The sequence below is a fragment of the Paenibacillus xylanexedens genome, from assembly GCF_007680605.1.
Lineage (GTDB): Bacteria > Bacillota > Bacilli > Paenibacillales > Paenibacillaceae > Paenibacillus > Paenibacillus xylanexedens_B.
Genome location: NZ_VEIO01000002.1, coordinates 658,256 through 701,740, shown reverse-complemented (window position 1 = coordinate 701,740; position 43,485 = coordinate 658,256). Strand labels below are relative to the sequence as shown.

Sequence of the window (43,485 nt, the reverse complement as noted above, 5' to 3'; positions counted from 1 at the left end):
GAGCCCAAATCCATTGCGTTATGATGCGTCAATCTGAGAAAAAGCTAGCTAGTGTCCAATATTAAGGGGTTGAACCGCCAGAGAGCTTATTTACTCTGGTTAGTGATGATTCGCCCCTATTGTGCGCATTTTCAGCAAAATAGCGTCTGTGGGGATCGTTAGAATTCTCAAACCCTCAAAAACCGCCGAATAAGCTCGTCTGTGATCGTTAGAATAAAAGTCGGAGCGAGTACCCTTACACCGCGTTTAGCAGTCTGCAAAACCTTAGCCTTTCCCGTCCCCCCTGTGACGCCTAACTCCTTACCCATTACTCCCTTACCCCTTACTCCTTTTACTCCTTACTCCTTACTCCCTAACTTCTTAACTTCTTAACTTCTTAACTTCTTAACTTCCAATTATGCACATTCCCTCATTTCCTCTGTGATCCCTCTACCTGTACTCTCATTTCCCGATCTACTGATCTACCAACCAATCCGGCTGAATAACCGCTATCCTTCCGGGGTAAGCACGATCAACTTATCATCCCCGTCACGTGGCGAGCCGCGGCCATCGCGATTGTTCGTTAGCACATACAGCTTACCGTCTTCACCGGCGGTGACATTACGTATACGACCCCATTCATCTTCGAAAAAAGGGACCACCTGCTCGACCTTTGTACCGTCTTCGGACAATATCACACGCAGGAGCTGCTCCCCTCTCAGATTCGCAACCACTAATGAACCCGCCCACGGGCCTTCCGTAATGAAGGCTACACCCGAAGGCGCCCAGGTATCATTCCCGCTATGTGCCAGCGGAGACTGATAGGTTCCGTTATCATCGTCGTCGCCTTCTACTTCGGGCCAGCCATAGTTCTCCCCGGCAACAATCCGGTTAATCTCGTCATGATTGCGCTGACCGTGTTCGGTCGCATAGAGATACCCGTTATCCGGATTCCATGCGAGCCCTTGAGCGTTCCGATGCCCCAGACTATATACAGGGGAATTCGGCCAAGGGTTATCTGACGGGATCGCCCCATCGAGACCGATGCGCAGTATTTTTCCACCAAGGCTATCCCGGTTCTGTGCCAATTCCGGTTCATAACGCTCGCCTGTGGTGATATACATCAGCTGATCCGGGCCGATCTTGATTCGTCCGCCGTTGTGATTCACCCCGCCCGGAATGCCCGATAACAGTTCCTTGTCGATCACCGCTTTTCCATCCGCCACCTTCAGGCGTAGCACGCGATTGGCAATATCTTGCCCGTCCAGATACGAGTGGTACACATAGAGATAACCGTTGCTCTCAAAGTCCGGATCTGCCTCCAGCCCAAGTAATCCGCCTTCACCTTCTTCATTAAAAGGTGCTTCGAATTCAATCAGCGGCTCAGACTCCAGCTTTCCATTCGTAATGACTCGGATCACGCCCGGACGCTCGCTAACAAACATTCGCCCATCTGCAACCGTTACGATCTCCCAAGGTGCATTCAATCCCTCCACCAGAACAGAAGCCTGATAGGGAACGACCGCACTCCCTTGCTCTTCAAGCTCTCCGGTGCCTGTTTCAGTGTTGCCTCCGGTTGCCGTCTGCCCCTGACCAGCTCCCTCTCCTTGAGACAACCGTTGCGAATCTGACGTCGGTGTGCCGGGAGCACAGGATGCGGTTAACAAAGCCATGCTAAGCAATGAGGCATACAGCGGCACAGTTAATCGATTGTTCATGACGAATTAAACTCCCCTTTCAGCTTCATTGAATTGAGTATAAAAAGCGGATCAGCTTCTCTCCCTCATTTTCGTATGTTGCCTGAAGTCGTGACGCGTCTTATGCGTGAGTCTTGGATTCATATGTCTGCCTGCCGATTGGTCTGTGTCTCTATGTCTTCTGAATGTATGGCAAGCCTATGTTGTGTCTGTGTGGTGTCTGTGTGGTGTCTGTGTGGTGTCTGTGCTGCGTCTCGCGAGTGTATCTGTGTGAGTCTCGTGTTGTATGCCTGTATCGCACATTTGTGTTACAAGTCTCTATATGTCTAGTATATCTACGTCTCTTCCTTCAGCCAACGTCCCACCTGTAAAGCGGTTTCGCCCTGTATTACCCTTGCCACTCTTCCCCTAAACGGTAAGAACAGGCATTCCTTGGCTTAAAAATCGCTGCCGGTTTAGAATTTATTCAACATCTTCTATAATAGAAGGAGCAGACGCTATAGTGTTAAGAAAACACGGTGCATTTAAAAGAGCGTACATATGAAAGGTGGATATATCTACTATGAATCAAACTCCTTTATCCAGGCTGGAAGCCGATCTGTCCAAGCAAGGGCTCGATGCCATGCTCATCACAGATCCAAAACATATTTATTATCTGACGGGATATGCAAGCAATCCGCATGAACGTTTTATGGGCCTGATGCTGGCACGCGGCGAAGATCCTTTGTTGATCGTGCCTGCACTGGACGCCGATGCTGCAGCCGCAGCTTCTTCTGTATCCAACATTGCGACACATTCGGACACGGATAATCCCTATGCGCTGTTTGACCGATATCAAGGACGGCTGGGCCGGGTAGGTTTGGAAAAAGAATACGTCACCGTCTCTCGTTACGAGCAACTGAACTCCGCTCTCGGCGGTGCAAGCTTTGAAGATGTTGGTTCGTTGCTGCGCGCACTGCGTGTGAACAAAACACCGGAAGAAGTCACTCGTATTCGCCATGCCATCTACTTAATTGAAGAAACACTACGCCAAGGTCTTACCCATGTACGTGCAGGTGTGACGGAGATCGAGCTGGTCGCTGAGATGGAATATCAGATGAAAAAACTCGGTGCCGACGGTCCCTCCTTTGACACAATGGTGCTGACCGGACCCAAAACGGGGCTACCGCATGGCACGCCCGGGGATCGCAAACTGCAGCACGGGGATTTGCTTATGTTTGATATGGGTGTGTACGCTGGAGGATATGCGTCGGACATTACGCGTACTTTTGCCTTTGGAGATATCTCACCGGAACTGCGGACCATCTATGATACCGTACTCGCCGCCAACGAAGCCGCTATTCAGGTGGTTAAGCCGGGCATTACCTGTGCATCTGTTGACCACGCTGCTCGTCAGGTAACGATTGACGCGGGATACGGTGAGCGTTTTATGCACCGTGTCGGGCATGGACTCGGCATTGATGTACACGAATATCCATCCCTGCATGGAGAAAACATGGACGTGCTTCAGGCCGGAACCGTGTTTACCATTGAACCCGGTATTTACACCGCAGCAGGCGGTGTGCGCATCGAAGACGATGTACTTGTAACCGAGACAGGCATTGAGGTGCTCACAACGTATCCCAAAGAACTGCAAATCCTGATGGACTAAACTGAAAGTAAGTAAGTCAGTGCTTGCAGAACACGACAAATACAACGGCGATTAACACAAAAAATCCCGCAACCCATGACAACATGGCTTGCGGGATTTTAACATGCGACGCGTATCAACGTCCCTTAGGTCTCACATACGTCGCGTCTGATTCATATCGATTAGAGGGCTACTCTACAAAAGGCGTACATTTGTACTGACTGTTTAATCCATCTTCGTTAGCCCATTTCATGGGTTATATCCTGCCAATCCTTCAGTTCAGGCAATTCCTGTTTCCCCCAGTAATCCAAAAACCACTGAATCACCTTGGTTGTATCTGCGGTGGTGTAACTGTAATGCCGAAATCCGCTTTCACCTTCCTGCAAACGGGTCTCTACCACCATTTGCCCTGGTTCCTCAAGCGAAGCAGCCTGCAAATACATACTTCCCTCTACCCGTTCTGACGGTTGCAGAACGACAAAATCATGCAATTCCAGATCCGTAATCAAGTCCACAAATACCGAGGCATTAAGACTCTCGTTGTCGTAGGTTGTGCCATTGCTCTCCAGTTTGTAACGCAGTGTGGAATACATGCTCAATCCCCCTTATCGTAGACGTATAATATCAGGAAACAAATTCTCTATAAATTATCCCCCTGCAGCGTCCATATTGCAACTGGCTCCGCAGAGGGATTTGAAGTGGCGATCCTATATCAAACCATCAAATGTTACACGACTCAGTTCGACGCCTTGTTTGATTCATACGCCTCATCTTCAAATTTAAAGTTACGCGCGGCATACAAAAACGGTGTTCCTACCGCAGTCAGCACAAACTTGATCAGGTAGGTCGTCAGGAAAATTTCCAGCCACACATCCCATGGATAGATAAACACAAAGGCAACCGTGCAGAAGACGAGCGTATCCACAAAGGAACTGATAATCGAGCTGCCGTTCGTTCGAATCCAGAGCTGATTACGTCCTGGTGCGATTTTGCGTAGCCAACTGAACAAACGCACATCCAGAAACTGACTGATGAAATATGCAGACAGACTGCCGAGTGCCAGGCGTGGCAACAGTCCAAATAATTTTTCCATGGATTCCTGTGCAAAGTCCGTCGGTGCCGCATTAAAGAATAACACCATCTGCATCAGAACGGTCGTCATGATCAAAGTGAAAAATCCAAACCATACCGCCTTCCGTGCCTCACCCGCCCCGTACTTCTCATTGAGAAGGTCACTGGTCAGATACATGCTGACGTACATCGTGTTACCCAGCGTCAAGACAATCCCCATAATGTCTATCGTTTTGGTTACCTGAATGTTGGCAATGACCGTGGCGACACCGATCCAGGCATACAGACCTTTTTTGCCGAACAGACGATAACATAGAAGAAAAAATCCATACGTTACGAGAACGAATAACGCTCCCCAAACCAAATTAAACATGAATACATACACTGCCTTCCTAGTTTTGATTACGCGGGATGGTTACGAACCGCGGTTTGGCCCAGCGCCAAAACATGAATAACTCTATCATATTTCCGCCCCATTGAACAGCACTAAATCCCTCCAGCGTTGCATAACACCGTTAGCCCAACATACATGTATCCTCACCCGCTCTGTACCCCACCCTGACCCTATCTCCTTTTGTATTGAAAAAATAGACTCCCACCACTCGTGTCCCATCTGCACATTCAAGTGTAATCTCACACGCAAAAGCCGCCCTCCGGAATGTCTCCGAAGGACGGCCTTGCATCCACTCTATTGCAGCTCGCTTTGCGCACGCTACATCATCAAGTTCACAAGCTGTGCGGCATAAGCTTCGCCCAGTTTACGCGTGAGCAGCAGAATCCAGCTCACGGCTTTGATCGTTGAACGTGTCCCGATCGTTTTCTTTCAAAATTTTGCTTGTCAGCAGTCCGGATGTCATGGACCCATTCACGTTAAGCGCTGTACGACCCATGTCGATCAACGGCTCAACGGAAATCAACAGTCCAACGAGAGCCACAGGCAAATTCAATGTGGACAAGACGATCAGGGAGGCGAAGGTTGCCCCGCCGCCGACGCCGGCTACACCGAACGAACTGATCATAACTACGAGGATCAACGTCACGATGAAGTCCCAGCTCAGCGGATCGATTCCGACCGTCGGAGCAATCATGACCGCCAGCATGGCCGGATATACACCGGCGCAGCCGTTTTGCCCAATCGTCGCCCCGAAGCTTGCAGACAGGTTCGCGATCCCGTCGGATACGCCGAGTTTCTTCGTCTGTGTCTCCACGTTCAGCGGAATGGCTGCCGCGCTTGAACGGGATGTAAAAGCAAATACCAGCGTTGGCAGTACTTTTTTCAGATACGTAACCGGGTTAAATCCAGACAGGGTAATGATAATCAGGTGAATGATAAACATTACAGCAAGTGCCACGTAAGACGCAATGACGAATTTAATGAGCTTCAAGATCTCTTCTGCATTGGTGGTCGCCGTTACTTTCGTAATGAGCGCCAAAATCCCGTAAGGCGTAAGCCTCAGTACCAGCGTGACAATCCGCATCACCACTGCGTAAACAGCATTTACCATGCCACGGAACGTTTCCGCCTGTTGCGGCTTTTTACGATCCAGTCCCAGTACAGCCACACCGATAAAGGCTGAGAAAATAACAACTGCCAGAGTAGACGTACGGCGTTCACCCGTCATATCCGCAAATGGATTGGAAGGAATGAACTCGAGCACCTGCTGTGGAATCGTCTGATCCTTCACATCGGCCAAACGTTCCTCTACCTTCTGGATTTGAGCATTTTCCCGATCTCCGCCTTGAATCTCAATGGAAGTCAGGTTGAAGCCCAAGCTTGTTGCAATGCTGACTCCAGCAGCAATCGCTGTTGTAATGAGCAAAATAGCGATGATGGAGAAACTCATCTTGCCCAGGTTTTGCTTGCCTTTCAGATTCATGATCGCCGAGATAATCGACACCATGATGAGTGGAATAACTACCATTTGCAACAAACGAACATATCCTGAACCGACCAGATTAAACCAATCGACTGACTTCGTAATCACATCCGAACCCGATGTATAGATCAATTGCAGCATAACACCATACACAACACCCATACCTAGACCCGCAAATACACGTTTCGTAAACGAGATGTGTTTCTTTTGCATCCAGTAGAGAACACCCAGCAGCGCCAGCATGACCACTACATTCACAATTAATAGAAATGTATTCATTACCTTTGTTCCTCCTCAGACATGTATCATCGGTTTTGAACCGATTTTTCTATTTTTATTTAGCCTTCAAATGCGACAATGAACAATATAACACATATCAAACTATTCTGGTAGGTATTAATTGATATTATGTAATATTCATGTTAATCATTCTGGATCAATGAAAAAAATTATGCAGTTTTATGAAAATTCTGCTATTCAACCTGCGGTTAATTTTGTAAAATGGGTATATCCGCTTATTCGAGAGTTTCGCAAACATAAAAAATAGGTCTTTCTTCGTTAGTAAAAAAGGCCATAGAGAACGGAATAAGGGACAATGTTATTGAAGATGACGTGAAAGGGTGATTCTATGTTTCGCAAACGCACCGTTGCTGGAAAAATCAGGGGCACGTTATTCCTAGTGTTGTTGGTCGCCTCCCTGTTGTTCAGTATCAGTTTTTATGCCGTATCGATGAATATTATTCAAAGTTACGTGCTACCTCAGTTCGACAAAGTTCTGAATACGTCCATTCAGGATATTTACAAAAATACATCTTCATCCAAACTTTTGCAGATCCAAAGTGGCGGTGCAGGCGCTGAAGGAGCTGCAATGACAGTCGGGTCCTACTTGGCTGATCAATCCAAAGAACATAGCCTGGATGGAGCTTATGTCATTGCCGTGCAGGATGGTAAAGCCACCGTTGTTGTGGCTAGCATCAACTCCAAGCTCAAGGCGGGAGATGCTATTGATGTAGAATCCGCTATGCTTGAAGCAAGTGAGAAAAAACAAGCGGTCATCAGCCCGGTTTTCTCTGATTCTTATGGTGTACATAAAGCAGCGTTTATGCCGATTGCCGGAAGCAATATGCTCATGGCCGTCAGCATGGATGCCAAGTTTGTCCAAGATAAAATTGCCCAAATTTTCTGGCTATGTCTCGGTATTACAGCGTTAGTATTTGTCCTTGGCTGGCTCATCTCTACTAGTATGATCAAAAGAGTCACGAAACCAATCATTAAACTCGTAGAACATAGTAAACGAATCTCTCAAGGTGACCTTACTGCTGAACTCCAGATTAAAGGCAAAGATGAGATCGCTCAACTGGCTTCCAGCTTCCAGACGATGACGCATAATCTTAAAGAAATGATTAGCCGTGCCCTAACTACCTCCAATGAGGTCGTTGTGGGTTCCAATGACTTGCTTGAGCGTGTGCAATCCATGTCCGGTATGGTACAGAACTCCAGCCATGCTGCCGAAGAAGCTGGAAAAGGCAGCGTAAGTATTGCTTCCAGTGCATCCGAGAACGCAAGAGCGATGGAAGAGATTACCCAAGGAATTATGCATATCGCCTCTTCTGCCGCCGAAGTATCCGAACAAATCAATGAAGCTGCAACAGAGGCGCTTAACGGCAATCAACTGGCACAAAACGCAGTGAATCAGATGGAACTTGTCGGACAGACTGCTAGCGAATCGCTACGTTATATTGAAACGATGAATGAACGGTCCGTTGCGATCGGTACGATCGTCACTTCTATTTTTGAAATTACGAAACAGATTAACATGCTCTCTCTTAACGCTTCCATTGAAGCGGCCCGTGCCGGTGAACACGGACGAGGCTTCGCCGTAGTTGCTGGAGAAGTCCGCAAGCTGGCGGAACAATCCAAGACAGCGACCGAAGAAATTGCAGATTATCTCGGTACGATTCGTGAAGACGCCGAACGTTCCGTAAGTGCGATGAGCCGGGTAACGCAAGAAATTGGTTCTGGAACTGCTGTCGTACAGCAAGCAGGTTCAGCCTTCCAGCAACTCAATGAATTGATCCAGAATGTCAATCTCACCATTCAAACCGTCTCCTCCTCCACACAGCAAGTTTCTGCAGGTGCAGAAGAAGTCAGTGCTTCGGTGGAAGAAACAGCACAGATTACATCCAAGTCTCGTGAGAGCATGGAACAGATTGCAACTACAGCAGAAATGCAGCTCAGCGAGATGGACTCTCATTCGAGCACGGTGCGCCATCTGCATGAACAGGCTGTCGAGTTGCAAACAGCGATGAAGAAGTTTAAAATCGACTAATGATTGATTAAGCGTCAATTGAATCATCCATCAATAATGATCAAATATCTATAACCCTGCATTTGCTATATTAAACATTGTAAATAATCTAATAAAAAAACACCCCCATACCAGATGCAATCGTTCAATGACTGAACAGGTCGCAGGTCATGGGGGTGTTTTTTTGCTATTCATCCATGCTTTTTGCTTAGATCATTACAGATTATTGCTAAAAAAGTAAACATATTATTATTCAGGCTGTGTCACGCCCATAATCTCATACACTCGTTGCATGTCCAGTGATGAGCGCAAAGAGGCAGCTACTCGATCAAATTCCATTTCTTTGCGCTCCTGAGCACTGTATGTTTCCTCCAGCGGAGCAAGTCCCTTTGCTGTACGCAGTCCGTTCAACCAGGAACGCCGGAATTGGTCACTTTCAAACAGTCCGTGCAGGTACGTTCCCCACACTTTCCCATCCGATGTTCCCCATCCCTCCAAGAATGCTTGTCCGCCAGCATGAGCGATCTCAAACAAAGCGGTTACTTGTTCAGGTTCGTGGCATTCCGTCACACCCATATGGATCTCGTATCCCTTGACAGGTATGGCCGAAAGCTCAACGTGTTTTCCACCATGTAGCCGAATGGGATGCTCAGACTGCACATTACCGATCGCTCTGAGCGTCTGTTTGTGCTGAAGGAAGGTTGTTGATAAAGGAAGTTTGCCAAGTCCCACCGCTTCCTGAGCTTGGTTTGCCTCGACAGCATACGGGTCAACCAAGTGTTGCCCTAGCATTTGATACCCACCGCATATACCTACAAGTTGAACATGCTCAAGCTCTGAGCGTGAATGGATTGCCTGTTCCAATCCCGATTCCCGCACATAAATCAGGTCTCCGATCGTATCTTTTGTGCCTGGCAAAATAATGGCGTCCGGGCTACCCAATTCCTCCGGTGAAGTCACGTAACGTACATTCACGTCCGGTTCACGGGATAATGCATCAAAGTCCGTGAAGTTGGAGATGCGCGGATAACGGATGACGGCAATATCCAGTTCCGTCTGTTCTTTTTTGCCATGTCGAAGAGAGTCCAGCACCACCGAATCTTCTGCCTCGATCTGAATATCTCTTATGTACGGCAACACACCCAGCACAGGTATTCCAGTCCGTTCTTCAAGCCAGTCTAACCCTGGTTGCAACAGAGAGAGATCTCCTCTGAACTTGTTGATGATAAATCCTTTTACACGGACTTTCTCATGTGGCTCCAGCAGTTCGAGCGTACCCACAATCGAAGCAAACACACCGCCGCGATCAATGTCAGAGATCAGAATAACCGGCGCATCGGCCCATCCCGCCAGATTCATATTCACAATATCCCGATCTTTCAAGTTAATCTCTGCCGGACTGCCTGCTCCCTCCATTAAGACGATATCATATGTATCGCGCAACCGATTTAATGCATCCATTACAGTCTGCTTCGCTTCAGGTAAGAAATGCTGACGGTAATCCGACGCGCTCATCTGGGCAAAAGGCACACCATGCACCACGATCTGTGAATGCATATCCCGCACAGGTTTGATTAGAATCGGATTCATATCGCTCGTTGCTTCAATGCCACATGCTTCAGCCTGTGCCCCCTGCGCCCGTCCAATCTCCTTGCCGTCTTCCGTAACATAGGAGTTCAGCGCCATATTCTGTGATTTGAACGGAGCAGGGCTGAAACCATCTTGCTTGAAAATCCGGCACAGTGCCGTTGTAATGACACTTTTGCCTACATCAGAAGCCGTGCCTTGCAACATGAGTACAGCCGCTGGTTGTTTTACCTGATCTTCCACGGTCCCTCACCCCTGTCTTTCGCGCGATTAACTTGCTACACAACGATAATGCTCAAACCAAACGAAAATTCTCCAATGAAATTCTGGGTAGCCCAACCTCTACAACTCAACCTCTACAGCCAAAACAGTCCTTGAAGCACGCTTAACACCGTCAATAAAGCCGCTTCTAACAGTTCGTTCATGGCACCATATGTATCTCCAGTAAGCCCTCCAAGGCGGGCACTGATCCGGGTAGCAACAAATCGCCCTATATAATAACACGCCACAGGCAGTACGATAACTGACGTTACAGGATACAACCACCAAGGGAGTGATCCAAACCCACTGACCATGGCATCGGCAATAGCAACATCCGGTTTAAACAGCCATACGGCAGCAATTGTAAGGAGGACTGAGACCAGCGTAAGTCCGATCGCAGCGCTACGTGCTCGCTGGACTTCATTCCGCTCCCCAAGCCCTTTGAATAGAACGGCAAGCCCATCATCCCCACGAGCATTAGGCCAGGCTGACATGGCATAGACCATAAACCATCGGCTCCAGATCATAGGCAAAATCAGCAACGCACCATACAACCAGTTGCCACGGGCAATCATGTCGGCAATTAATGCCGCCTTCATCATGAGTAGCAGCACACAGGCAATAACCCCCATCGCTCCTACTCGGCTGTCTTTCATAATCTCCAGCATTCGCTCACGGCTGCGGTAACTGAGCAGTCCATCCGCTGTATCCATCCATCCGTCGAGATGCAATCCTCCGGTAAGCCAGACCCATACGGTCAACGTCAAAACGGCCGCCGGAAATGCGGGAAGCAACGCACCGCTCAGAGCGGCAACCAGCCAGACGCATAGACCGATGGCAGCGCCGACCAGTGGATAATACACCACACTTTCGCGCAGCAATGGCGGCACGAAATCGAGCTGCATTTTCACAGGAAAACGAGACAGAAATTGAAAGGCCGCTACAGCCGCATGTTTCCGCTGCGGAACAGGCGCCCCCGCTGAGTCACGGTTCATAAGCGATACTCCTTACTTTTCAGTTCGATTGGAATGCCTACCGTGACAAGAAACACCTCACGACAGATTGCTGCGATACGCTGATTAAGCACACCTGCCAGATCACGATACACACGACCAAGCTTGTATTCGGGTACAATTCCATCCCCTACTTCATTGGTAACTAGTACAAGCAAGCCGGGATAAGTTTGGACCGCTTCTACCAGTGCATCGAGATGACCTTGCAACACGTGACCTTCATCATGTTCATGGGCCAATAACACATTCGTCAGCCAGAGAGTCAAACAATCCACCAGAATCGTTGGTGCGGACGTGCCCGTATGCCCTTCGCCCATCTGCTGAATCAGAGCAGGCAAAGCCAAGGGTTCCTCCATCGTACGCCAGAGATAACCGGACTCTTCACGCTGCTTCCGGTGCATTGCTATGCGTTCACGCATCTCGTCATCATACGCCTGAGCAGTTGCTACATACCAAGCTTCGGAGGAACGTTGCATGCACAGACGTTCGGCAAACGAACTCTTACCACTGCGTGCACCGCCAGTAACCAATACACTCATCGGGAGCCATCTCCCTGAACAGGTGATACCTTGGAATCGGAGTCGGAAGCCTGATTGGTTCCATCTGACACACCCGCACTTGCAAAGGTCGCCATCTCATTCAAAATCAGACATGCTGCATCAATGAGATGCAGACTGAGCACTCCACCTGTGCCTTCTCCAAGGCGCATATCCAGATCCAGCATTGGCTTCAAATCAAGTTCCCGCAGTAGCGCCGCATGCCCATTCTCCTGGGAAGTATGGGAAGCGATCATATACGCTGTACTCAGGGGAGCCAGCTTTCTTGCAATGAGTGCTGCAGCCGTCGAGATGAAACCGTCTACGACAACGGGACAGCGATGAGCCGCGGCTGCGAGAATAACGCCGGCGAGTCCGGCAATCTCTAATCCACCCACCTTGCACAGAACATCTAGCGCATCCTCTGGGTCAGGTGTGTTAACGCTCAAAGCCTGACATATGACAGCAGCCTTGCGTAGCACACCTGCATCATCCAAGCCAGTCCCTCTCCCAACAGCTGCTGCTGGTGCAATACCGGTGAGTGCACTCATCACCGCAGCGCTTGCCGTTGTGTTGCCAATCCCCATCTCACCGGTGACAAAGAGTTTCGTACCTTTTGCCACTTCTGCGGAAACGACTTCTACACCTGTTAAAATGGCCTGAATAGCCTCATCCCGAGTCATCGCGGCTCCTTGAGCCATGTTGGCCGTGCCTTTACGAATGTTACGGGAGAGCAGGTTAGCGTGCTCAAGGTCAGCATTTACACCGATATCGACACAGATCACTTCGGCTCTAGCATGACGAGCAAGTACATTGACTGCAGCGCCTCCAGCCAGAAAATTCATGACCATCTGCGGTGTAACCTCGGCTGGAAAAGCACTGATTCCTTCAGCTACGACCCCGTGATCCGCTGCCATGACGATCACAGCCCTGCGATCAAAACGTGGACGAGCCTGTCCTGTCATCCCTGCAAGTCGAATCACAAGTTCTTCCAATTTCCCGAGACTACCCGGCGGTTTCGTCAGTATATCCACATGAGCAGACGTTTCCGCAGCAATATTTTGGTCTGGAGCCGTAATCTTATCTAATACTTGCTCCAATATCTGTTCTTCCTTCTTCATTCAACCAGCACTTCCTTCATCAAAATAGAGGCTCTCCCGCCTCGTTTAATCCATGTCCCGCCGCAGCAACAGTTGAGGAACCAAATGATCCGGGTGGGACACCATCGCAGGTGTAACACGAAAAATCTCTTGAATCTGCTCTCCCGTCATCAAACTGTGAGGCGTCCCCTCTCCGACTACCTTACCTTCACGCAAAGCCAAGATATGATCGCAGAACAAAGCAGCCAGATTGAGATCATGCAACACCGCTACAATCGTGATGTTGCTCTTCTTCTGCCATGCCGATAACAACTCCATAAACTGCAATTGATATTTGATATCGAGAAACGTCGTTGGCTCGTCCAGCAATAGTAATCGCGGCTCCTGTGCCATGACCTTGGCCAAGGCTACTCGCTGCCGTTGTCCGCCGCTCAGGGAATCCAGAGGTCGATCTGCCAGTTGCGTGAGTCCCAGTTCTTCAAGTACTCTGTCCACCACATGGGCCCCCTCTCCCGATTCACGGCCTAGCCAGTTCTGGTAAGGATAACGTCCCATTTCGACAACATCTCGAACCGGATAGGAGATTGCGGGTAAGCCATCCTGCTGCAAAACGGCAATCATGCGTGACAATTGCTTACGACTATATGATCCGATATCACGACCATCCATGCTGATCTGGCCCTCGCTTAACGATTCCGTTCCTGCAATAAGCTGGAGTAGTGTCGATTTTCCGCTTCCATTTGGGCCAACGACACCCCACCAATCTCCTTCTGCGATCTGCCAATCGGTAGGATGCAGAGCATGATGATCACCGTATGTTTTGCCGGCCCGGACAACAGATACTAGAGCTGGGGTAGCATAATTTTTGTCGGTCGTCACGGCATCATCCCTTTCTGCAGCTTTTTGTTTCGATGCAGCAAATAGGCGAAAAACGGAGCGCCCACAAAAGCAGTCACGACGCCTAGCGGTATTTCAGTCGGTGCCAGCAAGGAGCGAGCTATGGTGTCTGCCCATACCATAAAAATCGCACCACCAATCGCAGACAAAGGTACTAGCAATCGATAGTCCGGCCCTACCAGCAAGCGTAAAATATGAGGAATAACCAAGCCAACAAATCCGATGACTCCCGAAACGGAAACAGCTCCTGCCGTTAACAATGTGCCTACAGCAAGCACAGATAACTTGAGCCTGTCCACACCAACACCAATATGCGCTGCCTGACGTTCACCCAGTGCCAAGACATTCAGCGAACGTGCCCGGCTCCATAGAAAAATCAGTCCAAGCAGAAAATACGGGAAAAGGATGGTCGTATACGACCACCCGCGCAGTGCCAGACTTCCCATCGTCCAGTATATAATTTCATTGATTGTCTGCTTCGACATGGTCGATAGGAAGGAAACGACCGCCCCCAAGAAACTTTGCATGACCACACCTGCCAGAATGAGGCTATGCGTCGGTATTTTACGTCCTTCACGAGCCAGTGACAGCACAAACCATAACGTCACTACCCCGGTCAGAAAAGCAACCAGCGGCAATGTCCAAATACCAATTAACGCGTACTGCAGACCAAAGAATATCAGAAATGCCGCCCCCACCGAAGCACCTGAGGATACCCCCAGCGTGAATGGATCGGCAAGCGGATTACGCAACACACCTTGAAAACCTGCACCTGCAATAGCTAGCGAAGCCCCGACGAGCACGGCCAGCAAGACACGTGGGAAGCGTACTTTCCAGATAATCTGTTCGGCAGCCTTGCTCCAATCAGGTGTAATCCAGTCCCCCACCCATGGCAGTTTGTGAACGAGAATACCTGCGATGTCCCGGATGGGTAGCGCCACTGAACCGATGCCCGTGCAGATGAGCACAGTAAGCACCAGCAGCGCCATGCCCATCGTTCCGAACAGGATCAGCTTTTTGCTCATTTGAACAGGTCAGGATAGATGGCTTTGGCTACTTCTTTCAATCCTTGGGTTACACGAGGCCCCGGACGGCTGAGCAAGTTGGCATCAAGTCCAATCACGGCATTGTTCTTCACAGCTGTAATTTGATCCCAGCCGCTGCGTGCCTTGATGATCTGATCCAGCGTTTTGGAATTCTCATCAATAACATCATTGGCGTACAAAATAACATCCGGGTTGGAAGCAATTACATTTTCCTCGTTAATCTCGTACCAACCCTCTTTATCAGCAGCAATATTCGTGCCTCCGGCTACCGTGATCAGTTCATCCATGAACTCACCTTTACCAACCGTCCAGCCTGGGGAGAACTCGATGTATACCTTTTTCTTATCTTCCGGTTTTACGGCTTTGACCGCTTCGGTTACATCTGTTACATCCTGCTTCATCTGTGTAATCAGCTTCTGCGCCTGCTCCTGATGATCGGTAATTTTACCGAAGGTTTCGATATTGTTCATCACATCGTCGATGGATTTAGGATCAGTTTTGAAAATGGTGATGCCCAGATCACGCAGCTTTTTCACTGCATCCTCGCTCAATGAAATACCTCCGAATACGATATCCGCATCTGCTGCAATAACGGATTCTTCATTCGGCTTGTTAATACCGCCCATTTTTGCTTTTGTTTTTGCCGCTTCCGGATAATCATCATAATCGGAAACACCAATAATTTCATTATCCAGTCCGAGAGCAAACAGGGACTCTGTTTCGGCCGGAGATACGGATACGATTTTGGTCGGTGCTTTTTCAAAAGTGAAAGACTCACCTGTCGCATCCGTAACGGTCAATGGATATTGGGTTTTCAAATCCGTTTGTGTTTGTTCCTGAGACTGCTCCTGTGCAGGCTGCTGTGAGCTACCCGCTCCTTCTTTTGTTGCGGTATTACCGCATCCAGCCAGCGCCAGTGCCAACATTGCTGCGCTTAACAGGGATGTGAGTGCTTTCCAGTTCTTAATCATTGATTTAAACTCCCCTTCTCTATCTGTACTATTGTTGTTGCCTTTGTTATATACACGAGGCCACTCCGATTGCAGTACCATTTTCCGATCGCTGTTATCCCCAGATTTTTTGATTCCTTATTCAAAGGGAAAAATCCGGTGATAAATACGAACACTTCGTTTCTCCAAATTGGTTCTGCACTCTCCGTTAAACGTGTATAAAATGACTCCACTACATCGTGTACAACAAGAAAAATCCCTTATCCTTAAACAAGGATCAGGGATCACGTCTCGCATACGGCAATCTGTACATGTAACAGCGGCTAGCTGTCCATGGGCACAGAATGGCCCGAAACGTTGTCCTTTCCTCGAAGGAACACCGGCTTGTACGTCCAGGGCTGGTAATCTGACTTACAGGATGGCTCCTGTTTCACAGTGGCGGGACCGTGCCGGATTTGCACCAGCTTCCCCATTTTACCCTTGTGCGCATCATCACTTGTCCTTGTTCTTCATGAACAACGGATTGGCACGCGGGACCCTTGGTCGCTAAAGATGGTTAATTCAGATCAAACAAAGTCGCAGTGCTCTTCGCACGAATCATGTCAGTTCAGGCCTCAAAGCCTACCACACTAAATATGTCCGTCCGAGTCACACTTCTGTTGTGATTATAGGGTATATTACACTACCTTACAACCCGATGGACGGAAAATCCACTCGTCTGCCAAGCCAGTGATCACCCTGCTTTTCAAGATCAACCTGAATTGCCTGTCCAGGGATGACATGTGTATCCCAAAACCCGACGCCGTTGATGAGCCGGGACATCATATAACGGATGACACCGCCATGTGTCACAATAAGTGCTCTGTGTGAACCTTTGTGTGAATGCTCCGACCAGATCTGTTCGTGCAGAAAAGAATCCACTCGTTCCGCAAAAGTCTGCCACGCTTCTCCTTCAGGCGGGGTTACCTTGTGGGGATCATCAATCCAGCTCCGGTACAAGAGGTTATCCTTCAATTGCTCATAATTCAGGCCTTCCCATTGTCCAAAATCATTTTCGCGCAGGCGCGAATCAAACTTCGCCTGTTCAATCAGCTGCGGTGCAATGTGTGCCAGCGTCTGACGGCAACGAAGCAGGTCACTGCAATACACCGTATCCCATGTGAGCTCGCGGCACTGCTCGCCTAGCCGAGCCAGCTCTTCTTGTGCATCAGGCAACAGTCCCTTATCGGTATGCCCCAGATATTTTTTTTCCACATTCCACCGGGTTGTTCCATGACGGATCAGTACAATGCTTCGCCTAGAGGCAGACTGCTCTGATCCATTCTGTTCTGATTCACTAATTACCACAACAGTGCACCTCCTGCTAACCACACACCCAAGGTTGCTAAGAAACAAAAGCCCACAAAAGCTCCCGCTGACCAAAACATCAGTCGTGTCGTTCGCACAATATCTTCCGACTCCATCGGCCGCGCAGCCTCACCCATATAAGCTCGAAATGAAGCAACGCCGTGATATACGTTGTGCCCGCCCAGCCGAATGCCTAGCGCTCCAGCCACTGCCGACTCGGGAAAACCGCTATTCGGACTGGGATGCAGTCTCGCATCCCGGGCAACCATACGCGCCGCGCCTTTGGCATCCAGTTTTAGCACCCATGCGCCTACAATTAACAGCAGAGCGGTCACGCGAGCGGGAATCCAGTTCGCCCAATCATCCAACCGCGCGGAGGCCCAGCCGAGATGCAGATATTTATCATTTTTATATCCTACCATGGAATCCAGCGTATTGACGGCACGGTAGGCCATAGCCAGCGGAGCACCACCAATGAGTGCATAGAATAGAGGCGACACAATGGCATCCACAATGTTTTCCGCAACGGTCTCCACCGTTCCCCGAACAACCTCCGGCTCATCCAGATGTGCCGTATCACGTCCCACAATCATACCGAGTGAACGCCTTGCTTCAGGCCAATCCTGCTGTTTCAGATGGCGGTACACTTCCATGCCTGCATCACGCAAACCTTTGGAAGCAATCGTTGTTGCGATCAGAGCAATTTCGGCTATAGCCGCCAAGATCGGATGAATCAGACCCAGCAGAACGAGAAGACCCCATGTGACAGCAAAAGAACCCCCTGCAATCAAGATCGGGAACCAGATCCCCGCTTTTTTCAGTCCCTTGTCTGTCTGCACACGTGCCCGAATAACACGCTCCAGTGCCGAGATGCCTTTCCCCATGCCGATAACGGGATGCGGAATCCAGCGCGGATCTCCGATGCATCGGTCTAATATGTATGCAAGAATGATGATCCAGGCTCCGGACATACCGATCCAGAACGATGATGTCCATAGACGCTCCAATTCAAATGTCATGACTGTGCCCGTTCCTTTCTTTCCATTGCAATCCGGCCTGTAAGCTTTCTGTCACCGTGTCATATACCAGTCTGCCGATGGCCGCTCCCAAAGCAGTAGCCGTGCCCGCATATGTGTGAAGTGGCTGGCTATCATCTGCAACAGTCTGACGTACAGCAAGTACAATGGCATCGGTTGTTGTGCCTGTGGCAGGAAGTCCGTTCTCCGAATCGGCAATACCTGCATCGGCAAGGGCCGCAGCCTTGGCCTCCACGGCCGTCTGAACCGCATTAACCATCGCTCCCGGGGTCATCTGTCCGTTGAACCACAGCATGATATTAATCGTACCGGGGATATACGGAATTCTGTTTTGTTTTCTCCCATGCACATCAAAAACAGTTCTCTCGGAACCTGCCCGTGCTGCATTGGATACGCCGGCAGTCGTACAGCACAACAGACCAAATGCCAAACTCGTGTACTCCTGAATGGAGGTATGCTCCAATCTGACCGCAGTTAACAATCCGGCACACTGATCGGCTTGCTCTTGCCATTCATACAGCGCCTCCGCGATATCACGGGGTGGATCATCACAGCGGTAGTGTTTGTCCACATAAATGTTAAAGACCCGGTTTAGTTCCAGCATTCCTCCGCCATAGACCGCGCTAGACAGAGCAAGAGCAGGATGTGTTACCTGTGCTTTGATATGCCGTTCATGAGCAGCGATGTGCAGACCCGGCCAGGAAGCGGATGCATAGATATTCTCGTCTTTTTTTCCATCTATAAAATAGGGATAAAACGGGAGTGTCACAACCGCTTCCCTCCCTTTATTTTTTCAAAATGTTGCGTATGTTCCTGCTGACTCCCCTGATCGGCAAATGCCAGACCTTCTTCCGGATCCCCGCCTCGTTCAAGCACACTTCCTAGCACGTGAAGCAACCTGTCGTTGGCCTCAGCACCTTTGACCGCAAAACGTACATGTCCTGCCTCAAGCCCCGGATACATGGCACAGCTACGAATCAGAATGCCCCGCCGCCCCAAAGCTTCCTGCATGGAAGCCGCTGTCCAAGGTTCCGGCACACGCACCAGAATAAAATTGGCTTCACCAGGCGTTACGCTGCACCCATACGACTCCAGTGCCTGGATTAAACGTGTCCGTTCAAGCGTGATCTGCGATATCGTGTCCCGCTCGAAACGTTCCCCGCTACGCAGACAGGCTTCTCCTGCGATAAGAGCCAATCCGTTCACACTCCAGGTCACTTGTTTCTCCGTCATCGCTTGAATGTACTTCGAATGACCTATAGCATATCCGAGACGCAGACCCGGAATCGCATAAAACTTCGTCATCGAACGGATGATGATCACATGCGGATATTGATTCAGATCCGGAGCAAGTGACTGTCGCAGGGCCGGTGGAATAAAATCAGTAAACGCCTCATCAATAACGAGCACGGTATCCGCATCTTCGGCTTTACGTGCTAACCTGTGCAGTATCTCCAGCGGATATTGTACACCGTTTGGGTTGTTTGGCTGTCCAAGAAAAAGCAGGTCAACCTTTTCCATCAACTGTTCGATCTGTTCAGGCGGTGCTTGCCAATTCAGCGCTTCTAGACCTTCCGTATGCAGAACCTTCGCACCGAATTGCCGTGCCAAAGCGCGATATTCCGAGAAACCCGGTTCCACTGTTCCAACCTTGCGCGGAGCAAGTGCCAGCAGGATCAACGCCATACTTTCAGCCGCACCATTCCCTACCGAAATTTGCTCTTGTGTTACTCCCAAACGTTCACCCAGAAGCGCTTTGAATCCCCGATGGCCCGGGTCAGGATAACGAAGCACCGAATGCAGACCTTGCTGCAATGCTTCCAAAACCTCTTTGGGAGGACCTAACGGGTTGATATTAGCGCTATAATCCAGAAAATCCGTTGCACTGCCTCCAAACCGCGAAGCCGCTGTCTCCACGTCTCCACCATGTCCGAACACTTCGATATAACCGGTCATTCTTCCGTCATCCTCTCTGTATGTTCTTTTTATTATGGATGGCATAGGAGGGATGGGTCAATCCTGTATTCCTTCTCCGTTCATCTGTTTATCATGAGTCGGGCCCAATTCCTTCGTGTCTACTTGTTTTCTTTGTGTCCCAACGACAATTCGTTTACAATATAAGAGGAATTTCAGGAACTTCGGTTTTCTGATTCTTTTGTACGAGTATCACTACATAAGGGGCCAAGCGCCTCTCACATACATTAATGGAGGAATGACCATGCTGTTTGTAGATAACCAGGGCATTACAGATCCTTCTGTAAACCTCGCGATTGAGGAGTACATTCTGAAACATCTGCCGATGGAGGATGACAGCTACCTGCTGTTTTACATCAACCGTCCGTCGATTATTATCGGTAAACACCAAAACACGATTGAAGAGATTAATATCGAGTACGTTCAGGATAACGGTGTGCAGGTGGTACGTCGTCTTTCCGGGGGCGGGGCGGTATATCACGACCTGGGCAACTTGAACTTCAGTTTTATCACTGCGGATGACGGCCAATCCTTCCATAACTTCCGCAAATTCACCCAGCCTGTGGTTGAAGCGCTGCACGAACTTGGAGTCAATGCCGAGTTGACCGGGCGCAATGATCTGCAAGTCGGCGAAAAGAAAATTTCGGGCAACGCCCAATTCGCTACCCGTGGTCGCATGTTCAGTCACGGCACGCTGATGTTTGATCTGAATCTGGAGCACGTTCAGGCATCTCTGAACGTCAATCCCGAGAAATTCAAATCCAAGAGCACCAAGTCGGTACGCAGCCGCGTTGCCAACATTCGTGATCTGATTGACACCAATCTGACGATTGAAGAGTTCCGTGATGAGTTGCTTCGTCACATTTTCCGCATGGAGCCGCAGGACGTTCCTCAGTACAAGCTGACTGAGAAGGACTGGGATAAGATCAAGGAAATCTCGGCAGAGCGTTATAACAACTGGGACTGGAACTACGGCCTGTCACCGGAAAGCAATGTGAAGCATACCCGCAAATTCCCGGTGGGCATCATCGATCTGCGCATGAACATCAAGGATGGACGCATCGAAGATATCAAAATCTTCGGCGATTTCTTCGGTGTCGGCGATGTAGCGGATATCGAGGACATGTTACGAGGCAAGCGTTATGACGAGACTGAAGTGCGTTCAGCACTGGCAGGTCTGGATGTGAAGCATTACTTCGGCAACCTGGAGCTGGAGGACTTTATCGGTCTTGTTTTCCTGGAAGAGTAAATAAAGAAGGAAATACGACATTTAGATGGGTAGAGATTGTTTGAACGAAATTTGGATTACACATTTAACGGAAAAGACGGAATTCATATGAAGAAGCGAAGCGCTCGCGTCTAATGCCGGATTTTTACCATCTATTAAGTTGAATCAGTCATTTACACAATAACGGAGAAGACAGAACAAACCTGGAGAAGCGAAGCGTTCGCCTTTATCCCCGGATTTTCTCCCTTATAAAAGGGATTCAAAAAATCCGGGGATAACAGCGATCGTAAGGTTATTCTGTCTTTGGAGTGTCCGTGTAAATCATCGGTAGTTCAACTTTTATAAATAAGCACTAATAAAAATCCGGTGATGATTAGAGCGGTCGTAAGATGAATCTGCATTTGTAGTGACTTGTGTAATCTATTTATTTCGTTCAATGAACGTAGAAACAGATAAAAAAGGAGAGAAACATCACATGACTTACAAACTCATTGCCATCGACATCGACGACACCCTCATCAATGACAACAAGGAAGTTACACCCGCTACGCAAACGGCTTTGGAACAAGCGGTAGCACACGGTGTAGTTGTAACCCTCGCGACAGGACGTGCTTATGCTTCCGCACAGGCACTTGCACGCCAAACCAAGCTGAACGTGCCGATTATTACCTATCAAGGTGCTTTGGTGAAAAACTTGCTGGATGAAAAAGTACTCTACGAGCGCTATGTACCGCAAGAAGCTTCCCGCAAACTGTTTGATTATTGCCTGGAGAAAAATCTTCACCTGCAAACGTACATCGACGACAAACTGTATGCTCGCGAAGAAAATCAAAAACTGCTCGATTATGCCAAGTTAAACGGCACGCAATATTACATCGAGTCTGACTTCATCAAAGTTATCGAACAACCAACACCAAAGCTGCTCATCATCGACGAACCGGACTATCTGGATCAAGTGGCTGTAGAGCTTCGTGAATTGCTTGGACCTGAAGTGCACATTACCAAATCCAAGCCGTATTTCCTCGAAATTATGCATAAAGAAGGCACAAAAGGTCACGCCCTGACGTTCCTTGCCGACCATTTCGGTCACGAGCTTAGCGAATGCATCGCCATCGGCGATTCCTGGAACGATCACGAGATGCTGGAGGTCGCTGGACTGGGTGTAGCCATGGGCAACGCCATTCCTGCGCTGAAAGAATTAGCAGACTATATTACGGCGAGCAACAACGAAGACGGCGTAAAAGAGGTTATCGAGAAGTTTGTACTGAACGCAGAGTAAAAAAAGTAGTTGTACAAAAACAAGAAAGCCCGGATATCACCATGATTTGTGGTTCCGGGCTTTCTTGTTTTTTTTGTTTTTTGATGAGTGGATTATGATAGCTTTAAACTATTTCTTGTTAGCCATACGTTCCAGTGCGCGAACTGCTCGTTCCCGCTGGTCTCTCACTTCTGCTCTTCTTTCTACCTTAGCATCTATCCCACCTGCCGAAGCTCCCCACAAATGACCAATGATACTACCAAGTATACTTGGAACTGCCTGTTCAACATAATAGGAATCTACTTCTAGCACAATCCCGAGGTAGAACACTCCTCCCCAAAACAAAAACAAAGTAAAAAATGCTAAAAAACGATGAAAAAATGAGAAAAACAGAAAAATTAAAAATGGAATAATCCCGATTAAATATGAGACAATATGTATTTCTTCTTCCATGAAAGCCTCCAATGAAGTTAATTTCTGTGACACTCTTTTCTTTCTAATTCGTTCTAATCCATTTTTTTAAAATACTTCTAAATCTTATAGATCCGGTTTATTGCTATAATTCTAATAAAGATGCTTCCGTCCGCTCTCCCTTCGGATTAAGTTACATTCAACAACAATATACCATATCCACGTTTGTCCCATATGTCTTTTTTTTCAAACAAAAAAAGAACTCTTCAAATATGACATATTGTTATGTCATATTTGAAGAGTTTTATGGATATAGCCTCGCATTCCACTATCTCTCGAACACTTTTTTTCACTGGGCTTCAGTTATTTTTTATTTTTGGCCAGCAATACTGCGGTTAAAAAAGAAATCTGTAACGACACAGTAATCCCAACCGAGACCATGATATTCGTTGAGTCGGATATATGAACGAAAAATAAAACAAGAATAAATACCAGGATAGAAAGGATCACACTGGTTACGAAATTCAGGAAGATTTTTCTCATCATTTCACACGACTCCTCAAAGTAAGAACTCTTACTATTATACTATAGAGGAGATTCACGCAGTATTCTAGGAGCCTTGCACAATCACCTTCGTACGTCTCCCTTTCTTCAACCAGCTGCTCACCTTCTCATTCATGGCTAACAGCCCCGAGATAACCAAAACGACACCGACCCACGTCACCCAGCTGACGTGCTCTCCGTACACGATCGCACCGAGCCCAACGGCAATTGGTGGCGATATGTATAACCAGGTTGCCGGGAACAGCGGATTCGTGCGCGACATAATCCAGTAGAACAGACTGTGCCCCACCATCGAACCGATGACCGTCAGATAAATCACAGATGACACCGCAGGCAGTACATCCAATGCCGACATATTCCATGACTCCGTCAACCCTGACAGGATGAATAACAATACGCCGCCATACATCATCTGCACCGCATTTATCGCAACAGGATTCATGTCGCTGAATTGATGAATGACTTTTTTGGAATATAACGTACCTGCGGAATAACAGACTTCCCCCACCAGCACCGCGATACATCCCCACAAAAATAAAGAGCCTGCTCCCAGCGATATCCCTGGCAAAACGACAAGCACAACGCCCGTAAAACCAATCAGGCAGCCAACAAGCATGCGAGGTGATGTTTTCTGCCGTAACAATGCCGTTTGCATAAGCATAATCATCAGCGGCCCTGTCGCCGATAGAATAGCCCCAACACCGGAACTGACATGTTGCTCCGCCCAATATAAAGTGGCAAAGGTGCCGAAGGTTAGACCTGCACCCGTAATCAGCATTTCTTTGCGGAACAAGAGGGACAAGCTTACTTTCCCCTTCATCCACATCCATGTAAACATTAAAGCCCCCGCAATCACAAATCGCAGTCCGGCAGATAGAAAAGGCGGCATGCCTGCCTCCACTCCAATTTTAATCGCCAGAAACGTTGTTCCAAAAACGAGACACATTACCGTAAATGCAATCCCTACCATGTTAACCACTCCTTTATCTGTTCTCCATCATAGCTCATGGTCTACAGAACAGAATGAACAAAATAGAACAGTTATCTCTCATTAACTGTTACAATGGAGATCAAAAGGAGCGTGGGTCGGGTGAGCAAAACGGTAATGATGGCAGACAACAGCATGAAACGGTACGAGCAAGTTATCCACTATCTCATGGTACGGATTGAGGCTGGGGAGTGGGTTGAACAGGAAAAACTGCCTTCGGTACGAAGCTTGTCCGAACTGCTCGGCGTACACCGGCTAACGGTTTTCAAAGCGTATCAAGAGTTAAAACAGCGAGGGATCGTCTATGTTAGAGACAAATCTGGTTATTACGTCAGTCCGGCCAAACCACTAGCCGATACAGACCAGGGAGACGATCCCTCCGTGTCGGCTTGGCTCCATTGGGACACACTTGACCGGGTACAATCGCTGGAAGCGGAATATCAGTTTTCCAAATCGTTAATCGATCCTGCTCTGCTACCCAACCGATACTGGGGCGAGTTAATGCGCGACCTGCTGGATCAGTACCCTCGTCTGCTCGGTACGTATTCGACCATCCAGGGCGATTTAGAGCTTCGTACCAGTCTGGCAAGTCATTTGACGGCAAAAGAACGCTTCTACCTTTCCTCTGACGAAGTGCTGGTAACTTCCGGTGCACAACAGGCCATTGACATCATCTCTCGTGCATTGGTCAAGCCTGGAGATCGAGTATTGATTGAACGCCCGACATACGGCCCAGCGATGCAAATTTTTCGCAAACAGGGGGCACGGCTTGTTTTTACTGATATCCATCCGGAAGGGTATGATCTGGAGCAGATTGAGCATCTGATGAAAACAGAGAAGCCGCGCCTCTTTTATATGACACCGACCTTTCAAAACCCGACAGGCATCAGCATCTCTGTAGAGCAGCGCAAACAGTTGCCTGAACTGGCTGAACAATATGGCTGTTTCCTGGTGGAGGATGACAGCACATATGATATTTATTTTAAAGAGAAGCCACCTGCGCCGATCTTTACGTATGATACTTCCGGACATACATTGTACATTCGCAGCTACAGTAAATACGTCGTTCCGGGTCTGCGAATCGCAGCCATCATGTGCCGTCCGCATCTCATAGCAGGACTACAGGCGATCAAAGCCCTGACCGATAACGGATCACCGCTCCTGAACCAGAAGCTGTTTCTTCGTTATTTCCAGTCGGATCGTATGCATCAGCATCTGTCCAAGCTACGAACTGCACTTCAACTTCGAATGGAAGTGATGGAGCAGTGTCTGCTGGAGACAGACTGGACATGGACACGCCCCGACGGTGGTCTGAACATCTGGGCCGAGCTTCCGGAGGGGATCGACACAGGCAGGTTGTTACACCAAAGCATGGAGCACTCTATTGCTTTTGTACCCGGAACCGTGTTTGATCCCTCACACACATCGGGTAGCCGCAAACTTCGTCTCTCCTTCTCCTACGCCCGTGAACAGCAGATTCGGGAAGGCATGGACAGACTGATCACTTTAGCGGCGAGACGTTAAAAAGAAACTTCGTTTGGGAACCACATCTTTTTGTCTACCGTCCAAATCGCTGTAGCAACTTTTAGCACGCCAGCGCTAACGGTCACCAGTAGCCTTATTTAAGCGTTTTTCACGAACTAAAAAATGTAACGATCACCAGTGACCCTATTTCAATGGAAACATGCCATTTTTGCTTATTTTCCATCGAAATAACTAAAATAGCGTCTCCTGAGATCGTTACATTTTCAAATCACCTAAAAAGTAGGAAATAGGCTCATCTGTGATCGTTAGCGCCCGCTTCGAGTCCATGCAGTCAATCCGCTCACAGATCTTTTCTCTCAAATAACCGGATCGTGACGACATACGAAACAAGAAACAAAGCCACTATGGCTATGGCAATCCCCAAGATAATGGGTGTTGTAATCAGCCCTTCTTTACCTGCAACATCAAGAATAAACGCAGTCGGTTGAGCAAGAACAATTAAACAAACGAAGAAAACCGTATTGATGATGCCCGCTCCCTTTTTGCTGAGTGCATAGAACAGTGGCATATATATAGATACCAGAATAAGTACCAACCCCATAGAAATGAGGATATCCAACAGGGAATAATGAGGTTTGTTGAGTTCAGGATAACTCAGGTTAACAATCTTGTGAATGCCGAATGATACAAGCACTCCAAACAGGGAATAGAGAATGGAAGACAGGTACTTTGCTTGCACGATCTGTTTACGACTGACCGGAAGTGTAACTAAAAAGTTATGATTATGGTTTTTGATATCAATCATCGTAGCTAGCATAATCGAGCCAAAAGCCGTATAAATCCCTACGAGATACATGGACATTTCCATCTTCGGGATAAACGCCCAACTGAAAACCACCACATACACAGCAATAATCCACAACGAACTTCTCAGTGCAATAAAGTCTTTGCGAAGCAGATTAAGCATGTTGACGCCCCCCTTTTGCCGTGAAATAAATCAAGTCTTCCAACGCGGGCCTATGCAAAAGAGCCTCACTGCCAAACATACGCTGTGCCTCCACTTTGTTGTCCGATAACGCTTCAAAACCAATCGATGTTTCACGTATGCCCACGAATTGACGCCGGGTATCCGCATCCAGTAGATCCATATCCCCTTTCACAATGGTGTAGCGCTCAAGCACATCGTCTTTGGCTTCATTGAAAATCAGCTTGCCTTGATTAACAAAAGCGATATAGTCCGCGATCCGCTCCAGATCCGTCGTAATATGTGTCGAGAAAATGATGGATTTGGTCTCGTCCTGAATCACGTCGGCCAGTAGATCAAGCAGCTCTCTCCGAAAAATCGGATCAAGACCGGATGTCGGTTCATCCATGACAAGCAGATCGGCATCATGAGACAGAGCAACCGCAAGCGAGAATTTGATCTTCATGCCTTTAGATAAATCCTGGATTTTCTTTTTCGGTGACAATTCGAATTGTTCCAAATAACTCTTGAATAAGGCATGGTCCCAGCGACTATAAAAAGGAGCGATTAAACGTGACATCTCCCGGATGGTCAAATGTTCATAATAATAGCATTCATCGGACACAATACCGAGCCGCTGCTTGACAGCCACATCACCGCTCGGATTCTCACTGCCGAGCGTTCGCACTGTTCCCTGATCAGGATGGATGAGACCGGTAATCATGCGGATTAATGTGCTTTTTCCGGCTCCGTTTGGGCCAATGAGCCCTGTGATAAATCCCTGTTTCACATCCGTAGATATGTTATCCACCTTAAATAATGGATACCCTTTTGTAACGTTCCGCAATTCTATCGCATTCATCGTGCCTATTCCTCCTCTAACAGCAAAGTAAGATGATGAATCAAATCCTGTGCGTTCATGCCCAGTTCCTTGCTCTCCTGAATAACCTCAAGCATCTTCGCTTCTAATTGCTTCATACGTCTCTCCCGAATAAAATCCTGATTTGCACCGGATACAAAACTTCCCTTGCCAACCACGGAATCAATCAGTTGCTCCTTTTCCAGCTCTTCATACACACGTTTCGTCGTAATGACGCTGACTTGCAAATCTTTCGCAAGTTGGCGAATGGAAGGCAGGTGGTCTCCTGCTGCCAGTTCTCCGTTCAGAATGCTCTGCCGAATCTGGGATAAAATCTGGATATAAATGGGATCGCTTGATGCATTGGATATCCGTATATTCATGTTCGTTCCTTCACCTCATTGCCGTTGTTTCATATAAATAACCAGGCATAGTGTATATATATAATATACACACTATACCTGGTTAAGGTCAACCTATTTTTATCCATTTTTCTTCTCTCCATCAGAAAACAAAAAAAGAACGACAGTCCCCTGTCGTCCAAATCTTTACATTCGTTGTTTCGATTATACTTGTTTTCTGTTCCACTCGCTTCTTCAGTTTCATTTACGGTGACACTTACGCACCTGTAACAACCTTATCTACCAATCCATATTCCACGGCTTCGGCTGCTGTGAGGAAATAATCCCGATCAGAGTCTTTTTCAATCCGTTCCAGCGGCTGGCCCGTATGGTCTGCAAGCAGCTCATTCAAGCGCTGGCGGTGCTGGATAATGCGGTTTGCATGAATCAGCATATCCGATGCCTGCCCGCGTGTGCCTCCATGGGGCTGGTGAATCATAATTTCGCTGTTCGGTAACGCCATTCGTTTTCCTTTAGTGCCGCCCACCAGCAAAATCGTACCGAAACTCGCCGCCATCCCGGTGCAGATCGTCGAAATATCCGGCTTCACGAACTGCATCGTATCATAAATGGAGAATCCCGCTGTCACCGATCCCCCCGGACTGTTGATGTACATCTGAATATCTTTATCCGGGTCCTCGGCACTCAAAAACAATAATTGGGCCACGATGGCATTGGCCATCTGATCCTCAATCTCTCCCGACACCATAATGATGCGGTCTTTCAGCAAACGTGAATAAATATCATAACTCCGCTCACCGCGAGCGGTCTGTTCTACAACATACGGTACTACGTTCATATGTGACGCCTCCTTATATTAGGCAGCCATGATAACCGTATACCCGCCTCTATAAGACATCGAATTCGTGCCCGAAGTGGCGTAACCGTACATCACTGGCTGCATTTCTCGAGACGGCAGAGTCTGTTGCAGAATCGTACCCGCCACAGCCATCGGATCATCCGTGCGATTCAGGCACAGATCAATTAGACGCGCAGTATCTCCTTGGCGAAAAGCCATCAGATAATGGCGTAGCTGCTCTTGCTCCAGATCAGCAGGCTCTTCCATCGTCCCCTGCTCCAATGCAGCATCCATCCCTGCTTCCTCCAATGTATGCCTGACCTTGCTTAAAGCTGTGCGGGCACGGTTTAATGCCGCTTTAACAGCACCTTCGGTTGTGCGCAGCATCTCAGCAGTTTCTGCCGCCTTATAGCCCATGATTTCACGTAATATATAAATCGCCCGCTGCCACGGTGGCAAGGTGTGAACCAAAAGCTGCACCGCAGACTCCAGCTCTTCAAAGGTGTCTTCATTCGTATAGTCGGATATGACAGGTTCCATCTCAGTGAGTATAGATCGCAGCTTTTCCTGCTTACGAACACCATCAATCCAGGTATTGCGTGCAATACGAATCAGATAGGCCTCCCAGTTCATTGCCCCGGATTTTTCCGAAGCTTGCACCACCACCGTAGACGATAAGCCCTTAAGGCAAGTTTCCTGTACGAGATCCTCTGTCTCTGTCACCGATTTTGTCAGTGACATGCAATATGCATAGAGTGAAGCCATCAAATCAGGCAATATATCGTGCAACGCGGGATACGAAACACGTTTCTCATCAGCATCCTTGGTACAATCAATGACATATCTCTGATTCGTTGTAGTCATTTGTTTTATTGGACTAGCTTGATTCGTTTGATTGGCAATTCCGCCATTTCCAACATGATCCGTCTTGTGATTAAGCGTGTTACTCCATTCATGCTGCAGTCTGTTGACTTCGCAATCTGCGGACTTCACAAAGGCCATCTCGGGGGCCCCCCTTTGCTGGTTCCTGATTAATAATATAATTTGAACTAAAAATTTTACACAGGACACTCCGATGACAGAATAACCTTTCAATCGCTGTTATCTCCAGATTTTCTGGATTCCCTTTTCCAAAGGGAAAAATCCGGTGATAAAGGCGATCGCTTCGCTTTTTCAGGTTTTTTCTGTCCTCTCCGTTATAGTGTAAAAAATAGTTCAACTTATATTAATTAAGTGTTTCATTATGTAAACGAAGAACCTCCTGTAAAGGATACGCTCTTCTTCATTTATTTTTTTACAACAAAATCTATTCCCTAATTCCTTAATCCCAAATTCTCCAATTTCATTACTGCAGCCTGATTTCACATCGAATCCTAACCCAGTGTCACTGTCATGCCTGTTCGTGCTATGGTGATGCCCTGATCCAGTTTATAGTCCTGCCTTACGTCTACATCATGGGACATATGTGTAAAATAGGTGTGTCCCGGCTTCAACTCTCGCAAAAGCTCCTGCGCCTCCTGCATATCATACACCGAACGCGTCGAAAACTCCGCCAGCTCATGCACAAAACTCGTCCCCAGAACCAGCAGATCCAGTCCATGCAACAGTTCCTTCTCATCTTCCTTCAAATCTATAGCATCTGAACAGTACGCCCACGCATACTCCTCACGCTCCAGCCGATATGCATATGAAAAACCGTTATGTCCATGACATACCTTCCAGGAACGAATCTTCCATCCACCAAGTTCGATCCCGTTATCGGTTTCTAAAAAATCCATGTGACGAGCGAGCCACGGAAATTGTCCCTGTATCGTAACGATCACTTCACGCGGAGCATACAGTTTTCCCTTCACGCCTAGCCAACGGCACGCATCCGCCCATTCCGGCAAACCGCCAATATGATCAAAATGAGCATGTGTAATCAGCAACGTATGCACCATCCGCATTCCGTGATCTTCCATCTGAGAACGCCAATCCGGCCCGCAGTCGATCATAAACATCCCGTCTTCATGCTGATCTCGAAAGTCACCGCCCCTGTGAATCAGGACCGATGAACGTTTCCGCCGATTTTCCCCAGCCTGCCTTGCCTCCGCACATACCTCACAACTACAATACACTCGCGGGACACCCATGGCATCGCCTGTGCCCAGAAATGTGAGCTGATTCATTCCGCATTCCCCTCTCGCTCCCTGAAGCCGATTCAGCTCAGATGTGATGTCTCTTCCTTCGTAATCAACGAAGTTGTGCCTCAAATATTCTATGTAAATTGTAATCCTCTACCTCCGCTTTTGCAAAAAAAAGACTCCCCCACTCCAGCTCATCACAGCTGGCCGGGAAAGTCTGTCGTCTGACCGGGCTGGAGAAACCCAGCCTCAGACATGATAATTGCATATGCGTCCGCTCACACCAGCGCACGCAGTTTCAACGTCAGTTCACGGCCAGCAGGAACCTCCAAGGCTTCCGTGATGACCCAGTTCCATGCCAGACGTTGCTCTAACACCTTAGCCTGTTCTGCGGTCAACTGCAAACCGGTGATGATTCCCTCACCCACCGCGAAATCCTTGTCTGCTTGCAGATTAAATGCTTTTTCCAGCCAGATGCCAAGCCCGCCACGCGTATTAAACGTTATTCGATACCCGTTCCGGACAGCCCCTTCCAAGTTCTCACCATGCTCGTCCGCATACGAGAAAAACGTATCGTACCGATAATGCTCCTCGGATACGCTATCAAAAGCCGCTACATCCTTGGCTTGAATCGCTTTTAGTATATCCGCTTCTGACATGCCCTTGCCACGGGCCTGCTCCAGCCGAATCGCTGTGCTTTGGGATAATTTGATCTCTGTACTCATTACGGTCACGCCTTTCTGCAATTACGAATATACCAACATGTGTATTAGTATACTCCCTATTATAACCTTTTCGCAGTAAAAAACCTCCATCTCGGCTTGCCGCAAATGAAGGTTCGCATTCCTGTATAAGTTGAACTGATTCCTCTTACACGGAGCACTCCGATGACAGAATAACCTGGAGAGTAGCGGTTATCCCCAGATTTTTTTGGATTCCCTTTTCCAAAGGGAAAAATCCGGTGATAAGCATATGCTTCCGATGTAGCTTTCTTGCAGAAAGCTTTTAGGCAATCGCTACGCTTTTCCAGGTTTTTTCTGTCCTCTCCGTTATTGTGTAAATAAATAGTTCAACTTATATAGTTCATTGTTCAATGGCCTACAGCCCCGCCAGTACCTGATACCAGACTCCGCGCTTGGAATAGAGCGTCTTACGCACCTCATTCCAGCCTCCCAGATAGTTGATATCAAACAGCCCCGCTGGTGTCGGGAACGATTCTTTCGTCTCGGCAAATACGTCCAGATCTACCGAGCGGAAGCCGTGTTTCACAAAAATACGCTGCGCTTCCGGTGTCCGCAAGTATGCGATAAAGGCTTCCGCCAGCTCCCGATTACCATGTTTGTCGGCGTATTTATCCACCACCACTGCAGGATTTTCGATGAGAATCGTATTTTTCGGCACAACGATATCATAATCTACACCCTTTGCGATTCGAGCGAGCAACTCATTCTCGTATGTTACGATGACGTCGCCTACACCGTATTCAAATGCCGCCATCGAGGAACGACCACTCTTGTCCAGGGATTCGACGTTTTGATGCACCTCTTCCAGAAATGCTTTGGCTGCGGCAGGGTCTTTCTTGCCCTCTTTCTCCTCCGACAGCTTCAATCCTGCACCATAGATTGCATTAATATCCCACTGTGCACCACCGGATGTTTTCGGGTTAGGATACAGCACCTTTACGCCAGGCTTGGTTAAATCCTGAAAATCTTTAATCCCCAGTGGATTGCCTGCCCGTGTACCTAGAACAACGATCGAACGGGTAATCATGCCCTCATTCGGCGTTTGTTTCCAATCCGCAGTGACCAGCTTGGCCTTCACCAGTTTATCGATGTCACTTTCCATCGCCAGCAGGGCTACATCCGCTTCGAACCCGCCAACAATGGCTCTGGCTTGTGTTCCTGAAGCTTCATAAGACTCCTGAAAGTTAACGGTTTGCCCCGTCTTGGCCTTCCATTCTGCCTGGAACTTGGGCAACAGTTCACCTACCGCATCCTTCGCTACGCTATATGCACCAATAACCAGTGTGTTCGAAGAATCGCCACTCGAAACCCCGGCTGGCTGCCCTGGCTCCTGCTTGCTACATCCGGCAGTCACACAGACGAGCACAAGCATCAGGATCACGTATAGAGGTATAAATTTCTTTTTGTTATGGCTCGTCTGCATGGCCGCTCCTTCTTTCATTTCTGCTTTATTCTAAATTAACTGGCTCTAGATCATGACAGGCATCGGATCTTCTTTCAGTCGGTTCTCGACAACCCAGCTCTCCGAGTCGTTGAACAAATAGGCGCGGTGCACAAGCACACGAATCGTTTGCCCGATCTCCAGTGTCGTTTTCTCCAATGAGCGATAGGTGATGAGCTTATGGCCCTCCACCTCAACTTCAACCATCCATTCACTACCGCGGAAGTGAAGGTGTTTCACGATCCCTTTTTCCGTTGCAGACAGCATGGTGAATTCATTCTTAAGTCCAATCTCGATGTACTCCGGTCGGATCAATGCACGCGTATTGCCACCTTGCACCGCATGCTCGAAACCTTTCAGCTGAGAGGCATCTTCTACCACCGTGGACTCCCCAATAAACGTCGCCACGAAAGGGGTCTGCGGATTTTTATAAATATCCCAAGGGGTACCCTTTTGCTCCAAACGGCCTTGGCTGATAATCATAATCTCGTCTGCGACTTCAATCGCTTCATCCTGGTCATGAGTAACAAAGATGGACGTGATGCCTACCCGCTCGATCAACTCACGCAGCCATGAGCGAAGCTCTTGACGGATCTTAGCATCTATGGCGGCAAACGGTTCGTCCAGAAGCAGTAACTGCGGCTCAGGCGCAAGCGCTCTGGCAAAGGCCACACGTTGACGCTGTCCACCCGACAACTGGTGCGGATAACGCTGTTCGAAACCTTTCAGCCCGGTCAGCTCAACGAGTTCCATCACGCGATCACGAATCTGGGCTTTGGGTGTCTTTTTCACCTTGAGACCAAACGCAATATTATCAAAAACACTCATATGTTTGAACAACGCATAGTTCTGAAATACAAATCCAATGCCTCGCTCTTGAGGCGGCAGATGATTCACGACTTTTCCGTGGAAGCGGATCTCGCCCGACCCTGGGCTTTCAAGCCCTGCGAGCATACGCAGAATCGACGTTTTCCCGCCTCCGCTGGGGCCGAGCAAACCGATCAGATGGCCTTTGGCAATATCGAACGAGACATCTTTTACCGCATGAAAATCACCAAAGTGTTTGTTCAGATCACGAACTTCTACATGCATCTTAATGCACTTCCTTTCGCTTCTTGGCCCATTCCATCAGGAGCAGCAGTCCTACGGAGAAGGTTACCAGCACCAATGCCACACCGTTTGCGGCTGACACGTTGAAATTCTCTACATCCTGATACACCAGTGTTGTTGCTGTCTGCGTTTTATTCATAATGTTACCGGATACGACCAATACCGCCCCGAATTCTCCCAGTGAACGCGCTACCGTCAGAACCAGACCATAGACCACTGCCCAGCGGATGGAAGGCCATGTAACGCTCCAGAACGTTCTCCAGCCGTAGGCTCCAAGTGTGGAAGCTGCCTCTTCCTGCTGCGAACCTAGCTCTTGCAGGACTGGCATAACTTCCCTTACCATCAACGGGAACGTAACGAACAACGTGGCAATAACCATCCCTGGAAAAGCGTAAACCACATTAAATCCGATGCCCTCAAAAAATCCTCCCATGATGCTGTTTGGTCCAAGCAACAAAACAATCATCAAACCGCCAATAACCGGCGATACCGCATAAGGTAAATCGACAATGCTGTTAAGCAGTCCTTTCACCCGATCACTCAGCCATCCTGCGCGGACCAGATAAATCGCCATCATGATGCCAAACAATGTATTTAACAGAGTAACCACCAGAACGACAAGCCCTGTCATCATCAGTGCGTGAAGCGCCTCAGGACGCATAATGCCTTTAACAAAGCCGCCTGCACCATCCTCAAATGCGCCAATCAGAATCCGTCCAAGAGGAATGATCAACAGCAGTGTGAATACTACAAACGTAAGTCCGATTAAGAGTCTTCTCATCTTCTTCTCCCCCGCATCTGTACCAGATTGATCAGCCAGAGGATCAGGAAGGAGAGTGTAAGAAGCAATACGGATACAGCGGCCGCTCCTGTCGGGTTATCACTTTCAATCTCACCATAGATAAATACAGAAGCGGTTAGCGTTCTTCCCGGGATATTGCCAGCTACCAGTACAACGGCGCCGAATTCAGCGAGTGCTCTGGAAAAAGCCAACATTCCGCCGCTAATCATGCCAGGAGCCATGGATGGAAGAATGACCTGCATGAATGTACGTGCCTTGGAAGCACCCATCGTGTACGAAGCCTCTTCCTCGGAAGGATCGATCTCTTCCAGCAAAGGCTGCACTGCCCGGATGACAAAAGGAAAGGTAACAAAGGTCATCGCAATCACAATTGCAGGCTGATGAAAAACAATTTCAAACCCCATGGATTCAGCCAGTTTCCCGACAGCACTGATCGGGCCGAGCAACAGCATAATCATCAGACCGCCTACGGCTGTTGGTAACGCAAAAGGCAAATCGACGAGACTGTTAAGAAAGGATCTGCCAACGAATCGATATCTTGTTAACACCCAAGCAATCATAGTTCCCAAGATCACATTAATTAAAGCGGCGACCACGGCCAGACGAACCGTTAATAATACTGCCTTCCATGCGATTGGGTCCATGATACTCTCAGCAAAATTGCTCCATCCTTCAGAAAAGGAATTGGCGTACACACCGATGATTGGAAGTACAATGAGCACGATGAAATATAACAATACGGTACTGCGAAAACCCCAAGTCCATCCCTTGTGACGAAGAACGGTGTTCATTACTGTGTTCCCTCCCAGCCTCCGGCTTTAACTCCGGTCGGCAGTCTACCTGACTTCATACGACATTTTCCTAAGTTGGATAAGTTTACTTTATTATTATTCCCATTAGTCTACTTGGTTTTTGCTTATCTGATACTTTACCAGTTTGCAGTGCTGATCGTCAATGCTTTTATTCGAACTATTAGGGAGTTAAAATTGAGGAGAGCCATTACAACGACAAGGAGGAAAGACATGTTATACACACAAAATATATCAACATTTGCAAGAGATGAAATGAAGGATATCACACGGGAAGTCAAACAAGTTGTACAAAGCAGCGGCGTGCAGAATGGCACCGTGCTTATTTATTGTCCACATACAACAGCTGGCATTGCTATTAATGAAAATGCTGACCCCGATGTTAAACATGATGTCTTGTTGCGTCTCGATGAGGTGTACCCATGGGAGCACCCTCAGTATCGTCATGCCGAGGGCAATACAGCCTCTCACCTCAAATCAATAACTACCGGTCCGTCACAGACTGTCATCCTTCATGAAGGCAGACTGCTTCTCGGACGCTGGCAAGGAATCTATTTTTGCGAATTTGACGGGCCACGCAATCGAGAATTTTTCGTCAAAATTATGGAAGGTTAGGTTCCTTCTCAAAAAAGACAAGCACAAACAGGCGCTCCACCCTGTACCGGGGTTAGGAACGCCTGTCTTCATCTTCAGTGTATGAAAATAATATCTTTCGCATGATAACGTAATAAAGAGTTAATGTTATGATCAATCACCGCCTTGAAGTGTAGGGGCAGGCATAAGCGGCAAATTATTGCACGCCAGGCTGCTGACCCAAGTTACGGCACAATACTTTTACATGAGACAACGCAGAGGATTCGATCTCCGCAAACGTTAAACGGTCTTGAATATGGTACGATATGAATCCGTGCATCGCCAGAAACAAAGTACGCGGCACATGCTGAATATCTTCTTCGGCACAGCCCTCTTCCTTCATATACTGCCGAATAATCGACGCAAACAGTTCGAAACAACGTCCCTGCTCCGTACGGCAATAGGACAATAACTCCTCGTCCCGAATCATAAACATAATCTCGTATTGATATGGATTTTCCAGACCAAATCGAATAAACTCCATCAAAATATGCTCCACTTTGTTCACGCCGCCTGCAACCGGCCTGACCATGGCTTGCAACAGTAGATGTCCCAGATGGTTGAAATCCTCTACCACAATTGCATAGAACAACTCTGCTTTTTCCTTGAAATGATAATACAGCGACCCATGACTATAGCCAAGATGCTGGCCGATGCTCCGCATCGAAATGGCGCGGTATCCTTTGGTAATAAAAAGATGCCTCGCCGCCTCCAGTATCCGCTCCCTCGACAACTCCTGTTCGACTGCTCTTCTAGCCATATATTTTATTCCCCTTCAATAAAATAAAGCCGCTGTCCCTCCGTGATCCGGGATTGCCCTTGCGTCAAATCCGTGATCCAGGCGATAAATGCCTCGGTTTCACTATCCGGCGGAAGACACGTTAACGTAACTTTATCGGTGAAAGCCGTTTCACCTGTACGCACTTCCCGGCCTCTTAACTCATTTTCCACTTTCCCAAGCCACGTATAATCCAATTCGACAAATACTTCTCGATGCAGCACTTTGGCAATGGCTTCTCCCGCTTCAATCGCTGCCACAGCTCCATCTGTATACGCACGAATAAGTCCACCAGCGCCAAGCATGATTCCCCCGAAGTATCGTGTAACAACAATCGCTACATTCTTTAATTGCTGATTCTTGATCACCTCAAGAATAGGTTTACCCGCTGTACCACTCGGCTCCCCGTCATCAGACTGCTTCTGAATCTCATCCCGCTCGCCAATCATGTATGCCGAGCAGTTATGTGTCGCATTCCAATGCTTTTTCTTGATATCATCAATAAAAGCAATAGCTTCCTCCTCAGTTGAAACCGGCATAATATGACCGATAAACCGTGATTTTTTGATCACAATTTCCAGTTGTCCGGATCCTCGAACCGTTCGATAACGTTCAATCATTTTCCAATCCAACTTTCCGTAAATCATCCATTTTACAAGAAAGCAGTTCCCCGCATATTGCGGATGAACTGCCTTGGTTAATGACACCCGGGAAACGATACCCTGCAAAAGCTCGCATTCCCGGATGGACTTAACAATCTTATTTAACTATATGAGCGGAGCCATGAATTATTCAGAAAGTCTCGCTTCGAGCGCTGCTTTCTCTTCTTCAAAGCCTGGTTTGCCCAGCAATGCGAACATGTTTTTCTTGTATGCTTCCACGCCCGGTTGGTCAAATGGATTCACACCCAGCAAATATCCGCTGATGCCACATGCTTTTTCAAAGAAGTATACCAGATATCCGAAGGAATATGGAGTCATATCTGGAATGTTCACAATCAGATTTGGAACTTGGCCATCTGTATGTGCGAGCAACGTTCCTTGGAATGCTTTTTTATTGACGAAATCCATCGTTTTTCCTTCCAGGAAGTTCAAACCGTCCAGATCGTCCGCATCAGCTTCAATGGAAATGTGCTCGGAAACTTCTGCGACTTGAATAACGGTTTCGAAGATGTTCCGGCTACCTTCCTGAATGAATTGACCCATAGAGTGCAAGTCTGTGGAGAAATCCACGGATGCAGGATAGATACCCTTGTAGTCTTTACCTTCGCTTTCACCAAAGAGCTGTTTCCACCACTCGGATACGAAGTGCAAGGACGGCTCATAGTTCACCAGAATCTCTGTTCCTTTGCCTTTACGATACAATGCGTTGCGAACGGCAGCATATTGATACGCTTCGTTCTCCGCTACATTCGGATTGCTGTACTCTTTGGAAGCATCAGCTGCACCTTGCATCATTTCTTCGATGTTGATCCCCGCTGTTGCGATTGGCAGCAAACCTACGGCTGTAAGTACGGAATAACGTCCACCTACATCATCCGGGATGATGAAAGATTCATAACCTTCTTCATTCGCCAGCTTTTTGAGTGCTCCGCGCTCTTTATCCGTTGTTGCGTAGATACGTTTGCGAGCTTCCTCTTTCCCGTATTTTTTCTCCAGAGCTGCACGGAAGATACGGAATGCAATCGCTGGTTCAGTTGTTGTACCCGATTTAGAGATAACGTTCACGGAGAAGTCTTTACCTTCTACCAGATCCAGCAAGTGTGTCACATACGTGGAGCTGATGTTGTTACCTGCAAAATAAATCTCAGGAGTTTTGCGTTTGTCTTTCGGCAAGTTGTTGTAGAAGGAATGTGTCAGCATTTCGATCGCTGCGCGTGCTCCCAGGTATGATCCACCGATACCGATCACGATCAGCACTTCGGAATCACTTTGGATTTTGGCAGCCGCTTTTTGGATGCGGGCAAACTCTTCTTTGTCATATGCTGTCGGAAGGTCGATCCAACCGAGATAGTCGGAACCTGTTCCTGTACCATTATGAAGCTGCTCGTGAGCCAAGCGGATTGGTTCAGCGAAATAGTCTACTTCGTGCTGGTTTACAAATTGCAAAGCTGTACTATAGTCAAATGTCACTTTTTTTGCCATGATCTCAAAAACCTCCTGATATCGGTATACTATTTCCGTTTTCCATGTTAAACAACTTGTCCTAAGGATACTTCAAATCCAACTTGCTGACAAGCTTATGCACGAACTTGGTTGTTAACATTCAAGAAGCAAAAAGGGCAAATCGAATTCCGCAGCACTGCGGTTCGAGTTCCCCTTCTTGTGTTATTCCGCCGGGTACGAGCAGACGTAGTCGGTAACGCTGCGTATCTCCAGTTTGAATTTGGATTCAGCAGGCACGTGGAATGTAGCTTGGCCTTGAATCTCTTGCCACTCTTCTTCACCAGGAAGTAATACTCTCAGATCGCCGGACAGAATCTCCATAATCTCGCGGGAATCTGTGCCGAACTCATAGTTGCCTGGAAGCATGATGCCCAGCGTCACTTTGCTGCCATCCCCCAAAATAACCGTTCTGCTGGTTACCTGGCCATCATAGTAGATGTTGGCCTTTTTCACTACACTGACTTGATCGAATTGTGACATGCGTACCCGCTCCCCTGAAGTTAATGAAAACAAAAGGCAACACAGGTCAGGGCAGCCATGCCGCCTTGACTCTGCGGAAATAACAACTGCCATGAGCCGGAAGCGCCGGAAGACGTTCGGCCCATGACAGACTGTTGAAATATAAAGTTTTAATTACAGCAATGCTTTTACTCGGCTAACTACGTTATCCACAGTAAAACCATACTCTTGGATTACACGGTCGCCAGGCGCGGAAGCACCGAATGTGCTGATTCCAAGAATGTCACCTTGATCTCCAACATATTTTTCCCAGCCCATTGGATGAGCCATCTCGATCGCCAGACGAGCTTTAACATCCGGAAGAAGAACGGACTCTTTGTAAGCTTTGTCTTGTTTCTCGAACAGATCCCAGCTAGGCATGCTGATTACGCGAACTTGAATCCCTTGCTCAGCAAGTGCAGCTTGAGCTTTAACAGCGAGCTGTACTTCAGAACCTGTAGCGATAATTTGTGCTACCGCTTTACCGTCTTTAGCATCGGACACTACATAAGCACCACGTTTAACGTTCTCACGTGCACCTTCTACAGTACCTTCGAGGATCGGCAAGTTTTGACGAGTCAGTACCAAGGCAACCGGGTTGCTCTTGTTCTCCAGCGCGTAAGCCCAAGCTGCAGAAGTTTCGTTACCGTCAGCTGGACGAATTACCGTCAGGTTCGGGATGATACGCAGGGAAGCCAATTGCTCGATCGGCTCGTGCGTAGGACCATCTTCACCGACAGCGATACTGTCGTGAGTCAGAACATACGTTACTGGCAGGCTCATCAGTGCAGCCAGACGAACAGCCGGACGCAGGTAGTCGGTAAATACGAAGAACGTACCGCCGAATACTTTCACGCCGCTGTGCAGTGCCATACCGTTCATCGCACCAGCCATACCGAATTCACGGATACCGAAGTAGATGTTACGGCCGGAATAGTCTTCCGGAGTGAAGTTCGCCAGGTTGTTCAAGTGCGTCATTGTGGAGCTTTCCAAGTCAGCAGAACCACCTGTCAGATGAGGCACATTGTGTGCAAGACCGTTCAGAGCGTTACCGGAAGCTACACGCGTAGACAATGCTTTGTCTGTTGCCGCATATTTCGGCAGATCACGATCCCAACCTTCTGGAAGGTCGCCGTTGATTGCTGTTTCGAACTGAGCAGCCAGTTCAGGGTATGCTTTTTTGTACTCCGCAAATTGCGCGTCCCATGCTTTGTTTGCAGCAATACCTTTTTCTTTTACTTGAGCAAAGTGATCGCGAACTTCAGCTGGTACGTGGAAGTTTTCTTCGTACACCCATTTATAATATTCTTTAGTCAGTTTAGCTTCTTCTGCACCCAGTGGAGATCCGTGAGTACCGCCGTGGCCGCCTTTACCTTGTTTGTTCGGGCTACCGTAACCGATAACGGTTTTCACTTCGATCAATGTAGGACGTGCTGTGTCTGCTTGACCTTCTTTGATTGCTTTCTCAATTGCAGGCAAATCGTTACCGTCTTCAACACGCAATACTTGCCAGCCATACGCATCGAAGCGTTTAGCGATGCTTTCGGAAGAAGACAGATCAAGTTTGCCATCCAGCGTAATGTCGTTGGAATCGAACAACATGATCAGTTTGCCAAGGCCCAGACGTCCAGCCAGGGAAGCAGATTCATGAGATACGCCTTCCATCAGGTCGCCATCACCGCAGATTGCATATGTGTAGTGATCAACAACGTTAAATTGATCTTTGTTATAAGTCGCGCCCAGTTGAGCTTCAGCCATAGCCATACCAACTGCCATTGCAATACCTTGACCCAGCGGTCCGGTAGTTGCATCAACACCAGCTGTATGTCCGAATTCCGGGTGACCCGGAGTTTTGCTTCCCCATTGACGGAATTGTTTCAATTCTTCCATCGGAAGATCGTAGCCGCTCAGGTGCAGCAAGCTGTACAGCAACATGGAGCCATGTCCTGCGGACAGCACAAAGCGGTCCCGGTTAATCCAAGTCGGGTGGTCCGGGTTATGAGTCATCGTTTTTGCAAAAAGCTGGTACCCCATCGGAGCGGAGCCCATCGGCATACCCGGGTGTCCGGAATTTGCCTTCTCAATTGCATCAATCGCCAAAGTACGTACGGTTGTAATCGACAGGTTGTCGATTGTGGTGTTCTCGTCCTTTTGAATCGCTTCGTTCTTGTCAGTCATGGTTTGTCCTCCTCATGTCTTTAGATAAGTCGGGTGCGCAAGCGAGTCCCTCTCATCATACAAGCAAACCGCATAAACAATAAGTGAATCCGCTTGAATGTTTCATTTTGACTTATTCACTTTTGTATTGTATCACTTGCCGTGAAGCTTTTCCATAACCTTCTTTTAGAAAGTTACGGAAAAATTCGGCTGATTCTCGCTAAACCTTGCTAATCCATCGGATGAAGTATAACCTTTAAGCCGAAAACCATACACTTTTTAGAGATTAACGTGAAAATTGCATCTTCTAGTCTGTATCTCTCGATTCGAGAGCGAGGTGAACGGTTTATTTTCAGATAGTAGGTATGCTTCATACCCAAGGAGGGCTTGAAATGCCAGATCGAACGCGACACCCGTCTAATTCATTAAAATCATCATTACCCTGGTTTTCGGGGATCATAACCGGAATCGTCGGAGGTGTTTTTCTGGGACTGTTTCTGAAAGCTGTCCAGACAATAACTGGTGAAAAGGTATATACCTTGTTGTTGAACATTGATTTTGTGCCAGGGCTTCCTCCGCGGTTGCCCGAATGGATCGAATTTTCTTTACACCTGGCTGTATCTGTTGTCATCGGGATTTTCTACATCTGGTGGGTCAGACGTTCAGGCCGTCCCGTCAGCAGAGGAATATTTCTCGGTGCCGCCTCTTCTCTACTCTATCTCCCTTTGTCTCCGTTATCCTCACGTGTGCCCGATTGGAATGACACTGGTGCCATTTTGTATTGGGTCGTTGGCCATCTTCTCTTTGGTACTTTGTTAGGTCTGTGCGGAAAATACTTGCACACCAAAAAGCGGCAAGCAGTTCATCATTGAACTGGAGCCGCTTGGTTTAATAATGCAACATTCTCTGAGTGATTACGTCTTCTTCTCTTGCGAGGTTACGGATCAACCTTGCACAGT

At 48.1% G+C, this 43,485-nt stretch carries 40 protein-coding genes and 1 riboswitch; of the genes, 7 read left to right on the top strand and 33 right to left on the bottom strand.

The window, feature by feature from the left end; genetic code table 11:
• Positions 1–488 precede the first annotated feature (488 nt).
• Positions 489–1,697 carry a PQQ-dependent sugar dehydrogenase gene (locus FS818_RS17950; protein ID WP_145333461.1) on the bottom strand — a complete coding sequence of 403 codons (1,209 nt, stop codon included), beginning with the start codon at positions 1,695–1,697 and terminating at the stop codon, positions 489–491.
• 541 nt (positions 1,698–2,238) lie between these two features.
• On the opposite strand from FS818_RS17950, the gene FS818_RS17945 reads away from it, so the two are divergent.
• Complete coding sequence (locus FS818_RS17945) at positions 2,239–3,327, top strand: M24 family metallopeptidase (protein ID WP_145333460.1); 1,089 nt, start codon at positions 2,239–2,241, stop codon at positions 3,325–3,327.
• 218 nt (positions 3,328–3,545) lie between these two features.
• Here FS818_RS17945 and FS818_RS17940 read toward each other — a convergent pair whose 3' ends face one another.
• The 3 genes from FS818_RS17940 to FS818_RS17930 form a co-directional block, all read right to left on the bottom strand.
• Complete coding sequence (locus tag FS818_RS17940; RefSeq protein ID WP_145333459.1) at positions 3,546–3,899, bottom strand: hypothetical protein; 354 nt, start codon at positions 3,897–3,899, stop codon at positions 3,546–3,548.
• Between the two features lie 143 nt (positions 3,900–4,042).
• Entirely contained in the window at positions 4,043–4,750 is a 708-nt protein-coding gene (locus tag FS818_RS17935; RefSeq protein WP_145333458.1) for a queuosine precursor transporter, read from the bottom strand.
• A 385-nt stretch (positions 4,751–5,135) separates the two neighbouring features.
• A complete protein-coding gene (locus tag FS818_RS17930) occupies positions 5,136–6,533 on the bottom strand; it encodes an L-cystine transporter (RefSeq protein WP_145333457.1) in 1,398 nt (465 codons plus the stop codon).
• A 349-nt stretch (positions 6,534–6,882) separates the two neighbouring features.
• Between FS818_RS17930 and FS818_RS17925 the strand changes: the two genes are divergently transcribed.
• Positions 6,883–8,583 (top strand): methyl-accepting chemotaxis protein, encoded by a 1,701-nt coding sequence (locus tag FS818_RS17925; protein ID WP_145333456.1) that lies wholly within the window; start codon positions 6,883–6,885, stop codon positions 8,581–8,583.
• A 228-nt stretch (positions 8,584–8,811) separates the two neighbouring features.
• On the opposite strand, the gene FS818_RS17920 is transcribed toward FS818_RS17925, so the two are convergent.
• From FS818_RS17920 to cobD, 11 genes are all read right to left on the bottom strand, one after another.
• On the bottom strand, positions 8,812–10,356 hold the full coding sequence (locus FS818_RS17920) for a cobyric acid synthase (protein ID WP_145333519.1): 1,545 nt from the start codon (positions 10,354–10,356) through the stop codon (positions 8,812–8,814).
• Between the two features lie 149 nt (positions 10,357–10,505).
• Positions 10,506–11,405: an adenosylcobinamide-GDP ribazoletransferase gene (gene cobS, locus FS818_RS17915; protein ID WP_145333455.1), complete on the bottom strand. Its 900-nt coding sequence runs from the start codon at positions 11,403–11,405 to the stop codon at positions 10,506–10,508.
• The gene (gene cobU, locus FS818_RS17910; protein WP_145333454.1) at positions 11,402–11,962 is read right to left on the bottom strand and encodes a bifunctional adenosylcobinamide kinase/adenosylcobinamide-phosphate guanylyltransferase; all 561 of its coding nucleotides are present in this window, start codon (positions 11,960–11,962) and stop codon (positions 11,402–11,404) included. Before cobU ends, cobS begins: the two co-directional genes overlap by 4 nt.
• On the bottom strand, positions 11,959–13,080 hold the full coding sequence (gene cobT, locus FS818_RS17905; protein WP_145333453.1) for a nicotinate-nucleotide--dimethylbenzimidazole phosphoribosyltransferase: 1,122 nt from the start codon (positions 13,078–13,080) through the stop codon (positions 11,959–11,961). Before cobT ends, cobU begins: the two co-directional genes overlap by 4 nt.
• A 45-nt stretch (positions 13,081–13,125) precedes the next feature.
• On the bottom strand, positions 13,126–13,938 hold the full coding sequence (locus FS818_RS17900) for an ABC transporter ATP-binding protein (protein WP_145333452.1): 813 nt from the start codon (positions 13,936–13,938) through the stop codon (positions 13,126–13,128).
• Entirely contained in the window at positions 13,935–14,981 is a 1,047-nt protein-coding gene (locus FS818_RS17895) for a FecCD family ABC transporter permease (RefSeq protein ID WP_145333451.1), read from the bottom strand. Before FS818_RS17895 ends, FS818_RS17900 begins: the two co-directional genes overlap by 4 nt.
• Positions 14,978–15,973: an ABC transporter substrate-binding protein gene (locus FS818_RS17890; RefSeq protein ID WP_145333450.1), complete on the bottom strand. Its 996-nt coding sequence runs from the start codon at positions 15,971–15,973 to the stop codon at positions 14,978–14,980. The genes FS818_RS17895 and FS818_RS17890 overlap by 4 nt, the downstream gene beginning before the upstream one ends.
• Positions 15,974–16,332: 359 nt before the next feature.
• Positions 16,333–16,449, bottom strand: a riboswitch (cobalamin riboswitch).
• Positions 16,450–16,639: 190 nt separating this feature from the next.
• Positions 16,640–17,299, bottom strand: coding sequence for a histidine phosphatase family protein (locus tag FS818_RS17885; protein ID WP_186375531.1), 660 nt, complete (start codon positions 17,297–17,299; stop codon positions 16,640–16,642).
• On the bottom strand, positions 17,293–18,270 hold the full coding sequence (gene cbiB / locus FS818_RS17880) for an adenosylcobinamide-phosphate synthase CbiB (protein ID WP_145333518.1): 978 nt from the start codon (positions 18,268–18,270) through the stop codon (positions 17,293–17,295). The genes FS818_RS17885 and cbiB overlap by 7 nt, the downstream gene beginning before the upstream one ends.
• A gap of 37 nt (positions 18,271–18,307) precedes the next feature.
• Positions 18,308–19,105 (bottom strand): adenosylcobinamide amidohydrolase, encoded by a 798-nt coding sequence (locus FS818_RS17875; protein ID WP_145333448.1) that lies wholly within the window; start codon positions 19,103–19,105, stop codon positions 18,308–18,310.
• Complete coding sequence (cobD, locus tag FS818_RS17870; RefSeq protein WP_145333447.1) at positions 19,102–20,292, bottom strand: threonine-phosphate decarboxylase CobD; 1,191 nt, start codon at positions 20,290–20,292, stop codon at positions 19,102–19,104. The genes FS818_RS17875 and cobD overlap by 4 nt, the downstream gene beginning before the upstream one ends.
• Before the next feature lie 262 nt (positions 20,293–20,554).
• On the opposite strand from cobD, the gene FS818_RS17865 reads away from it, so the two are divergent.
• Together FS818_RS17865 and FS818_RS17860 are read left to right on the top strand one after the other, a co-directional pair.
• Positions 20,555–21,559: a lipoate--protein ligase gene (locus FS818_RS17865; protein WP_145333446.1), complete on the top strand. Its 1,005-nt coding sequence runs from the start codon at positions 20,555–20,557 to the stop codon at positions 21,557–21,559.
• 454 nt (positions 21,560–22,013) lie between these two features.
• Positions 22,014–22,817: a Cof-type HAD-IIB family hydrolase gene (locus tag FS818_RS17860; RefSeq protein WP_145333445.1), complete on the top strand. Its 804-nt coding sequence runs from the start codon at positions 22,014–22,016 to the stop codon at positions 22,815–22,817.
• A 108-nt stretch (positions 22,818–22,925) separates the two neighbouring features.
• On the opposite strand, the gene FS818_RS17855 is transcribed toward FS818_RS17860, so the two are convergent.
• Both FS818_RS17855 and FS818_RS17850 read right to left on the bottom strand, forming a co-directional pair.
• Positions 22,926–23,249, bottom strand: coding sequence for a hypothetical protein (locus FS818_RS17855; RefSeq protein WP_145333444.1), 324 nt, complete (start codon positions 23,247–23,249; stop codon positions 22,926–22,928).
• Between the two features lie 568 nt (positions 23,250–23,817).
• Positions 23,818–24,741, bottom strand: a complete 924-nt coding sequence (locus FS818_RS17850; RefSeq protein ID WP_145333443.1) for a DMT family transporter — start codon at positions 24,739–24,741, stop codon at positions 23,818–23,820.
• 120 nt (positions 24,742–24,861) lie between these two features.
• Between FS818_RS17850 and FS818_RS17845 the strand changes: the two genes are divergently transcribed.
• On the top strand, positions 24,862–26,283 hold the full coding sequence (locus FS818_RS17845; protein WP_397351785.1) for an aminotransferase-like domain-containing protein: 1,422 nt from the start codon (positions 24,862–24,864) through the stop codon (positions 26,281–26,283).
• Between the two features lie 301 nt (positions 26,284–26,584).
• On the opposite strand, the gene FS818_RS17840 is transcribed toward FS818_RS17845, so the two are convergent.
• From FS818_RS17840 to cysT, 11 genes are all read right to left on the bottom strand, one after another.
• Positions 26,585–27,211 carry an ABC-2 transporter permease gene (locus FS818_RS17840; protein WP_145333441.1) on the bottom strand — a complete coding sequence of 209 codons (627 nt, stop codon included), beginning with the start codon at positions 27,209–27,211 and terminating at the stop codon, positions 26,585–26,587.
• Positions 27,204–28,070 (bottom strand): ABC transporter ATP-binding protein, encoded by an 867-nt coding sequence (locus FS818_RS17835; protein WP_145333440.1) that lies wholly within the window; start codon positions 28,068–28,070, stop codon positions 27,204–27,206. Before FS818_RS17835 ends, FS818_RS17840 begins: the two co-directional genes overlap by 8 nt.
• Positions 28,071–28,075: 5 nt before the next feature.
• Positions 28,076–28,450, bottom strand: coding sequence for a GntR family transcriptional regulator (locus FS818_RS17830; protein WP_145333439.1), 375 nt, complete (start codon positions 28,448–28,450; stop codon positions 28,076–28,078).
• A gap of 235 nt (positions 28,451–28,685) precedes the next feature.
• A complete protein-coding gene (clpP, locus tag FS818_RS17825) occupies positions 28,686–29,267 on the bottom strand; it encodes an ATP-dependent Clp endopeptidase proteolytic subunit ClpP (RefSeq protein WP_145333438.1) in 582 nt (193 codons plus the stop codon).
• 18 nt (positions 29,268–29,285) lie between these two features.
• Entirely contained in the window at positions 29,286–30,269 is a 984-nt protein-coding gene (locus tag FS818_RS17820; RefSeq protein ID WP_260984451.1) for an RNA polymerase sigma factor, read from the bottom strand.
• Between the two features lie 371 nt (positions 30,270–30,640).
• Positions 30,641–31,435, bottom strand: coding sequence for an MBL fold metallo-hydrolase (locus FS818_RS17815; RefSeq protein WP_145333437.1), 795 nt, complete (start codon positions 31,433–31,435; stop codon positions 30,641–30,643).
• Positions 31,436–31,668: 233 nt separating this feature from the next.
• The gene (locus tag FS818_RS17810; protein ID WP_145333436.1) at positions 31,669–32,115 is read right to left on the bottom strand and encodes a hypothetical protein; all 447 of its coding nucleotides are present in this window, start codon (positions 32,113–32,115) and stop codon (positions 31,669–31,671) included.
• A gap of 373 nt (positions 32,116–32,488) precedes the next feature.
• Complete coding sequence (locus FS818_RS17805) at positions 32,489–33,556, bottom strand: sulfate ABC transporter substrate-binding protein (protein WP_186331461.1); 1,068 nt, start codon at positions 33,554–33,556, stop codon at positions 32,489–32,491.
• Between the two features lie 45 nt (positions 33,557–33,601).
• The gene (locus tag FS818_RS17800; protein ID WP_090918047.1) at positions 33,602–34,666 is read right to left on the bottom strand and encodes a sulfate/molybdate ABC transporter ATP-binding protein; all 1,065 of its coding nucleotides are present in this window, start codon (positions 34,664–34,666) and stop codon (positions 33,602–33,604) included.
• A gap of 1 nt (position 34,667) precedes the next feature.
• Positions 34,668–35,465: a sulfate ABC transporter permease subunit gene (locus tag FS818_RS17795; protein WP_090918049.1), complete on the bottom strand. Its 798-nt coding sequence runs from the start codon at positions 35,463–35,465 to the stop codon at positions 34,668–34,670.
• Positions 35,462–36,277, bottom strand: a complete 816-nt coding sequence (gene cysT / locus FS818_RS17790; protein WP_123063322.1) for a sulfate ABC transporter permease subunit CysT — start codon at positions 36,275–36,277, stop codon at positions 35,462–35,464. Before cysT ends, FS818_RS17795 begins: the two co-directional genes overlap by 4 nt.
• Before the next feature lie 231 nt (positions 36,278–36,508).
• Here cysT and FS818_RS17785 point away from each other — a divergent pair, with 231 nt between their 5' ends.
• Positions 36,509–36,910, top strand: coding sequence for a secondary thiamine-phosphate synthase enzyme YjbQ (locus FS818_RS17785; RefSeq protein WP_145333435.1), 402 nt, complete (start codon positions 36,509–36,511; stop codon positions 36,908–36,910).
• A gap of 175 nt (positions 36,911–37,085) precedes the next feature.
• Here the strand turns inward: FS818_RS17785 and FS818_RS17780 are convergent, their stop codons facing one another.
• The 5 genes from FS818_RS17780 to tkt form a co-directional block, all read right to left on the bottom strand.
• Positions 37,086–37,688 carry a TetR/AcrR family transcriptional regulator gene (locus FS818_RS17780; protein WP_090918057.1) on the bottom strand — a complete coding sequence of 201 codons (603 nt, stop codon included), beginning with the start codon at positions 37,686–37,688 and terminating at the stop codon, positions 37,086–37,088.
• A 5-nt stretch (positions 37,689–37,693) separates the two neighbouring features.
• Positions 37,694–38,326: a YigZ family protein gene (locus FS818_RS17775; RefSeq protein ID WP_145333515.1), complete on the bottom strand. Its 633-nt coding sequence runs from the start codon at positions 38,324–38,326 to the stop codon at positions 37,694–37,696.
• A gap of 168 nt (positions 38,327–38,494) precedes the next feature.
• On the bottom strand, positions 38,495–39,850 hold the full coding sequence (locus FS818_RS17770) for a glucose-6-phosphate isomerase (RefSeq protein WP_090918059.1): 1,356 nt from the start codon (positions 39,848–39,850) through the stop codon (positions 38,495–38,497).
• Between the two features lie 183 nt (positions 39,851–40,033).
• Entirely contained in the window at positions 40,034–40,351 is a 318-nt protein-coding gene (gene ppnP / locus FS818_RS17765; protein WP_090918062.1) for a pyrimidine/purine nucleoside phosphorylase, read from the bottom strand.
• A gap of 153 nt (positions 40,352–40,504) precedes the next feature.
• Entirely contained in the window at positions 40,505–42,547 is a 2,043-nt protein-coding gene (gene tkt / locus FS818_RS17760) for a transketolase (RefSeq protein ID WP_145333434.1), read from the bottom strand.
• 371 nt (positions 42,548–42,918) lie between these two features.
• On the opposite strand from tkt, the gene FS818_RS17755 reads away from it, so the two are divergent.
• Positions 42,919–43,398, top strand: coding sequence for a hypothetical protein (locus FS818_RS17755; protein ID WP_145333433.1), 480 nt, complete (start codon positions 42,919–42,921; stop codon positions 43,396–43,398).
• Positions 43,399–43,485 lie beyond the last annotated feature (87 nt).

What these genes read in the sequence shown, in the direction of transcription:
- FS818_RS17785 (WP_145333435.1), top strand. Translation starts at nt 36,509, where the DNA reads ATGTTATACACACAAAATATATCAACATTTGCAAGAGATGAAATGAAG.
- FS818_RS17950 (WP_145333461.1), bottom strand. Translation starts at nt 1,697, where the DNA reads ATGAACAATCGATTAACTGTGCCGCTGTATGCCTCATTGCTTAGCATG.
- cobS (WP_145333455.1), bottom strand. Translation starts at nt 11,405, where the DNA reads ATGAACCGTGACTCAGCGGGGGCGCCTGTTCCGCAGCGGAAACATGCG.
- FS818_RS17855 (WP_145333444.1), bottom strand. Translation starts at nt 23,249, where the DNA reads ATGGAAGAAGAAATACATATTGTCTCATATTTAATCGGGATTATTCCA.
- FS818_RS17795 (WP_090918049.1), bottom strand. Translation starts at nt 35,465, where the DNA reads ATGAGAAGACTCTTAATCGGACTTACGTTTGTAGTATTCACACTGCTG.
- FS818_RS17895 (WP_145333451.1), bottom strand. Translation starts at nt 14,981, where the DNA reads ATGAGCAAAAAGCTGATCCTGTTCGGAACGATGGGCATGGCGCTGCTG.
- FS818_RS17935 (WP_145333458.1), bottom strand. Translation starts at nt 4,750, where the DNA reads ATGTTTAATTTGGTTTGGGGAGCGTTATTCGTTCTCGTAACGTATGGA.
- FS818_RS17820 (WP_260984451.1), bottom strand. Translation starts at nt 30,269, where the DNA reads ATGGCCTTTGTGAAGTCCGCAGATTGCGAAGTCAACAGACTGCAGCAT.
- cobT (WP_145333453.1), bottom strand. Translation starts at nt 13,080, where the DNA reads ATGAAGAAGGAAGAACAGATATTGGAGCAAGTATTAGATAAGATTACG.
- FS818_RS17780 (WP_090918057.1), bottom strand. Translation starts at nt 37,688, where the DNA reads ATGGCTAGAAGAGCAGTCGAACAGGAGTTGTCGAGGGAGCGGATACTG.
- FS818_RS17840 (WP_145333441.1), bottom strand. Translation starts at nt 27,211, where the DNA reads ATGCTTAATCTGCTTCGCAAAGACTTTATTGCACTGAGAAGTTCGTTG.
- FS818_RS17945 (WP_145333460.1), top strand. Translation starts at nt 2,239, where the DNA reads ATGAATCAAACTCCTTTATCCAGGCTGGAAGCCGATCTGTCCAAGCAA.
- FS818_RS17860 (WP_145333445.1), top strand. Translation starts at nt 22,014, where the DNA reads ATGACTTACAAACTCATTGCCATCGACATCGACGACACCCTCATCAAT.
- FS818_RS17930 (WP_145333457.1), bottom strand. Translation starts at nt 6,533, where the DNA reads ATGAATACATTTCTATTAATTGTGAATGTAGTGGTCATGCTGGCGCTG.
- FS818_RS17850 (WP_145333443.1), bottom strand. Translation starts at nt 24,741, where the DNA reads ATGGTAGGGATTGCATTTACGGTAATGTGTCTCGTTTTTGGAACAACG.
- FS818_RS17775 (WP_145333515.1), bottom strand. Translation starts at nt 38,326, where the DNA reads ATGATTGAACGTTATCGAACGGTTCGAGGATCCGGACAACTGGAAATT.
- FS818_RS17830 (WP_145333439.1), bottom strand. Translation starts at nt 28,450, where the DNA reads ATGAATATACGGATATCCAATGCATCAAGCGATCCCATTTATATCCAG.
- tkt (WP_145333434.1), bottom strand. Translation starts at nt 42,547, where the DNA reads ATGACTGACAAGAACGAAGCGATTCAAAAGGACGAGAACACCACAATC.
- FS818_RS17940 (WP_145333459.1), bottom strand. Translation starts at nt 3,899, where the DNA reads ATGTATTCCACACTGCGTTACAAACTGGAGAGCAATGGCACAACCTAC.
- FS818_RS17865 (WP_145333446.1), top strand. Translation starts at nt 20,555, where the DNA reads ATGCTGTTTGTAGATAACCAGGGCATTACAGATCCTTCTGTAAACCTC.
- FS818_RS17770 (WP_090918059.1), bottom strand. Translation starts at nt 39,850, where the DNA reads ATGGCAAAAAAAGTGACATTTGACTATAGTACAGCTTTGCAATTTGTA.
- cobD (WP_145333447.1), bottom strand. Translation starts at nt 20,292, where the DNA reads ATGACCGGTTATATCGAAGTGTTCGGACATGGTGGAGACGTGGAGACA.
- cobU (WP_145333454.1), bottom strand. Translation starts at nt 11,962, where the DNA reads ATGAGTGTATTGGTTACTGGCGGTGCACGCAGTGGTAAGAGTTCGTTT.
- FS818_RS17920 (WP_145333519.1), bottom strand. Translation starts at nt 10,356, where the DNA reads ATGTTGCAAGGCACGGCTTCTGATGTAGGCAAAAGTGTCATTACAACG.
- ppnP (WP_090918062.1), bottom strand. Translation starts at nt 40,351, where the DNA reads ATGTCACAATTCGATCAAGTCAGTGTAGTGAAAAAGGCCAACATCTAC.
- FS818_RS17815 (WP_145333437.1), bottom strand. Translation starts at nt 31,435, where the DNA reads ATGAATCAGCTCACATTTCTGGGCACAGGCGATGCCATGGGTGTCCCG.
- cbiB (WP_145333518.1), bottom strand. Translation starts at nt 18,270, where the DNA reads ATGTCCGGAGCCTGGATCATCATTCTTGCATACATATTAGACCGATGC.
- FS818_RS17755 (WP_145333433.1), top strand. Translation starts at nt 42,919, where the DNA reads ATGCCAGATCGAACGCGACACCCGTCTAATTCATTAAAATCATCATTA.
- cysT (WP_123063322.1), bottom strand. Translation starts at nt 36,277, where the DNA reads ATGAACACCGTTCTTCGTCACAAGGGATGGACTTGGGGTTTTCGCAGT.
- FS818_RS17835 (WP_145333440.1), bottom strand. Translation starts at nt 28,070, where the DNA reads ATGAATGCGATAGAATTGCGGAACGTTACAAAAGGGTATCCATTATTT.
- clpP (WP_145333438.1), bottom strand. Translation starts at nt 29,267, where the DNA reads ATGAACGTAGTACCGTATGTTGTAGAACAGACCGCTCGCGGTGAGCGG.
- FS818_RS17810 (WP_145333436.1), bottom strand. Translation starts at nt 32,115, where the DNA reads ATGAGTACAGAGATCAAATTATCCCAAAGCACAGCGATTCGGCTGGAG.
- FS818_RS17925 (WP_145333456.1), top strand. Translation starts at nt 6,883, where the DNA reads ATGTTTCGCAAACGCACCGTTGCTGGAAAAATCAGGGGCACGTTATTC.
- FS818_RS17805 (WP_186331461.1), bottom strand. Translation starts at nt 33,556, where the DNA reads ATGCAGACGAGCCATAACAAAAAGAAATTTATACCTCTATACGTGATC.
- FS818_RS17800 (WP_090918047.1), bottom strand. Translation starts at nt 34,666, where the DNA reads ATGCATGTAGAAGTTCGTGATCTGAACAAACACTTTGGTGATTTTCAT.
- FS818_RS17890 (WP_145333450.1), bottom strand. Translation starts at nt 15,973, where the DNA reads ATGATTAAGAACTGGAAAGCACTCACATCCCTGTTAAGCGCAGCAATG.